The sequence below is a fragment of the Lachnobacterium bovis genome, assembly GCF_900111325.1.
Classification (GTDB): domain Bacteria; phylum Bacillota; class Clostridia; order Lachnospirales; family Lachnospiraceae; genus Roseburia; species Roseburia bovis_A.
The window spans coordinates 1-51,214 of the sequence record NZ_FOGW01000018.1 but is presented as its reverse complement, the minus strand read 5'-3'; the positions used below and the strand labels follow the sequence as shown (position 1 = coordinate 51,214).

Genomic DNA, 51,214 nt, shown 5'->3' with positions numbered 1-51,214 from the left:
CATGGAATTATTCAATCTATGTCTCGAAAAGGTAACTGCTATGATAATTGTATTATGGAGACATTCTTTGGAAGATTAAAAAATGAGATGTATTATGGCTATGAGAAAGACTATGCTTCTTTTGAAGACTTTTCAAAAGCGATTGAAGAATATATAGATTACTACAATAACAAAAGAATTCAGGCAAAAACAAAATGGATGCCACCTGTACAATACAGGATAGCATCCATGTGTTCCGCCTAGTTCATAAATATGTGTCCAGGATTCTGGGTACATATCAGTTTTATATCGTAGCTAATTTCATATGAATAATACACTAGATTCAGAAATAGATTCCTTAAAATCCTATCGAAATCTTTAAATGACCTTATATATTGCGTTTGGTTTGTTCGTATTATATTTGAAAAGCTCTTTATTAAGTTGATTAAGTTATTATAATACAATTGATTTGAAGCAAGTCCTAAAACATCCCAAGCTTCTTCATAATTTACAATTACAAATCGATTACATACTTTTTTTAATGGAGCATCCTCAATTCTTGAAAGTTTATTATATATATTCAGTATTTCCTCAAAAGATTTTTCTGATAATTTTTCAACGATATATTTATCCATATCAACATTTATTGTACGCATAAAAACAAGTGGAGCCAATGCGTCTATAGAATCTTTATCAGCCCAGTCTGGCTTGTTTTCTATATAATTCCCTGGTATTTTACGAATTAAAGCCCTTAAATTACCATGTGTAAAGCAATATATATCATAGACATCCCCGTCTGATAATCCCATGTTTTTTAACGCCGTCTCATAAGCATGTTTAGGCAAAATATCTAGTTGAATTGCATCTTTCAAACTTACAGCCTCATTATTTGTGCAAATAATTATTCTATTATTATCATTAATCAGCTCTCCTTCATAATTAAACATCAGAATAAAAACTTGATTTTTTGAAATCTCCATTAACTTTTTTAAAGTAACCTCATTTTCAACTACAATCACATTTTCAGAATAATTATCTTTATCTTTTAACAAAGACAGAACAAATCCTAATGCATCTACTCTAGTATACGATTTCACTATAATATGATGAGTATCTTCTTCTAAGCGTTTCATAAAGTCAGCAATTTTTTCTTCTCTTGTAGCTAGAAAAAGCTCAGTTACCATTAATGGAGAAGTCCTTTTTGAGAATTTATCCCATGCTTTTTCAACAGTAAAAAAACTATACAACTCGGTTTTATTAATTTGAGCTAGAAACCATGCGCAAACTGTTGGCTCGCTATTTATCCAATCTGCTAAAATAACTGCGTCATAAACTTTTACCTGTTTCCAGTCCTTATGATATTTTTCCCACTGCGTAATAGTAGTATTATAAGCCCATATTTTTGACGTAACTAAATAAAAAACTGTTTGTTTTTTTTCTACACCAAGTGAATTTTCTGTACGTTTTTTATAATCAGCCTCAATTTTATCTAATGTGCTATTATTGGTACCGAATTCCCAAACACTACAACCACTGCTTACATACGTCGTCTCCTTCTCAGAATATACTATACCATCATATCCAGGTGACCAAATATCATCACCTGCTGGAAATCTATGGTTACGAACCTCTGTATTTGAAGCAATAACAAGCTTTTTCACAAGTTCTGGCAACAATGATTCTATTTCTTTCTTATGTGATTCACTATATTCTTTTATCATTTTCGCTGTAATTATATCCACGTTATATCCTCCCAACATAATCTACGATACTCTTAATGATTACCAAGCCATCATATTTAGTATAATGGCTTGGCCTAAAAACATCTATTTATATTTATAAGTTTCCATTTTTCTAATCCACTCTCACTCTAACACTATCCTTTCATTAGACCCATAGCTTTCCTTACCAACCCTTTTCTTAAATTGATTTGCTTTAACGTTTACTTTCATCTTTTTGATCCTCCTTAGGGTATTATTTCTAGTGTTCCGTTAACGCGAAAGTGTCGTTGTGGCAAGCAATGCATTTGTCCGACAAATACGTAGGCGACTTTTACAACACATCCTTCTGATGTGAGTTTCGGGTTTGCTTATCGCGACCCTCTCTTTCCTTTTTTCTCCTCTTCTTGTTGGTATAGGAGTTCCAAATTTTTCTTGGCTATCAGGTACTCATTCATGTCTTTTTTAATCTGGGCATACTCTAGAAACTCTGCTTTTTTCTCGGCTAAAATCCGACCATACTCCTCTCGTAATTCTTGCATAGGTGGAATTTTTCGACCTGGGGCATTCTTGTACACTTTCTCTGCAGACACTGTACTGGTCAACATTTTTGGTAACAAGTCGGACGGATAAATTAGCTAAACCTTAATTCCATTGGTGTTAAATTATTATTATGAGTATGAGGTCTGACGTAGTTATACCAGTTAATATATTGCTTAGTCATTTTGTCTAACATTTCAACGCTATCAAATGTAAACCTATAATAAAAACAATTTTTAAATGTATTATAAAATCTTTCCATTGGAGCGTTGTCATATGGACAACCCGCTCTACTCATACTTTGAATGATACTGTTATCTTTACAAAATTTTACAAATTCCCATGAAGTAAATTGTGTTCCTTGATCAGAATGTAGAATTAAGTTTTTTAGGTTTCTTTTCTTTTATTAAAGCTTCGTTTAGTGTTTTAATTGCCAATTCTGTATTCATATAATCTGCATTAACTGAAGCAATTGCTGACCTATCATATAAATCTATAATTGTACAGTTATATCTAAACCTGCCATTTGCTTGTCTCATGTAAGTAAAATCAGTGCACCAAACTTTATTTTTCTTGCTAATTGTAAAATCTTGCTTTAATAAGTTATATAAAATATATTTGATTCTATCAAATATAACTTCTCTTTGAGCATAATACTCATTTTTATTACCTTTAAGATAATTATAATAACTATTAAGACTTATCTTAAAGTGAATACAAAGCCATCTTAGACCATATTGTTTTTTATTATTAGTTGTGTACTAGCATTCTTCGCTATATTTTTTAGTCCAATCACGGACTGATTTTTTGGATATATTAAACTCTGCGGCAATCTCTGCATAAGATTTTGCACTTTTAATATATGCATCTATTACTTCCTTTTTGAAATCTTCATTGTACTTTGCTGACATAATTGGTCCTCCTAGATAATATTATTTATAACATATTATCTGTCCAAGGTGTTACCAATTTAGTATACCAGTACATAATGCTTTGTCCATGCCGAGTCGTCTGCACTCCGCTATCATCAGGTGTGCGTTTTGCACACTCACACATATAAAAAAGGCCACTGGGAATATCTCGGCAGCCTGATTCAGCTTATTCATTCATTTTTATAACCAACTTCACATGTTCAAGTGCTATCTCCTTTTCCTTATATATCTTCATAGTCTCCATAAGTGCCACCACAGCAAAAATATAAGGATCTTCTCCAGCCGGTGATGTACCTGTCATTATATATTCCGGAGTAGTACACAGAATCTTTGCCCGATATTGCGACTGTTCTGATCTTTTTAACTGTTTAGCATTAATTATTCAAGGTTCTTAATGACCTTGACCGCTACACCCTGAATCTCACATTCTGAAACAATGATATCTTTCATGGTCTTATTCTCAGGATAAAGTCTGATCTTCTGATTCTCTTTGTCTACAAAATAGCGCTTCAGCGTGTTCTCATTTGCTACTAAAGCAACAACAATCTACAAAAATTTTTTAAATAGCCGATAAGCCTCGAAAATCGTGCACTCCCCCTTTTATGATTCTAATTGTAGCAAAAAAGCCTGTCCTTAAAAATGGACTCCCACAAAGTAATGCCGTACTATACACTGCCGTAGAATTTCAAGTAGATATTTGTTTAATTATGTTGAGGTATATAATGCAATCCACCAAAACATCTATACCAAGCCACTCATCTTTAAGTAATTTATCCTTTTTATAAAAATTGATTTACTGGCACAGTCTTCAACTGATGCATTAGCAATGGTGTTATATTCAAATCTTCTTTAGGAGTCTCCCAATAATAATCCAAAAATTTAAGAATCTTCTTATAGTATTGTTGCCCATTCTTCCACTGTTCCCTAAGTGTATGATCAACAATAAAATCGTCAGGATCTCTATATATTCTGCATAAAACTGCCCTTCTAGTTTCAATACTATATTGTCGTGGAAAAGTCTCTCGAAATTCTACCGGAATCTTCCGTAGGGCTTTAGGTAATGCAAACAATGGAATGTTAATAGTATATGTAATTCCTATTCCCATTGCTGCTATAAAAGTTCCGTTCATCTTCTTAGCAGTTTTTACTTTCGTTTGATTCTTTAATTTTTCCCGTTCAAAATTTAATTGCCTATCATTTATATAATCTTGAAAATCTGCTAAGTTTTGAGACATTATCCTTTCATCTGCACTAATATATTGATATTTATTTATTGATTTTACAACCTCAGATTGACATATAGTTTTATCTATTTTTTTATAAAATTTCTTATCATAAAGTAAAATCATTTTATCTAAAGAGATGGGGAAAAAAATCACAGTCCCTATATCAGCTAGTCCGGCTCTATGAACATCAAAAGGATTTGTAATAATTACCGGAACATCTGAAGTAATAAAATTCAAATCTGTTTTATTAATTAATATATCAATTTCATAATCATCAAGAACTGATATTAATTCATTAACCATACTAATATTGAAATCGGGTGTTAATTCCTTCTCTACTCTTTCTTTTACTAACGGTCTAATGCAATTTTTTGATAGATTCCTCGTCATATTAAACAATGAATCTGTCAGTATATTCTCCGCCATGTCTTGAGTATGATTTTTCATTGCTTTTGACCTTGTTATCTGATACAGCACAAACTCTTTTATGTAATAATAATCTTTTTCATCAACTTTAGAGCTATCCAACACTTTTTTTATAGTTTCTGACCATTTTGATTCTTTTTGTGCCAACATCTTTTCAACGCTACCATCATTATCATAAAAAAAATCTTCCGAACAAATTGAAGAAGTAGGAACATTATCCCTTAATATATTGTTATCAAATTGATAAAATGAAATAAGAACTTTTTCGTTCTTTGCACCAGCGTTTTTTATATTAGAAAATGGTTTCATATAGAAACGTGGCACATAATGCTGATTTTTTGTTACTGGCAAATTCATCCCCCCTCTTAATTCGCTATACCGAATATAACATACTTCTGAATCATCAATAACGGCCTTCTGAACTACTTCCAAAGTAATCCTGAAGACCGTAAATTATATTTTCTATTACGCTTTACTTGAAATCATGCCTCAACCTGTCCATACTTACCGTATGTTCTTCCGTCAAGCAGCGTCCATTCTTTTCGACCATTTGCTGCTCTACCAAGTACAACAGCTGCTGCAGCTGATGAACTTGAGAATTTATGATCTTTTACGAAAACACCATTAGAAATAGTGCCATCTTCTATTAAGGATTCTCTTAATTCCAAGTATCCATGCTGAAATCCTTCGGTTACGTCCTTGGAAATTTTACTTCCGGCAACAACTACGAAGTTATCATCATCAAGCGGATACCCCGAAGCATTTCCTCCTCTACCCGATAGAATAAACTTATCATGTACTTTATTCTCTGTATCTTTATCAAGATCCCAATTCTTAGTAAAAACATCCAATAAATCTTTTTGTCTTTGCTTTACAATCTCAGGAGTCCACTCATCTATGCTAATTACTTGAGTTGTAAGATTATATGATGCAGTTCCATTTTTGGTGGTGAAGTATTTTGTCTTTTTGGTTTCAAAGTCGTAATTCTGTGCTGCACTGTTTCTCTGTCTTGTAAGAGGAACTAAATTTGCAATCCTATTCAGCCAGTATTGACGATCTTTTGAGTCTGGCCAAATATCATACCATTCACTTCTGGCACTAGGATTCTGCGGAAGAACATGCTCAATCGTAAATAGTTTCGTGTTGTATGTTGCTCCTCCATCAGACACAAAGGAATCCAATCTTTGAATAATATAATTGCGACGAGCTGATGGCATCGTATATATTTCACCATTAAGAGTTTTTAAGAACTCTTCTTTTTCCCACTCTGTTAATTCAATATTCTTAAGCGGATTATCAAGTGTACTATCAGGATGTTCCTTCATTTCAGCAAGAATAAACTTATATCTCGCCATTCTACGGTTTACATCCTGAGCTGTCACCTGCAAATATGAAGCAATACGTTCCAGCTTCTTAACAAACCATAATAAATAATCATGATCATCTGGATACATTGTCATAAATAGAATTGCTAATGGCATCCAGTCATAATTATTGTTCTTGTTAAGCCAATACAAATATCCATTTATTTCCTCTGCATTTTTTGAGGATGTATACTCACAATTCTTCAGTTTCATATACGCTATCGTATATGGTTCCAAATAATCATCAATAAGTGATTTGGGACTAGATATTTCCGATATAACATAAGCTCTGAACTCATCAAGTAAATTCTTCTTTGCTTTTTCCATAGTAAAAATGGTTCTCGTATGTGTAAACACTTCATTAAATCCATCTCTACCAACCTGATTTTCTAATTCTTCCCACTTATCTGTATATTGCTTCTGCAACTCAGTTGGTAACTTACCAATCGTCTCAGACTTAATGATATCTGTTGGAAGCAAGTTTAATCCTCTACTGTTCATTACTGAGAAAACTCTGAACGCAGAGGCTTGGCTTGGCGTAGATACAGTAACAAGATAGCATCTATTAAGTAAGAAGCTACTAAATCGTAGCAATTCATCTTCTTCATCTCCAAATGTTTCACTAAATCTTTCTTTCAAAACATTACAATTTTCTTGTATATGCTTTTTTGATTCAGTATCCAGTTTCGCAGAATCAATTTTCAATAACTCTTCAATCTTCACATTCTGAATATATTTATTGAAAAACTCCTGATCCCACTCTCTTAAAAACACTCGTGGCTGACTTGCAATTCCAGCAAGCTTATTTCCTTTTTCCTGTAAAATTTCCATACAGGATGATTTATTATCTGAATCATTCAAACAAGCAGCCAAAACTGCGAAAAGAATTGTTAATGTAGTCAATCTTTGTTGACCATCAATAACATCTGCTCTTCTATCTGTATTCTCTTTTATAAGAACAATACTTCCCAAAAAGTAATTCTCATCTTCAGGCTCAGATGTATAAAAACTATACAAGTCATCAAATAGAGTACTTGTTTCTTCAACAGTCCATGCATAAGGTCGCTGATATGCAGGAATATGATACTCAAAATCTGAGCTGAATATTTTTAATAATGGATACTCATGTCCTGTAATTTCGCTCATAATGTCCTCCTTTTTCTTTACTTCTTACGTTCGCTATGCTGTAGTATTTCAGCTTGTATTCTCCAAAAGTTCTCAGCCAACTGCATATAATTGTTCAAATCTTCTTTATCACGGATAGGTCTTTTACCTTCATTAATCATCCGATCAACAAATGCTTTATAAATCCCATAAAACAATCCACAGTATTCGTATATATCTTTAAATCCTGCCAAGAAATAATACAAATCATTAAAGTTAAATGATAGCAACGCTTCTTTAAAAACACTGTTACTTAAGTATTCTCCTGCAGTTGATAAATCAAAAACACTTTCCTTATGCTCAAAAAAATCATTTAAGTAAATTGGCTAAAATATTCTTCTACAAATTTTTTAGAGTATTTTTTCTCGGCTTCAGTTGTCAGCAAAATCGTCAAATCTTTTCTAGACCTGGTAAGAGCCACATATAATGCAGCTTTCATTTTATTATCGTCTTTCTTATCTAAAAACAAATACGACGCTAAATCTTTTGACAATATAAACAAACAGTTGTTACCTTCTTGCCCCTTTATACTCTCTATAGAGCTAACTAGAACATTAGCCTCATTGTTTTGAACATTATTTATCAGTGAAGCTATCTGTGCATATTCTTTTGACTCAATTTTACAATCAAAAACTCTTCTTACTGTTTTAGATAATTCTTTTCCTTTAGTTGCATCATTTATAAAGCGTTGAGCAGCCCAATATGAATATCTATGAATCATTAAATCAGTATCATCAGAATATTTTGGAATAAGCTCAAGCATCAAATGATATAGTCCATCAAATAATCCGTCCTGCTTAACAGCATGTGTATCAAAACGATTATTCTTTTTGACAATATATGCCAAATCAAATCCTTCAGCCTTTATAAACTCACCTATATCAGGTATATCTGTTTCAAATCGTATCCGTACAAGTCCCCCATCTATATCTGAATTTTGAATTTCATTATCATTTACGATAGTATTGCTAATCCTTAGATGCTTCATTGGGCACCTATAACAACGGTTTATATATTCAACGTTGACATTCTTATTTTCTGATAGCATTCGCAAGTTTCCAAAGCCATGCAAGTCTTGTTTGGGATCTCCCACAGCAGTGATATCTATTCCTTTATCATCTAGCGTCTCTAAAATTTGTTTAGTAGAATCATCGATATCCTGCGCTTCATCAACAAATATATGGTCGCAATAATTTGAAAATACATCTATAATCTGTTTCCGCTTATCCTTATGTGCCTTTTTATCAGTAGATTTCCCCTTCAAAACCCACATTGCTCTTTGCGTAATTGCAGAAACATGAAGTGCACCCCTTTTCTCAAGATCAGATACTTCTTTCGCATGGTACTTTGCATTATTCCCTAAGGGTTTTAGAGATACTCTTTCGTAGCTTATTCCGTAGAGCAAATAATAATACGGCTTAATGACTTCCTGATATAAAAAGGAATGAATCGTCATGACTTTTATATACTTAGGAATCTCCCCATGATATAATTCTCTAAGTTTACTAGAAATGTGTTCTACCGCATTATTAGTAAAAGCAATACAAAAATAATACTTACCCTGCAATCTATTATTAGCTGATTCCGCTATTATACTTGCCATGCTCGTTGTCTTTCCTGAACCAGCACCCGCAATTATTATTCTCAAGACTTTCCCCCCTCAATCATAAAATCCAATACTTTTTGAATATGCGGAGGCATTACAAAGTCAGGCAAATCTCCATTTATCAAATCCTGACAAATATCAAGCATGATAAACGATTTTGAATTTCTCCAATCGTTTTGCACTTCATCAGCTGTCATATTTTCCCAACCGAATCTGGAACCATATTTTTTCTTTAATGCCTCTAAATTATTTCCAGCTTTAACTATTTCTGGTTCAAGCGTGTATTCCGTCGTCGTGGCAACAATTATATTCTTGTATTTATTATATTTTTCGTGCTCTTTTTTCGCATTATCTTGATTATCATAGTCTCTAACAACACCAAGCTTATTGGTACTGTTCTCATTTAAGTGCAACCATATATCAATAATGTCTATATAGCCCTTATGAAATGAAATAACTTCAATTTCATTCAATTCGCTCTTTGAACGTAAATAGGCCTTGATCAACAATTCTTCTGTTAATCCTTCTACTAAAATACACTTCTTTGTAAATAACAAATTATAAATATCCACATTCGGATTTTTACTGAGATATTTTATAGACTTCTCCTTAAGCTCTGCTGATAAAGAAAAAGCCTTTCCTTGATGTAATACCACTACGTTAGAAAGATCAACTTTACCAATCAATTCAGGACTATGAGTTGAGTATATTAGCTGTACAAAATCATTTTGTTCCGTAAAAGCATTTAAAAAACCTTTCATCAGTCGTATATTGCTTATACACAAATGGGCTTCCGGCTCCTCAACAGTTAATACATCTAAAGAAAGATCTTCTATTTCAGCCAATGAATTTATGAGCACCAACATTAATAAAAGATTTCTATACCCCAACCCTTGAGTTGAAAGAGATTGCCCATCATATCCAAGCTGAACACTATTCAATATAGATGTCATAGATGGCATGTTAGGCAAAACAGAAATCTTGTCGAAAAAGTCCTTTGCTCTTTTGATTTCTGAATTATCCTGCCAGTTAATAATCTCTTCCATCTTACTAACAGTTTTAATTGTTTCAAAAAAATGTCGATATTCCTGCTCAACCTTAAGTTTTGCCTCATCATCTAATTTCATCTGCAGTAAATGAATTAAAGATTTTGATCCAAGCTTATCTGTTGAAAGAGAAAAATTATCTCGTTCCGCTTCCAATGAAGTGTACTTAAATCTTCTCAAAGTATCATATGGTATTTTTTCATTTTTTTCTGGGACCGAAATAGTATATGAGTATAAATCTGTTGGCAACAAATTCATCTGGTATTGTTTTATAGATGATTCACTTATAGCATTGTGCAGCATAATAGATTGAACTCTATCCCATAATTCATCAATCTTTGGCGCAAATTCATAACGAATTTTATATTCAGTTTTATCCTTATCAACACTGCAAATAAAATCTTTTACATCGTACAATTCCGTCTTATCTGGCATCAATGTTAATTCAACTACAATTGTTGGAACCGACTCTTTAAATGTTTCTAACTCCAACTTATTATCAATGATATTTTTCTTGTTTTTTAATAAAAAATCATAATAGTTTTCTTTTGCAGTGTTATTGATATCTTGCCATGATAAGTTTTTAGATGTATAAGCAATTTCATCAGAAACAAGCGGTAATGTAATCGCTCTCAAAAAATTGCTCTTACCACCATTATTTTCTCCAACAACAACCGTCTCCCGTTGTAAATCCACATCAATACTTTGTAGATTTCTGTAATTCTCAATGGTCACATGTGATATATACAACTTATTCACCCTCCCATACTTATAATATGCGCACTATATTATGGATTAACAAACACTTTAACGGTCAAATCTTCTGTGCTCAATTTTTCCAAATCCTTTATCAATCCATATGGATTATCCAGCATTTCTTTTGGATCATATATAAAACAAACTAGTGTAGAGCATGAGTTTTTATATCGTCCAATATCAATTAATAGTTCTTCCCCTATTTTTCTATCCGTTAATCCTTCTCTTGTCATTTTAGTTTCAATGTACATGTCATATTCAGGTAAATGAAAGTCTATTCTGGAGTTCCCGCCCGCATTTGATGGTGTATTATCTTCCGGTCTAACATCATCAACAAACAAACGCAGTATCCCCTGTAATAAGTCCTGAACATCATATTCATCCTTTATAAGTAAGGTTGATCTATTGGCATGACGATTTTTAATACTTCTTGCCATTTTATGAAATCTGTTCAAAACCATAGAAAGGATACAATCAATAGATAAATCCGTCTTATTAGTCTCTATTCCTTCAAACGATTTCAGTATTCCCATTAGTTCGTCATATTCTGATGAAAAATTGCCATTAGCATTTTTGGCTCTCTCTATAAAATCATTTGTTAGTGGCTTACCCGGGAAATCACTTAACAATTTTTGACTACATTTCATTAACCATGTACTGTACTCTTCACCAGATATGGTTTCCATTCCACCCCTACTAATGCATTTTTCTTTTACTTTAGGACCCTGCTCAATCAATTCTTCTAATGTCATTCAAATTTCCTCTTTTATCTCTATTGTTTATTGATTTCTGAAACGTACTCCCCCAATCTGAAAGCATAACTTGATACTCTTTCTCCCATCATATCGTTGTTATCAGCCCAGAGTTCACACTGAAGCATGACTGTCTGAACCGCATCATCCATGCCCTCTGGTGGATATTTATGATGTTTTAAAAGTTTCTTAATCATCATACGCATTCTAGCTCTGGCTGAATCACGCTTCTGCCAATCAATAGTTTTACTCTTTCGTAATGCCTCTGCTAGTTCCTTTGTAATAGCAATTAATTCCTCGTTCTCATAAAAATCTTTTATAGCCTGAGGTTTTGTCAGAGCATCATAGAATGCCAATTCATCTGCTGTTAATCCCAGCTTTTGACCTTCTTGCTGCGCAGCTTGGATTTGCTTTGCAAGATTTAAAAGTTCTTCAATAACCTGCTCATTTGTAAGCATACCATTGAGATATCTATTCATTGCCTGCTGAATAATTTCACTGAACTTTGCAGACTTAACAACATTTGTACGTTTGTAAATAATAACCTGTTCTGAAATTAATTTTTTCAGTAACTCAACAGCTAGATTCTTCTCCTTCATCTTACCTATTTCTTCAAGGAATTTAGGATCAAATAGTGAAAATTCGCCATCAACATCTGAAAACAGATTAATAACTCCGCTACTCTTAATACTCTGTTCCAATAGAGCATTAACTCTTGCATTCATTTCTGGTAAAGAAATCTTCTTTCCTTCACCATTATTCATTAAACGCATTACAAGAACACGAACCGATTCAAAGAAAGCTGCTTCAATTCTTAGTTCTTCAGGTGCAAGTGATGAACACAGTGATAAAGCCTGACGAAGCAACAAAGCTTCCTTAAGAAAATCTTCACGTTCTCTTTCTCTGTTTACATCAACGATAAAGTTCACTGCACCGCTAATCGCTTTGGATCTTTCTAAATCTGTGCCATTAGTAAATTTTGAATAATCATATCCATGGAATAAATCACGACAAACAGATAGCTTCTCCAGGAATTTTGGATAAGCTACCGTAGCAACATCTGTATCACCATAGTTCTTTTTATCTCTTGTTGTATAGTCGTTCATTGCCTGCTTAAGAGCTGATGCAATACCAACATAGTCTACAACAAGTCCACCTTCTTTATCACCAAATACTCTGTTAACACGAGCAATAGCCTGCATCAAATTGTATCCCTGCATAGGCTTATATACATACATGGTAGCAAGAGATGGAACATCAAATCCAGTAAGCCACATATCTACAACAATTGCGATTTTCAATGGGCTCTCATTATCTTTGAACTGCTTTGCTAATTCATCTCTGTGACGCTTATTTCCAATTATTTCACGCCAATCTTCTGGATCTTTGTTGCTCTCTGTCATAACAACTGCAACTTTTTCTTCCCAGCTAGGACGAATCTCTAAAATACGTCTATAAATCTTTAAAGCAATCGCACGAGAATAAGCTACAATCATAGCTTTTCCTGTTAATAGATTTTCTCGATGATTCTCATAATGATCCAAAATATCATCAACTAACGAAGCAATGGTCTCGTCATTTCCAAGGATTGCCTCCATCTGGCCAAGTTCTTTTTTGCTCTTTTCAATGACCTCTGGATCTGCGTTATTAGCCATGATGTCATATTCTGTATCAATTAATTTCAAAGTGTCTGGATCAAGTTTAAGTTTAATTACACGGCTCTCATAATAAACAGGACGTGTTGCTCCATCCTCTACAGCCTGTGTCATATCATAAATATCAATGTAATCACCAAAAACTTCTCTAGTACTTCTATCTTTCATAGAAATAGGTGTACCTGTAAAGCCAATGTAAGTAGCATTTGGCAAACTATTCCTGATGACTCTTGCGGTACCAATCTTAATCTTACCAGTCTCAGCATCTACCTTTTCTTTCAAACCATACTGACCACGATGCGCTTCATCAGCCATAACAACTATGTTACGTCTCTCTGATAATGGCTCATCAGATTCTTCAAACTTCTGCATGGTAGTAAAGATAATACCATTGGCCTTTCTACCCTCTAACCAAGACTTAAGATGTTCTCTACTCTCAGCGTGTACCGGTTCCTGGCGTAAAAAATCCTTGCACTTTGCAAACTGTCCGAAAAGCTGATCATCCAAATCATTTCTGTCGGTAATAACAACAATTGTAGGGCTCTCTAATGCATCCTGAAGTAAATGAGCATAAAAAACCATAGATAAGGATTTACCACTACCTTGTGTATGCCAGAAAACACCACCCTTACCATCTGTCTCTGTTGCATGCTTAGTAGAAAGCACAGCTTTATTTACAGCGAAATACTGATGATAACCAGCTAAAATCTTAGCTCTCTTGATTCCATCACTCGAAAAACATATGAAATTCTTTATAATATCTAAGAATCTTTCCTTCTCAAAAATACCCTCAAAAAAAGTATCAAACTGTGCATACTGTGTGTTCTCATAATTACCATCTTTAGTCTTCCATTCCATAAATCTGTCTTCACCAGATGTTATGGTACCTGCCTTAGATGTGAGATGATCGCTCATTACACAGATACAGTTATAGATAAACATTGAAGGAATCTCATGCATGTAATTTCGTATTTGTGTATAAGCTTCTGATGCATCTGTTTCTTCTCTTGATGGAGATTTTAATTCAATCAAAACTAAAGGGAGTCCATTTATAAACAATAAAACATCAGGACGCTTGTTACTGTTTTCAACAAAAGTCCATTGATTTGCAACTACAAAAAAATTTTTTGATGGATTGTTATAATCAACAAGATATACTAATCCTGAACGTTCTTCTCCCTTTACCAAGTAGCGTACTTCGATACCATGCTGCAAATACTCCATGAATATAGCATTCTTCTGTACTAACTCTGCATTTTCAAAATTCTTTAATTTAAAAAGTGCATCAGAAATAGCATCATCTGGCATTTTAGGATTTATCCTAGAAAGTGCAGATAATAACTCTTGTTCATACAATGGGTTTGTAAAGTCTCTTTCAATATCTGGTCCATAAATATGCTGGTAACCCATGTCTCTAAAAAGCTCTATTATTGAGTTTTCATAATCAGCTTCAGTGTAAAATGCTGTCATAATAACCCCCTCAATTTTATTTATTCAAAAATTTCTTTATTGCCCAAAGCATTATTAAAATAGCAATAATTATGCCACCCTCTGCGGCACCAAACGCTATCAAAGTATGAATACTCCAAGTTTCATTTACACTTTGAAACAAAAAATTTCCTCCCGCAAAAACAATAGAGAATATAGCTACAAATACTGCCATGATAGTAATCATATTTGCATACATATTTTTTATTTCTTTTCTCAATGCATCTATTTCTTCTTTTGCATCATCACTAGCAGCCTTTGCTGGTACCAATATTTCTAATGATTTTGTTTTTAACTTGTCATAATCAGCCGCTGTAACGCCTTGGTTATTTGCAATAAAATATTTTCTTTTTGCAGCCCCAACCGCTATTATCTTGCCATTGTTGACTAAATTATTAATTTTCCTTAACGCAGAAGCCCTTGATATCTCCAGTTCCATACATATATCACTTATACTTTTAGGCTCCTCGGCGCTTATCAAGTAATCCAATATTTTTTCTTCCATGTTGTCAAAGTCTCTCCTTTCAAAAGAATACTAAACGATAATTTACGTCAGCAAATAAGTGCAATTTTTAAGCATTGGTTCACGGATAATCCAGAAGTGGATTCCATGACTCAAGTTCCTCTTGCCGATCTTTGCGCTGTTGTTACCAAAGGTACAACACCTACAACCCTTGGTAAACCATTTGTATCTAAGGGTATCAACTTTATAAAAGCTGAGTCCATACAAGATAATCATTCAATTGATAAAAACAAATTCGCCTATATCGATGATGAAACAAATAATCTTTTAAAACGGTCAATTATTTCAGCAGGGGATATTGTTTTTACCATTGCTGGGTCGCTTGGGCGTTTTGCCTTCGTTGATGACAGTGTTTTGCCTGCTAATACCAATCAGGCTGTTGCCATTATACGAGCTGACACGAGCAAAGTAACTCCTGAATACCTATATAGTTTTTTCTTAGGCAACTGGCATAATGACTACTATACAAAACGAATCCAACAAGCTGTACAGGCCAACTTAAGCCTTGGAACCATAAAATCATTACCAATACCTGTACTTAGTGATCAGGCAATGTTTGAATACCTTGGGCTTATTACCCCACTTATTGCTATGACCAAATCTAACGAACAGGAGATAGTAAGATTAGCTCAGGTTCGTGACGCTTTATTGCCACAACTGATGTCTGGCAAGCTAGATGTCTCAACCATTGACGTTTAAGCCGCTAAATTATCGTTTATTTCTATATTATTTGTTATTTTTGCATCCAAGCACCCTAGAATATCTACAATCTTTTCTTGAATTGTAATATCTGGTATTTCTAGCTCTAAATCCTCAATATCAGATGCTTTTATTGATGGATACGCAGATGTACTTTGTTCTGCAATAGCGTGAAGTGATTCCACCAAAGTAGGTTGCGATAATAAATAATAAAGATAATTTGCATTTAAAACAGCTTCATCCGTATCAATAACTGTGAATCCTGTAGACACGATGAAGTTTTCGGGATAATCTTTTATTATGCCAAAATGACGCTGATTAGGGCGTACTGTAGAATATACAATACTATTAGTTTTCACTTTTCTCCTCGCCCTACTTGGTAGTTTGTCATTCTTTATATCTATATATTGAATGGAATCAATCCTGTTATTGGTAATATTACCTGTATCTAAATAATTTACATAATCCCATTTCTCTTTTGGAGAATAAGAATCTGTATTAGTCTTACATACATCACCTAATCTAACTTTTCTCCATTCTTCCATTATGTCAATCACCTTCCTAACCTATATATTTTTTATGAGCAATTTTCACATTGCTCTGTTTGACCATTGCATACTGCAAAGTCGTATCTATCCTCTGATGCCCTAACAATCTTTGCAATTGTTCTATAGGCATTCCTTTATCTATAGCCATTGTCGCTAAAGTTCTTCTAAATTTATGTGGATGAACCCTACTTATCTTTAAACTTTTTCCAAGTTCACGTAATCTACTCTCAATTCCGCCAATTTGAATCCGTTTATATGGTGCTCTTAAAGTCACAAACAATGCGGGGTCATCATCTACTCTGTTTTTTAAATATTCTTGCAAATGCAATTTTGTCCTGGCATCAAAGTATACTATTCTCTCTTTGCTGCCTTTACCAAGGACAATGCATTCGCGCTCATTAAAATTCAAATCATCACGGTTCAATAAAACCATTTCCCCTATACGCATGCCTGTCGATACAAGCATATCTACAATTGCTAAATCTCTTAATTCTTCACAATTGTCACGCATCAATTCAAGCTCTTCATCTGTATAAGTTTCTTTTATATTACTTACAGTCTTAACTTTATGAATACGCCTAACAGGGCTTTTAATGATGTAATCTTCATCCTCCAACCATGCAAAAAAACTTGATAAAATTCTTCGTATATTATCAATAGTTACCTTACTTGAGCCATTTTGCATCTGATAGTCTGTAAGATATTTTCTCAAATCTTCGGTTTGAATAATTCGTACATCTTTTTCCAAACTGCAAGTCATAGATTCAATCGTTGCCAAATAATATTTCAACGTCTTTTCAGAGCAGCCTTCTACTCTTTTAGCTGAAATAAATTTTCCAACTAATTCTTGGTTGTCATTTTCTGAGTTTCCACCATTAATAAGTTCCACATCATATCTTTGAAGAACTTGATTTAAATTATTTTGCAAATCTACCAATTGCTTGTTATCAAGGTATGGCAACATTCTCTGAACTACTTCAGAAATTAATTCATCTCTCATATCGTTACTCCTTAATATATGTGAGAACGATATGAGCGGCAGTTCCGCCTGTGTTAATCCTGCCGCCTTTAGGATTTTATTACTACTTTTTTTCCTTCTTATCCAATTCAGGATGCTGCATGTAAAATATTTCCTTTTGTGCATCTATTTCCGCACGTAACTGTTCTTCAGTAGGCAAACAAAGTCGATATTTACTAGCAAAAAGTTGCTCATTTCCCTGTAGGACAGAATATCGTGCAATATCCTCATCTGTCTCAGAACACAGAACTATTCCCAACGTTGGATTGTCTTCCGGTTGTTTTCTTAACTCATCATACATCCGAACATACATGTCCATCTGCCCAACATCTTGATGTGTTATTTTTCCAATTTTCAAATCTATTAGCACAAAGCATTTCAAGATGAAATTATAAAAGACAAGGTCTATGTAATAGTCTTCTTTCTCTGTATGAATTCTCTGTTGCCGTTCAACAAAGGCAAATCCTTTTCCCAATTCCATCATGAACTTTTCAAGATTTGCAATAATATTCTTTTCTAGTTCAGATTCAAGATACTCTCTGTTTTCTTCCATTCCGAGAAAATCAGCAATAATAGGATTTCTTAAAAACTCATATTTGTTCTGATATGGATTTGTCTTTTCTTGCATTTCTAGTTTAACTGAGTCTTTGTCAGTTGATAAAAGCATTCGATCATAGTACTGTGTACTAATATTTCTTCGTAGAGTTTTAACAGACCAAGACTGTTCTATGGCCTCTTTTTCATACCATGCTCTTGCTGTAGTATCTGAAACTTGGAGTAGGCGTTCGTAATGAGACCATGTAAGTATTCTTCTGCCTTTCACTATCATCGCATGTTCACCAGATTGTGGGGTCGTCATCCCCACAATCCCGGTATTCTCTATATCCTGAGATTGTGGGGTCATTATCCCCACAATCTCAGGATAACTCTGATAGAACTGTACATATCTATAAAGAGAGCGTTTATCAAAACCCTTGCCATACTTTTTAGTTAACTCATCAGCCAATTCAGATATAATACCTTCTCCGTAGCGTTCAGATCTTGTTCCACTCATTTTTTCTCTTGAGATTCGCATTCCAATGAGCCAGTTACGAATCACAAGTACACTATTTACGGATACAATTGCAGTTTGCTGTGCATTTTCAATAATGCCATATAAATCCTTTTGTAAGTCATCTGACATATTGTATTCAATTAGTTCATTCATAACTTGTCTCCTTTAACTTTTATTAATGTAAACGATAATTTACGTCAGCAATCAATCGTTTTATTTAATTCATATTATTCTTCAGGTGATAGCTACCCTATGAAAGCTTTATCTGATATTGCAACTATAAAATATGGTAAGGGACTTCCAACAAAAGAGTTGTTACCAACCGGATTTCCTGTTTTTGGTGGAAACGGAATAATTGGTAGCTATAATAGCTATCTTTACGAAACCCCGCAAATACTTGTTTCTTGTCGAGGAGCTGCATCTGGTAACATATTGGTGTCTTATCCTAAAAGCTTTGTGACAAACAATTCTTTAGTGCTTGAATTAAATGATTACAGGTATTTTCACTTTATTAAACAATACTTGTTGGAAAATCCTTTATATTCATATGCAACAGGTTCGGCTCAACCACAAATAACGATTGACAATATAAAGGATGTACAAGTTCCATATCCAGAATATGATTCGATTCATAATCTGATTAAACAACTCTCTTACTATGCGGATATGCAATATCACAATATTTGTGAGAATTCATTGCTTTGTTCTACTAGAGATACACTTTTGCCGCGTTTAATGTCTGGTGAGATTGATGTATCAGGTATTGACCTTTAAGCCGCTAAATTATCGTTTATCTCTTCATTTACAAATATTTTTTTATCAATAACATCTAATACACTCGCTATCTTAACTTGTTCCTCATATGAAATATTAGGAACATCATATTTCATCAATGCCTTCTTATCGCCTCTAGGCATCTTTGTTCCTTTTGCTGTTGACATTGAATAAGAGAAAAATGTATCGTCTGCTAAAACGTAATAAAGAAAGCGTTTTGACACTCCTTCTTTTGCTCTAAATACCAACACATCATTGGAGCATCCACCATCAAAGGTTGAATACCATATTTTCTTAAAGTACGGCCTAATATTTGATACCAAAACATCACCAGATTTAAATGCCTGCGTCTTATCGGCTGAAGGTAAAGATGAAGCCTCTGTAATTCCCCCTTTATCAGGAAGCATATTCTCTGTTGAAATATATGTATTCTCATCTATCAGAGAAATATCTATTTTTTCTTTAACATAATCACATATATCTTCAAGTTTATAACTCATATCCGATAGCCCCCAACTTTCTTCTAATCTCATCTTCCAGCTCATGAGATTTTGCAAACATATCAGAAAGTTCTGATGTTAATCTACCCATTTTTTCTTCAAATGGTTCACCGTCATCTTCTTGTTCTTTAATACCTACATATCTGCCCGGAGTAAGAATATAATCCTGCTTAGCAATATCTTCCAAAGATGCTACTGCACAGAATCCTCTTTTATCTTTAAGTTCGCCATTCTGAAAAGCTTCAAATGTATCAGCAAGCTCCTGAATATCTTTATCAGCAAAATCACGATGCTTACGATCCACCATGTGGCCCATATTTCTAGCATCAATAAACAGTGTCTTTCCCTTCTGCTGTTTATTTTTAGAAATAAACCAAAGTGTTACCGGAATAGTAACGCTATAGAATAACTGAGTAGGCATTGCAATAATACCTTCAACTAAATCATCCTCTATAATATTTTTTCTAATCTCTCCTTCACCACTTGTCTGCGTAGATAAAGCTCCATTTGCAAGTACCAAACCAATCTTTCCGTTTGGTGCCAAGTGATGAATCATGTGCTGAATCCATGCATAGTTTGCATTTCCTGCAGGTGGTAATCCATACTTCCATCTAACATCATCTAACAATTTTTCCTGATTCCAAGGATGATAATTAAATGGTGGATTGGCAAGAATGAAATCCGCCTTAAGGGTAGGATGTAAATCGTTAGTAAATGTATCAGCCTGATATGGTCCAAAGTCTGCATCAATACCACGAATAGCCATATTAATTTTTGCCATCTTCCATGTATCTGCATTTGCTTCCTGACCATATACAGAGATAGATCCTCTATTGCCAGAATGAGCTTCAATAAACTTTGCACTCTGAACAAACATACCACCTGATCCACAGCAGCAATCATATACACGACAGTTTTCAAAAGGTCTGAGAATAGAAACCAATGTCTTAACTACGCTTGAAGGTGTGTAGAATTCTCCACCACCTACACCTTCTTTTTCTGCAAACTGTGCAATACAATATTCGTAAGTACGTCCAAGAAGATCTTCACTTGCCTCAGTGTCACTCATATCAATATTGTTTGTAAAGATATCTACAACCTCACCAAGAACTCTCTTATCAAGATCTGGACTCGCATAGTTCTTAGGTAATACATTTTTAAGAACTTTATTATCTTTTTCGATTGCTCGCATAGCATTATCAATCACTGTTCCAATTTCAGGTGTATGAGCTGCAGCTGCGATTGTACTCCATCTTGCTTCTTCTGGAACAAAGAAGACATTCTCCATTGTGTATGCATCAATGTCATCTTCAAATCCGTCACCTTCTTCTACAAGCTCCTGGTATCTCTTTTCAAAAGCCGCAGAAATATATCTAAGAAAAATCAATCCAATGATTACTTTTCTATACTCCGCCGCAGGAATATGTCCCCATAACACACATGCGGCATCCCACAGTTGTTTTTCAAAACCAATATTTGCATTTGTCTTATTTGCCATTATTATGTTTCCTCCAAGAATTTTTTACAAATAAAATATTACATCTCTTTCTGTCCTAAAAAACGGACATTCAACTTCATTTATCAAATTTATTGCTCTTATCAATACTTATTATGTCGCCGAAATCGCAATCCAATTCCAAACATATCTTCTCCAAGATACTCATAGACACAGTCGCACCCCTGCTCATCTTGACAAGTGTACTGCTACTGATTCCGATGTTTTCGTTCTTAACAAGATCCATCTTTTTCATGTTCTTGTCGATCAATAATTTCCATAATCCGTTATAAGATACAGCCATATAATTCCTCTCTTATGGGGATTACCCATCTTGGTAAAGGACCCGAAAGTCCTCATAAATAGTACTAATGTACATTATACGCCCACATTCGCACAATATCAAATACAATTTTCGACTTTTCGAAAGTCAATTTCGAACTAATATCTAATTAGTTTTATTTTTTAACATTATTTGTGATTATCTTATCACGGTCTTCATACCGCTTCGCGCGGCAACATCTTTGATGGTGTTAGGGTGCGGCTACGCAAAATCGTTGTCTAGAAAGAATTGTTATCTCGAACAAAGCCATAAACACTGCATTTCATACAACATCAGTTCAAAAGTTTTCGAGATAACTTTAAAGACCATAAAGATGTTTTAAGGTCTCCTCATCTTCTACGATATAAGGTTTGATTGTGCCATCTTTGTCAAATGTAGCACCCATCGTTTTCTCAATAGCGGTTCTCTTATGATTTGTGTCAGCATAAGCATAAGTAAGAGTTGTCCGAAGTTGTTCATGTCCAAGCCACTGAGATACTAGTGACAGATCCATTCCGTGCTGATAAAGATGCATTGCCCTTGAATGTCTAAAAAGATGTGGATGTATGTGTTCAGGGACTGACGAGCACTTTTCTCTGGCTATTGGTACATATACACGTAAACGTTTCCTTATCGTGTCATCGTTCATTCGGATTTTGTTTTTCTTGTAGACTGCATAAAACATTTGAAAGAGTCTGAAATGATCCAAAGTAATGCCCACGATACCCTCCATATGAATTAAGCAAAGAAATCATAATTGGGTTGCCATAATAATCCGTAAACCCACTATCAAGCCAAAGTTAAACCGTGTCACGATCCGGCTGCATCTTGCATGCGCACTTGCTATCAATATAGAATTTTGTTGCCTTTTCATTATTAATAAACTTCTTAAATGTCTCTGCACTAGAAACGTTTTTTCCGTTGAAGCCAATATATAATTCTATTCATCATCTTCATTCTCTTCGTCTGACTCATCTTCATCATCCAAACGTCCCAAAAGTTTCAAAGTAATCAGATCATCGATTAAACTTTCTTTCCCATCACCTGTCCAATCAAATCCAAACATTTCAACACCTCCTGCTTTCATTCGTTCATAACAATTCTTTTGATGTTATCACTTTACTCTCTGACCTGTACGTTAAAAATACCAGCTCAAAAAGCGCAAAAAAAAGCTGCTGTAGCAGCCCCCATGACAGGACTTCTAAGCAAAGCTTCTTCACAAGAAGAAATTGATTTACTCGCAAAAAATAATGCCGGCGCCCTTATGATGATTGATTTAGACAGTTTTAAAAATGTTGACAGGTACGCCCCCGCATTACTGCGAGGGCGCATTTATTGAAATTTAATTCATGGCTTCAAGACTATCTTTATATAATCTTGTTCTGGTAATGATTACAAAAAATACTATATCAAGTACAATTGAAACCGGATTAACCAGTGTTTTGTAAACATCACTGAATGGATAGATTATTGCTCCTGTAAGAACAATATTTTCAAACATATGTAAAAAGAATATTGGAAAGACTTTTCTGTGTGAAATAACATATATCGAACTATATACAAGGGAATTTGTTACACACATAAATACAAAGCATACCGCTAAAAGCATGTTCGAATGAGCCCATTCATACTGAATCTGAGCAGGATAAAAGAACAGTGGTAAATGCCATATTCCCCAGATTAATCCAATAATTATCGAACCTTTTACAACATTCTTTTTATTGATTACCATATCTGAGAGAAAGCCTCTCCAGCCAAACTCTTCAGAGAATGGTCCTGATATCAGCCCCCAAAACAGGAAATAGAAAAACATTAATGGATTTCCCGCAATAAGTTTTAGCCCCTCAAATCCGAGATTTTCTCCTCCATTCATCTTGGATATTGTCTGTGTTACAAAGCACTCAATAAATATGAGAAGCAAGCTGATAAATATAGCTAAAATACTTCTTTTATCCGGTACAAGACATCTTTTGAAGAAATCTTTAATATTCTCTTTTTTGTATAAAACAGCGACAAAAATGCCTCCTAAAAGTGATGGAAGCATACCCCCATCTCCGTAACAATTTTTTATAATACATCTAACCTCTTAGGTAATATTTCTAACTTTGCCATTTTTACTTTCCCTCCATGCCTTCAAAATATGCTTTTCCATATTCTTTTAATTCTTCAACCACATCATCCGGTCCAACAAGTCTAACTTTAGGTCCCATGCCAAACAGCCATCCAAAGAAATGTTGGCTTACACTGACTTCAACACTAAACTCGCTCCAATTTTCCCCGATAGGTTTAAAATTAATATCTTCTTTTCCAAAGCGGTCTAGAAAAACTCCACACATACTATTTTCAAATTGAATCTTCACTCTTTTCTTATGACCGCCATACATCCCAAAAGTTGTTTTTGAAAGCTTAGACATATCAAATGCCTTAAACTCTTTCTGTCCTTCACGCTTTTCATCTAAAATCGAGATTCTCATCATCTTGTCTACTCGATAAGTTTTAACATTACCATCCCACTCATCATAAGCAATCATATAGTAATTCTCATCTGCCCAGGTTAGTCCCCATGGACTGAGTTCAAACCAATCGCCGCCTTTACGCGCAATCAGCTTTTTATTGATATCCCACTTGTAATACTTAAATCGGATTTTCTTATTTTCATTAATTGCTGTATAGACCTCATCCACATTATAGAAAACACTTTCATTCATAGATTTTACACGATCATTAATAATGACCTGACGCTGTAATGTGCTTCCTTGATACTGGCTAACAAATGACTTCATCTTGGTGATAAGCTTTCTCGACTTAGTCTGCGTAATAAACTTTGATGATTGAATTGCATCAACTAAAAGCTTCACCTCTGCAAGTTCAAACGCTCTTGTTCCAACGTGATAATACGTTTCACGTCCAATCTGCTCCTTAATAATCTCTACACCGAACTTTTCCATATCCGCAAAGTCTGCATAGATACTTTTTCGTTCTGCAGTCACACCATATTTTTCAAGTTCTTTCCTAATCTGCGGCATTGTAAGAGCGTGATCATCATCAGTCTTTTCCTGCATCATTTTCATCAGATAAGTGAACTTAAACTTTTGATTTGTGCCTCTCGACATATTAAAGTCCCCCTTTTATATTAGTCAGACACTCTGCCTTGTCTGATATAGTCAACATCGTTATGTCAATTATATCATATGATGCACATTTTAAAGGACTTATATCCAATAAAAGTTCTTCTCAAGATTCTATCTTCCCATCCCTCACTTCAAAAATATAATCACACAATGCCAAATCATTTTGTGCATGGCTTGCGATAACAACAATTGCACCTTCTTCCTTTTTCTTTTGAAGGAGTTGACTCACCATCTTTTCACCTTCGGAATCTAGTGCATTGCATGGTTCATCTAAGAGCAAAATCTTGGGATTCTCCATTATGGCTTGAGCTATGCCTAAACGTTTTTTCATACCAAGAGAATATTTTTTTATGGTACGTGAATCATTTGGCTTTAAGCCAACATATTCTAACGTTTTTTGGATTTCAGGTATTCCTATTTGCTTTTTTATTTTTGCAATCGAATAAAGCGCTTCTTCTCCTGTATAACTTGGCCAAAAATCTGGGTTTTCTATTAAGGCACCAACATCTTCTGGAAAATCCATATCTTTGTGTAATTCCTTTTCATTTATAAAAACTGCACCTGTTGTAGGCTTAATAAGGCCCGCTATCATACGAAGAAGCATCGTTTTTCCTGATCCATTTATTCCGGAAAGTCCATAAATTGTTCCACCTTCTAATTTTATGTTAATATCAGAAAGGACTGTTCGTCCTTTAATTATCTTAGAAACATTATTTAAAATAATTTTTTGCATACTGTTCTCCTTACCTGTTGCATACTTAACTTTATCAAATTTACTCTTTTTACCTACTTAACTCTATCAAAACCACTCTTTATGATTTAATAGGCGACCGCATATTCTAATTGTTACCAAACATAATATTGCCCCTACAATAAACGGAATTAAAAAATACTGAAAAAATACTGTTTTAGTTACATTTTTTTCTAAATAATTAGTTCTGCCAGCAATAATACTTATTGGAATAACTTTTGAAATTTTATCATATATGTTATTATCAACTGCTTTTGCTAGTATCATTACTTCAACAATTTTTACGAAAAAAACTATTGCCGTTGCCTCTGCTGCTCCCACAAAAATAGCTAAAACATTAGCAACCATTATTGAAAATGCCATATAAACTGCATAGTTAACAACCCAAAACAATAATAAAACAACACAATTTAATTCTAAGTTTCTGCTTTGTAATATTCTTAGAAAAATAATAATTGCATAAACGCTCAACACTGAAACCACTACTTTAATTAACAGCATCTTAGCGTACTTATTTACTACGTAATTATTTTTTTTGTTTCTTATAAAAAGCATACATGCATTGTTAATTATATTAGTATTAAAATAATCTCCAAAACAAGCAAAAAATATTATTTGGGGTAACAAAAATCTCATCATTGATTCAAATACATATGCATCCGCAATTCCTTTCCTAATGTTAAAAATATCCAAAACTAATGCATATATATTTTTTGTGTCAGATGGAATAAATCCACCTATAACTATTAGTACTCCTAATAACACTATAATTCTTTTATTCATTGTTTACTCTCGCCTTTCCTGCCAAAAAATCTCTTTTTTGTGCGATTTTCACTGTAACTACATATATTACTACGATACACCCAAAATAAAAGAATGTTTTTGCTAAATTAATATATAATCCTTGATTCATAAACCCATACATATACTCTCTAACTTGAAAATAATCCAATTTTCCAGACTTAGATAAATCGAATCTAAAATTCAAAAGTATTGTCAATGCCTCTAATATTGCAAAAGTAATAACTGGTTTTACAAAGATAAACATGACTAGCAAGCTTAGACTTGATAGCAATAACCACCCTACAAATTGTGTAATAAACATTTTAAAAAGCAGTAAACTATCAATTTTTTCCAAACCAAATAAATTTATGGATATTTCTCCCCACAATATCGTAATTATTGCTGAATATCCTGCTGAAATCATCATTATTTTTTTCTCTAAAAACCAAATATAATCATCTATATCTGACAATTTAATAATTTTTTCTACTACTACAGCTCTTTTTAAATACATACAAATCACGAAAAGGAATATTAAACTATATACGCCTATGAATAACCTATAATTGAAAACGCATTCCATGCATTTTACAAAATTATATTGATTTACATCAACGTCACTAACAATATAATACATGATTCCATATAATAAGATGCTAATTAGCACTACTGCTTGTAATATTCTTTTTAATTCTGCTTTAATCATATTAAAGTTCCCTCTTACTTCCAATTATTGTCATTACTATACCTAAAACAATTCCTGTACATATAAAAATTAATGTACCTAAAATACTTTGATTTGTTCCATTAGTATTATATATGTTTATTCTAAAAATATCATTTGGAAAAAGTAAACCTAAAATCTGAAATGCATAATAATACAGCACTCCTGATAAGAGAATTATATATCTGTTTTCTGTATATAATGTTGAAAATCCAAAAGCAAAAACTGCATAACATACAGCAGTCATTATTCTTATTAACGAATACACCAAAAAATTAATATATGGTTCTTTAACTAATAATTCCTCAAACTGCAATTCGTTTTTTACCACAAATGACAAATAAGTCTCAGTATTAGTATATGCTCCTTGTATTGGAAATGTTATTAATGTAAGAATCATGTTAAGTGCCAATGGAATTGCGACTAATATAACAGTTGCAATAACAATTGCAGCTAGCTTACTCAAAAGATTTTTTATAGAAGATGTTCTTAAAAAAATATAATTGCTTATGCCTTTTTTATATTCTTCGAAATATATATCTGCAGTTGCAATACATACAACAATTGGCAATAACATAACAAAAAATTGCTGTGGAAATGCTAACTGTTCTGCATAAATAACATTATTAATATAAGCTGGTCTAACCATTGAAAGATCCCACCCATATACTCTTTGACAAATACATACATAATAACCAATTGCTGCAATACACATTACAAAAAAACTAATTATATATTGCTTTCTTCTAAAGATTTTTAGTAATTCTTCTTTGAACATTCCCATCTATTTTCCTCCATACCTTTTATAAACCTGATTACCTATATAAATATATTTGTTTAAGACTTTAGAACTATCTGTAAAAATTTCATAATTTTTCACTGTATTATATTTATATGGCTTACTTTCTTGGTTTAATCTCTTTTTTTCAAGTGTTTTTACTTTTTTATAGGAATTATTTGTAGGATATTTTCCTAGAATTGGTGACACAGGAGCATATATGCTATCTGTATCCATTTTTTCTCCAGAATTATGTTCAATTGAATAATTACGATTTTTAAATTTTTTCAAGAAAACTATATATTCTTTACCTTCTTTAAGTGCATTATAACCATTTACAGACATAATCTGATTTTTTGTTGGCTCAATAAATTCAAGCAACATTATATTTTGTTTTTTTAAAAGCTTACCCTTATATACTTCAAGGACTTTAACCTTAGAAAGTAATGATGTAGTACATTTTTGTCTTTTATCAGCATCTATCAATTTAATTTTTACCACGCAATCGCTTATATTTATCAAATCCTCAACGGATGAAATGTCTCCATCATACGCATACCCATCGTTGTTACAACCAAGTTCTTGACTATATGTTGATAGAATAATTTTTTTATCTTTGAAAAAATGGTTATTTTTAATATCATTTCTAAAACTTCGTTTTGTGTATTCTCCAAATATTGCAGCTACTATAAAAATTATTACAATTAATGACAAAAGAAATATTGTAATTTTTTTCCTCTGCTCATTTTTCCATGTATACTGTTTCACTTCACTTACCTCATTTTATACTCTTTATTATTAATAAACACTGAAACAACATTATCTATATCTATGTCTCGTATGACCGTTATTGCAGCTTTTTTTTGTTTTTCGCTAACAAATTCATCCGTCATATCAGCATCTTGAAATGACACTCTTGAGTTCGAAGCTATTAAATCCTTTGTGTAGTATTGTTTTGTATTGCCATCCTTATATTTTATTACTACAGAATCACATATGTCATATCCTACACTTTCTTCATTCTCATTTGGTTTTAATTTTTCTAATTTTTTCTTATACTCACTAATTTGTTTTGAAATATTTAATTCAATATTAATACCGTATGAGTTGATTTCTATTTTATTGACATATTCTTTGTTGTTTCCCTTATATTCTAATGTTTTGTCAGTAGCACACTTATCAGGACATGCAAAACGTATTTTGTTATCCTCGCTCCCCCTATTTTCATCTATATCTACTTCTTCGATAAATCTAGAGCTGCCTGTTTTATTTAATTTCAAACCCAAAGAATTATAATATATTCCGCCTTTGACTATCAATTCTTTTTTATTAGCGGAAAGAATAAATCTAGGTTCGATAACACTTCCATTTATCAAAAAATCCACTGTTATTTTCCCTTTTGAATATAATGCTTTAAATTTATTGTAATCATCGTTCGTCCATTTTGATTCATCATTCTTTTTTACACAAAAAGAACACAAAGCAACGTTAACTTTCTTTGTTTGAAACCATTGATTTAACTTATATTTATAATTGTAAACTTTACCACCTCGATATTTACCGAGTATTTTATATGTTTTTGATTCGATATTCTGTCGTAAATTAGACTTGTCGTTTTCGATTATATCTGCTAACTCCGAAAATTCAATCTTTTCATATTTACATTTTGTAAGTTTTGTCTCCTCGCCAGTCAAACGACGCTGTATAAAAAGTATTCCGCCTAGCACTACAATTGTAAATACAACAACTCCTACAATTGTTCTAAGCCCTACTTTCTCGTATTTTTTTCTCATTATCTTCTCCCAATATATACAGATTCTGTGTTTATACAACTATCATTTTTCACATATATAATCGTAACCCAACACAAAAGATTATGCAATAACATTTTATATAAATTTTTCACTCCTTTTGATCTTTATTTTTCAATTTTCTAAAGCTATTGCACTATAAAAAACCAAGACATTTTGAACTTTTTCAAGTCCTACTCTGCCTTGGTTTTCTTGGATTTTATTATATTATTGCTTTCATAATTTTATGTTTATATATAATTTTATGTACTACTTTTTTAAACTAAAACTTTTTCTTTTTTGCTTTTTGAAGATAATAAAATCTCCATTGATTTTCTTTCTTCTCTTTCTTTAATAGCAGCCTGTGCTGCGGCGAGTCTTGCGATAGGTACGCGGAATGGGCTACAGCTTACATAATCTAAGCCAATCTTATGACAGAACTCAACTGATGATGGATCTCCTCCATGTTCTCCACAAATACCAATATGTAATGATGGATTAACTGGTCTACCAAGTTTAATTGTCATTTCTAACAATTTACCAACACCTGTCTGATCTAATTTAGAGAATGGATCGTTTTCAAAAATCTTATTATCATAGTATGCATCTAAGAATTTTCCAGCATCATCTCTTGAGAATCCATATGTCATCTGTGTTAAATCGTTTGTACCAAAGCAGAAGAAATCAGCTTCGCTTGCAATTTCATTAGCTGTAAGTGCAGCTCTTGGAATTTCAATCATTGTACCTACTTCATATTTGATATCGCTATTTGCTTTTCTAATTTCCTCATCTGCTGTTTCTACAACAATTTTCTTAACGAATTTTAATTCTTTTACATCACATACAAGTGGAATCATGATTTCTGGACGTAAATCCCAATCTTTATGTTCATTATGAACTTCGATTGCTGCACGAATTACAGCTTTTGTCTGCATTCTTGCAATTTCAGGATAAGCAACTGTTAATCTACATCCTCTGTGTCCCATCATTGGGTTAAATTCATGTAATCCTTCAATAATGTCTTTAATTTCATCAACAGATTTTCCTTTTGCTTCTGCTAATTTTTTGATATCAGCTTCTTCTGTTGGAACAAACTCATGAAGTGGTGGATCAAGGAATCTAATTGTAACAGGATTTCCTTCAAGTGCTTCATAAAGTGCTTTAAAGTCACCTTGCTGGTAAGGTAAAATCTTATCGAGTGCTTCAACTCTTTCTTCTACTGTATCTGAACAAATCATTTCTCTAAATGCTGCAATCCTATCAGCCTCAAAGAACATATGCTCTGTTCTACATAAACCAATACCTTCTGCTCCTAATTCTCTTGCTTTCTTAGCATCACGAGGAGTATCTGCATTTGTTCTAACTTTTAATCTTCTAAATTTATCTGCCCAAGCCATGATTCTTCCAAATTCACCTGCAATTTGAGCATCAACTGTTGGAATTACACCATCATAAATGTTACCTGTTGAACCATCAATTGAGATAATGTCTCCTTCATGATATTCTTTTCCACCTAATTTAAAGCGTTTATTTTCTTCATCCATTGTGATATCTCCACAACCAGCTACACAACATTCGCCCATACCTCTTGCGACTACTGCTGCGTGTGATGTCATACCACCACGAACTGTTAAGATACCTTGAGCAGACTTCATACCTGTGATATCTTCTGGTGATGTCTCTAAACGAACAAGAATAACATCTTCACCCCTGTTAGCCCATTCTACAGCATCGTCAGCTGTAAATACTACTTTACCACATGCTGCACCAGGAGAAGCTCCTAGGCCTTTACCCATTGGAGTTGCTGCTTTTAATGCTTTTACATCAAACTGTGGATGTAATAATGTATCTAAGTTACGAGGATCAATCATTGATACAGCTTCTTCTTCTGTTCTCATTCCTTCATCAACTAAATCACAAGCAATCTTTAATGCAGCCTGAGCAGTTCTCTTTCCGTTTCTTGTCTGTAACATATATAATTTACCATTTTCTACAGTAAATTCCATATCCTGCATATCTCTATAATGTTTTTCAAGGATCTGACAAACATCTTTAAACTGTGCAAATGCTTCTGGGAACTTCTGTTCCATTTCACTGATTCTCATTGGTGTTCTTACACCGGCTACTACGTCTTCACCTTGGGCATTTGTTAAGAATTCACCAAATAAGCCTCTTTCACCTGTTGCAGGATCTCTTGTGAATGCTACACCTGTTCCACAATCATCTCCCATGTTACCAAATGCCATTGACTGAACGTTTACAGCTGTTCCCCATGAATAAGGAATATCATTATCTCTTCTATATACGTTAGCTCTTGGGTTATCCCATGAACGGAATACAGCTTTAATAGCTCCCATTAACTGTTCTTTTGGATCATCTGGGAATGGTTCTCCTACTTTTTCTTTATATTCATCTTTAAACTGATATGCTAATTCTTTCAAATCATCAGCTGTAAGTTCAACATCTTGTTTAACTCCACGATTATCTTTCATTTTGTCGATTAATTCTTCAAAATATTTTTTACCAACTTCCATTACAACGTCTGAATACATTTGAATAAAACGTCTGTAGCAATCCCATGCCCATCTTGGATTATTAGATTTTTTAGAAATTACATCGACTACATCTTCATTTAAACCTAAGTTTAAAATTGTATCCATCATACCAGGCATTGAAGCTCTAGCTCCTGAACGTACTGAAACAAGTAAAGGATTTTCTTTGTCTCCAAATTTTTTACCTGTAATTTTTTCCATTTTTTCAATATACTCGTTAATCTGTCCACGAATTTCATCGTTAATTTCTCTACCATCCTCATAGTACTGTGTACATGCCTCAGTAGTAATTGTGAATCCCTGAGGAACTGGTAGACCGATGTTAGTCATCTCTGCTAAGTTAGCTCCTTTTCCTCCAAGTAACTCTCTCATGTCAGCGTTACCTTCTGTGAATAAATAAACCCATTTTTTTGCCATTTTACACATCCTCCTAATACTTCTTTTTACCCTCTTTTAACATTTTTCAGTAAAATGTATAACCAATACTATTTTTCGTGCGATTTTTTAGTAATATCGTACACATTTAATTTTATCACACTTAGATTGTTTTACAAGTCTTTTTTTGAATTTTATTTATTTTTTTATTTATTTTTTGTATACAACATTATTGCGTTTGTATTATCATATATCTTTTCATTTCTTTTTATAGTTTTCTGACATTTTAAGTATAAAAAAAAGAATTCAATTAATTGTTAATTAACACTTAATTTGAATTCTTGTTATAAATGTTTTTCCATGCTGAATAAATTTAATTTTTCCATTATATTTATCAACTATATGACAAACTGTTTTGACACCGCTTCCACCATTTACTTTTGTAGTTAAAGGCAAGCCCTTATCATTAAAAAACACCTTTCTTCCGCAGTAATTTTCCATCTTTATATCAATTGTACTTGATTCTGTATCATAATCTAAATATAAACGAATAACCGGCTGAGTATCCTTTTCTACTTCTTGGTATTCATACATCCTTTTAGATGCTTCTATTGCATTTTCTAACAAAGCAGCCATGATATAAACAATTTCTTTAGGTTCTATACCAATCTGCACCGGTACTAAAGTTCTTATAAACAATTTACATTTATTTCTTCTTGCTTTTTCATCTAATAATGTCAGTACACCTTTAATAACCTGGTTAGCACAATTACTATATGTTTTTTCTGAATAATCAATTTGTCCTTTAACTCTTTCAAGGTATTCCATTGCTTCATCATATTGACCTTGTTCAATGCAATTCATCAAAATAGTTATATGTCTATTTATTTTTGAATAATAATTTTGAATAATACTATTTTTTTCTCTATAGAGCATTACTTGCTCATCATATCTTAAGGTATATTCTTTTTTACGTACATTATGCTGTTCTAATAAATCTTTTCTATTTTTTTGAAATTCGATTAGCTCATAATTTAAAAGACCTGCAATACATATTACCGAAGGATAAATAATTGGATAATACTTTAATAATCCATACGTTCCAAAATTAATTCTCTCTTTGAAGGGAGTCCACATCAAGATGATTGTTACCAATTCAAGTGGTATAAAAACTATTAATCCTTTTTTTATTCCCATTATATTCATTAAAAACAATGAGGGAATTAAAATACCGATAAATCCTAACTCGCAATATTCTTGTGTGATTTTTTCTGTCATACACATGTAGAAAAAAATGGTACAAAACACATAAAGAATAATTACAGCTGTAAATCTATAAATCGCTTTTTCCTGTAACATATATTTCCTCATTACCCATAAAAAAGGTAGATCACTTAGTAACTTGATCTACCTTAATTACTAAATATTATTAGAATTTAAACTTATCTGCAAAATATGCATCTAAATCTTCAATTTTAATTCTTTCTTGTTGCATTGTATCACGATCTCTTACTGTTACTGCATGATCTTCTTCTGAATCAAAATCATATGTAACACAGAATGGTGTACCAATTTCATCTTGACGACGGTAACGTTTTCCAATTGTTCCTCTATCATCATATTCACAATTATACTGTCTAGATAATTGTTCAAATACTTTTTCTGCACTCTCGTTTAATTTTTTAGAAAGTGGTAACACACCAATTTTAACTGGTGCTAATGCTGGATGGAAATGGAATACAGTTCTAACATCTGGTTTTTCTTCTGTTCCAATATTTTCTTCATCATATGCAGCACATAAGAAAGCTAATACAACACGATCTGCACCTAATGATGGTTCAATAACGTATGGTAAGTATTTCTCACCTTTTTGATCATCAAAGTATGTTAAATCCTGACCTGATACATCTTGATGACATTTTAAATCATAATCTGTTCTATCAGCGATTCCCCATAATTCTCCCCATCCAAATGGGAATTTAAATTCGATATCTGTTGTTCCCTTTGAGTAGAATGATAATTCATCTTGATCATGATCTCTTAATCTAATTTCGTCTTCTTTAATACCTAATGAAAGTAACCATTCTTTACAGAAGCTTCTCCAATAGTGGAACCATTCCATATCTGTTCCTGGCTCGCAGAAGAATTCTAATTCCATCTGTTCAAATTCTCTTGTACGGAATGTGAAATTACCTGGTGTAATCTCATTTCTAAAAGATTTACCAACTTGTCCAATTCCAAATGGAATTTTCTTTCTAGATGTTCTTTGAACATTTTTAAAGTTAACGAAAATACCCTGTGCTGTTTCAGGGCGAAGATATACTGTGTTTTTAGCATCTTCTGTAACACCTTGGAATGTTTTAAACATTAAGTTAAACTGTCTAATCTCTGTAAAGTTATGAGCTCCACATGATGGACATTTAATTTCATGATCTTTAATAAAGTCCTGCATTGCTTCATTTGTCCATCCATCAACAGATGTTTCTAATGCAATGTCATTTTTTTCTGCAAAATCTTCAATAATTTTATCTGCTCTAAATCTTTCGTGACATTCTTTACAATCCATAAGTGGATCAGAGAATCCACCTAAGTGACCTGATGCAACCCATGTCTGTGGATTCATTAAAATAGCGCAATCTACACCTACATTATACTTATTTTCTTGGATGAATTTCTTCCACCAAGCTTTTTTTACGTTGTTTTTTAATTCTACACCTAAATTACCGTAATCCCAAGTATTAGCAAGTCCTCCATAAATTTCAGAGCCTGGATATACAAATCCTCTTGCCTTAGCTACTTGTACAATTTTGTCCATGGTTTTCTCCATAACAGATTTTCCTCTCATTCTCTGTGATTTTATAAAAATATTAGGAATAATCCTAATGACTTTTAGCAAAATTATTAATCAAATATTACGTATGAAAAAACATCAGAAATTTGAGATGATGTACTTAATTTGTCTTCTTTAAAAACAAAATTAGTCTCTTTCTTTTTTACTTTTCCAACTTCTAAGTCTTTTTCATCTACGCTTCCATCAGCATTTACACTATTCTTTTTCTTTATAGCTTTTACTTTTTTTGTTTTCTTTAACTGTGCTTTCTTAGCCGCTGACTTTCTATTAGATAATTCATCTAGTAAATTAGTATTCTCTTTCATGTCAACGGTGTCATCACTAATTAAATTCACATCTTTAGCAGACGTATACTTAATAGAACCATCAATCTTAATGCGAGTATTAGCCTTAATTATGACTATTTTATCAGAATTGTTTTCTAATATTTTATTACATGAAACCTTACTTACAGGCTTATTATCTTCAACTTTCACAAAATTAGTATCCATTGAATACCCTTCCGCAATAGCATCAGAAATACTACCTACAAATAATTCTATATTATTAAATTTAGAATAATCCTTGTAAGATTTATATGATAAAGTCAAACTAACCATATCATTTTTAAATTCTAATTCTTTAAGTTTGATAGCCTTTGAATCAACTTGATCATTATAAGAATCGATTCTACTGTTGACATATTTTTCGAATTTACTTTTACTATATTCATGTGTATCAAAAGCTTCAATATCCTTTGATACTACCCCTCCATCACTTTCTATAAATAACGTACTTTTTTTTGCCTCATATTTTTTGCCACACCCTGTACATAATCCTAGCATCAATACAAGTATTGATATTGCTATTATTTTTTTTCTCATATCTTTCTCCATTCTTATGTCCATTATTTGAGCACTAACTCTTGTAATTATACACGTCTTGTTCTATTATTTCAAGGGACTTGAACTTATGCTGAATATGATAATCAATAAATTTTTTTACAACATAACGTATCTCACTTAAAATTTCATCTGACAACTTAAAAGTATACAATTTTTCTATTTTTTGACTAATTATAAACTGCATTGTATATCTAGTCGCATCAGATATCTTATAAACTTTCGCATTCTTCTTACATTTAGGACAAAGAATTCCTGAATGCTCTATCGAAAAATAATTCAATTCTTCTGATGTATGACATCCTATACAACGAAATACCATTGGCGCAATACCTTCAATCGTAAGCACTTTAAGTTCGAAAATGACACGTACTAATTTATTGTCAAATTTATGACTTTCTAAGGCTCTAAGTGATTGATAAATAAGCTTTAGAAATTCCAAATTTTCTACATTTTCTTGACAAAAATAATTTGCGAATTCCAAAAAATAAAATCCGTAATACGCTGTAGATATATCATTTGTCAAATCTCTAAAATAATTTTGTATATTAGCTTTAGATAATGTATATGCATTTTTCCCTTGATATAATTCGAATTCCCCAAAACAAAACGGATTAGCAGCTGCAACTAATTGATTATTTGGACGTCTAGCGCCCTTAGCAAAAGCTACTATTTTTCCTCTTTCCTGTGTCAAAATACATAATCTTTTATCATAATCACCAACCGGCATAGCCGATAAAACTATGCCTTTCAATACCAAATTATTATTATTCATCATAGCTATTAATTTTCGTCCTTAAATCCGAAGTTCTTGATTAGGAAATCACTATCTCTCCAATCTTTTTTAACTTTAACCCATAACTTAAGGTTAACTTTAGCATCTAATAATCTTTCTATTTCGTAACGTGCATTTGTACCAATTTTTTTAAGCATCGCACCCTGTTTACCAATAATAATACCTTTATGTGAATTCTTCTCACATACAATTGTAGCATCGATATCATAAATTAATCCTGATTTATTTTTTCTTGTTTTCATTGAATCAATACCAACTGCAATACCATGTGGAACTTCTTCATCTAATGCATGTAAAGCTTTCTCACGAATGATCTCTGCGCAAATTGCTCTTTCAGGCTGATCTGTGATAGTATCTTCATCGTAAAACTGTGGTCCATATGGCATATATTTAAAAATACTATCTATAACATCATCTATATTATTACCTCTAAGTGCTGATGTTGGAATAATTTCTGCAAAATCATACAATTTTCTGTATGTATCAATGTATTCAAGGACCTTATCTTTTTCTACTGTATCAACCTTATTGATAATTAAAATTACAGGTGTTGTTACTTTCTTTAATTGTTCAATTATATGTTGCTCACCAGCACCCACGTAAGCCGAAGGCTCAACTAACCATAAAATAACATCTACTTCTTTTAATGTTTTTTCAGCAACATTAACCATAAATTTACCAAGTTTATTTTTAGCTTTATGAATACCTGGTGTATCAAGGAAAACTAGCTGTCCTCTATCCATATCTGTATATACTGTCTGTATTCTATTTCTTGTAGTCTGTGGTTTATTTGATGTTATAGCAATTTTTTGACCAATTATTTTATTCATTAATGTTGATTTTCCAACATTTGGTCTTCCTATAATAGTAACAAATCCTGATTTAAAACTTTCGTTCATTCTTTATTGTATAGGTACTAAATTCGTACCTATACTCTCCTTTCTTTTACATATAACTATTAATATAACTGTTAACTTTTCAAAAAATTATTAATTACATTTTGTTTTATAAAGTATCTATATTCTTAAATAATTCTTTTTCTTTTTTAATTGTAACCTCATTACCGATTACACAGATATTATTTTCTTTTAACACTGCCTCAAACATATCTGCTAAATTTCTGATATCTTCTTGAGTTGCATTCAAAATAACATCTCTTTCTTTTTGAATTCTTTCGTATGTTTCCCCAACTAAATATGCGATAAATGATCTAATTCCTGATGCTTCTGGATATAAAGGAGCATCTAAGGCATTAAATGTTCCAATGACATATTTAGTCATATCTCTATCATTAACGTCAAAGTTTCTAACATACTCTGGTATCTTCTCATAAATATCATTAGTTGCAGATAAATTAGGATCTCTATATGATGTAAACATTACCTCTCCTGTTTTTTGGAAAGAACTTGAACAACCATATGCTCCACCTTTTACTCGAACGTTAATCCACAAATAATCATAGCTTAAAATAACTTTTAATATTCTAAGAAGACCCGTATACTCAAATCCATGTTTCTTAAAATTACCAACTCTAGCAACATAATGAATCTGTGAAGCATCCATAAATGCTTCGTTCTTTTGCTTCAAGTCAATTGGTAATACCTTACCTGGCTTAGTACCTTTAGGACATTTTTTTACATAAGATGAAATGATATCTTTTGTTTCTGCAAATAATTCTTTATTTCCAGTATAGCTTATAGTTAATCTGTTTACTGCAATTGCCTTTTCAAGAACCTTTTTAATATTTGCAATAACACTATCTATTTTTTCATCAAAATTCTTATCAATATCAGAAACAAATCTATAAAATTCAATACCGACTAATAAGTCTGAATAATATCCATGCTTAGATATATAAGATAAACCTCTTAAAGCTGCTGCGACATTACCACTGCTACTCAAGCTATTTTTTAATCTCGAAGCTGTTTGAGCAATTAACTCTTTAATTCTTGACTTATCTGAAAAGTCTGTGTTTAAAAGCACATTCCATAATAAATCTAAACCTTTATCTATATTTTCATGTAATGCTCTAATTCTTACATTTAAATATATTAATGGTTCATTATCTTTTAATTTAGTAATTGATGAAACCGAAAAATTAATTCCACCTGTGTAGATACTAATCTGATTAGATAAATCTGAATATTTATATTTGTCTGTATCAACATAACTCAACAAAGTTTTTAAAAGAGCTAAACTTTGAAGTTCTTCTGAAGTATAATCTGTTGTTTCAAACATAAAATCAATATAATCTATTCCATTTGTCTCATAATCATGATATATAACAGGAACATCGTCTAACATAACCTTTTCATTTTTAAAAGGTAATGCATCTGGTGAAATATCTGATCTTTTAAGCATAGGTATCTTCTCCAATTCTTCTTTTGGAGAAGGCTCTTCTTGATATTCTTTTAAATGCTTAGTCTCTTTAACCAAATCTTCTATTTCTTGTTCTGTCATTTGGCTCTTAATTTTAGCAAGTTTCTCTTCTTGTTCTTTTTCAAGTTTTGAATTTAAACCTGCAACTGGTTTAAGAGTGACTACTGCACCATTTTTCTTAGATAATAAATATTTTTCTATTAAATTTTCAAAATATCCTGTTCCAATTTGTTCTTTCAAAAACTTGTATGTATCTAAACATTCTAAATGTAAAAATGGCTTAGTATCATCATATAACCAAGAATCTAGAATTTGTAAACCATATAGTAATCCCTTTGGATACTGTCCAAAATCAGCTTCTCTAAAACGAAATTCTGAAGAATTAATGGATGCTAAAATAGATTCTTTATTAATTCCTTCTTTAACAACTCGTCTAAGTGTATCATCAATAACTTGAATGAATCTATCTTTATCTTCTACATTTGCATTCTTAGCACAAATAGTAAATGTAGGTTGTAAAATGCCATCATCATATGAACTTGAAATATCTTTACCAATCTTTGCATCAATTAACGCCTTTTTTACTGGTGCACCAGGTGCTGAAATCAAACAATAATCTAAAACATCAAATGCATGATATAACTTAGTGTCTAATACATCTTCTATTATCTTACTATATGATAAATATGCCTTATCTTTAGTATCTTCATCTGACGCAATCGAATATTCTTTAACGACATCTTTAATTGTATTAAATTCAGGTTGTTTTTTAATTTCTGAATCAACTTCAATTTTATCATATTTATTTAAATATTCTTTATCAAGCCATTCTAGCTTTTCAACAATATCCATATTTCCATATAAATAAATATATGAGTTAACTGGATGATAATATTTTCTATGAAAATCTAAATAAGCATCATATGTTAATTCAGGTATATGTTCTGGGTTACCGCCTGAGTCTTTACCATATGCATTATCTGGGAAAAGTGCCTTACTAATCTCTTCTTGTAGTATTTCTTCTGCTGAAGAGTATGCACCTTTCATCTCATTATAAACGACACCATTAATCTTAAGAGGTGAATCCTTATCTTCTAACTCGTAATGCCATCCTTCTTGCTTAAAAATTTCTTTGTATTTATATATATTTGGATTAAAAACTGCATCCAGATAAACATCCATCAAATTTTGAAAATCTTTATCATTACAACTTGCTATTGGATATACAGTCTTCTCTGGATATGTCATAGCATTTAAAAAAGTATTAAGTGAACCTTTCACTAATTCTACAAAAGGATCTTTCACTGGGAACTTTTTAGAGCCACATAATACTGTATGCTCTATAATATGTGGTACACCTGTCTCATCTTTAGGTGGTGTTTTAAAACCAATATAAAAAACTTTATTTATATCATCGTTAGAGATTATACTAATTCTTGCACCACTTTTTACGTGTTCTAAAATATAACCCCTTGAATTTATATCTTTTAATTCTATATCTTCTAAGATTCTATAAGTAGTTAAATCTTTAATCTGCATTTCCTACCTCCTGAACATAAGTGTTTATATTATAACACACACAACACTTTTTGCATATGTATGTTTTACTTATATTTACCTTTTTAATTATCTATTTTTTATCTTTTTTAAAAAAACACACTTAAAAACAACCATGATAGCTCTTTATTTCTACCATGGTTGTCATTTTTTTATATTTTATATTAAGAAAGATGTATAAAACCAAACATATAAAGTGCCATTACTACTATTCCAGCAAGATTTATAAGTGACAATGCCATTACGCCTTTTAATAAACCTTTTACTGAATTAGTATTATCTTTTACGTTTTCAATATTATATAATTGCTGTTCAATATCCTTTAGTGCATCTTTCGTATTTCTGTAAAGTTTTACATCTTCACTGTGTATCTTTTCTGATAAAACAATTTTTGTTTCTTCTAATTGTTCTTCTACAATTCCTTCTATTTCTTTTGAAGTTACAACATTTTCTAATCTTTCATCAATTTTTTTAAGTGCAAGTGAATTTGAATCTGTAACAGTCTCTTTTAACTGGTTATTCATCGCACTTGTATGATTTGAGCTTTCTTGTAAACGAAAATCTATATTATTTTCAATAGTATTTATTCTCTCTACTAACTCTTTTTCCATTTCTTTTATTCTTTTACTAACTTCACCTGTAATGCCATCTGCTTTTTCTTGTCGCTCATTGACTAGTCGTTGTAATTTTTCTGCCTTGTTTTCTTTTTCTGCAACAATATCCTCTAATTTTTTAGCCTCATCTTTCTTCGACTGAATTAAAGTCTGTAACATTTTAGCTTTCTCCCTAAATTCATCTATTTGTTTTAATAAGCCATCACTTTTAGGTTGTACACTATCTACATCCATATTCTTTTCCCCCTCTTTATGTGTATCACTCATATCTACAATCATAACGTTACTTTTTGAAACTTTCTGAGGCTCTACTTGCTGATAAATTGGTTGTGATGTTACTTGTTGTGGAGATATTTGCTGTACTGACTTTACTTCTTCTCGATGCATTATTTGTGGTGACACATGTTGTGGTGCTTCCTGTTGTGGTGATACTTGCTGCACTGGTTTTACTTCTTCTCGATGCATTATTTGTGGTGACACATGTTGTGGTGCTTCCTGTTGTGGTGATACTTGTTCTACTGGCTGTGCTGCAATTATTTTATCTAAAAAATCAACATTTTTTCTTTCACTTAATTTTTCTTGTGAGTTTTCAATTGTATTGTCCATTCTTATTCCCTCATCTACATTCTCAATTTTATTTTTTTGTTGTTCATCCATTATTGTTACTTTATATTGTTCTTTATTAATATCCTCTTTTGATATCTGTTTATGATCAACTTCTTCTTTCTCTTTATTAAACGTTTTAAGTAATTCTTTTTGTAAAGAATCATCTTTTTTAATCTTACTTACCCTTTGTGTTCGAGTATTTCTCGTTCTTGTAACAAATCTTTGTTGTCTTGGCTTGCTTTCTTCTGTCAAGGATTCGTTAAAGACTTCTGTTAAATTTTCATTAAACTCTTTGGGAAATTTAGCTTTTGGCTCGATAGTTATTTCCATTATATCTTCACTGGCATTTTTTGCCGAATCAATATCATCATAATCTAAAATCAAATCTCTATTTTCAGTATCTTTTTGAAATCTAATACCCTCTTTTTTCATTATTACCTCTCCTCTACCTTTTCTTAAATTTAAACCCTGTTATACACAATTAAATTTTATCATTTGATTTTTTTAATGTCAAATAATTTATCCGAAAAGCATAAAATTGCATGAATCTTCACGAAAGCTCTTATTATTTATAAATATTTTAACATACTTAAGTTGTTTTTCAAGAAAAAACAAAAGGGATACTATCCCTATTAAGAATAGCATCCCCATTTAAGATTACATAAAACACTAAACATAAAGTTTAGTCATGAAAACCTTTATTATTTACCTGCATATAAATCTACAAGTTTCTTTAAGTGCTCATAGCGTTCTTTAGATGTCTGCTCTGCTTTAGCAAATAATTCAGAAGCTTTCTCTGGATGGAACTTAACTAATGAAGCATAACGGTTCTCACCTTTTAAGAATTCTTGATAATCTCCAGTTGGCTCTTTGCTGTCTAAGATGAATGCATCTTTTCCTTCTGCAGCAAGTTCAGGATTATATCTGAAGTTGAACCAATATCCTGATTCAACAGCAAGTTTTTCTTCTGTCATTGCTTTGCTCATACCTTTCTTGATACCGTGGTTGATACATGGAGCATAAGCAATAATTAATGATGGTCCTGGATATGCTTCAGCTTCAGCAAGTGCTTTAACTGTCTGAGCCATGTTTGCACCCATAGCGATGTGTGCTACGTAAACATAACCATAACTCATAGCGATACCAGCTAAGTCTTTCTTCTTAGTTTCTTTTCCGCCTGCTGCGAATTGTGCAATAGCACCTGTTGGTGTAGCTTTTGAAGACTGTCCACCTGTATTTGAATATACTTCAGTATCAAATACCATTACGTTGATATCTTTTCCTGAAGCTAAGATGTGGTCAACTCCACCGAATCCGATGTCGTAAGCCCATCCGTCACCACCGAATACCCACTGAGATTTCTTAGCAAGGTAATCTTTTTCTTTTAAGATAGATTTAGCAGCTTCTGAGCCATCTTTTTCTAATGCATCAACTAATTTATCTGTTGCATCTTTGTTTGTGATACCACTTGCAAATGTTTCTACCCATTTGTCTGCTGCATCTTTAACTGCTGTGCTCTCTGAAGCTAATTTTTCAACTTCATCTTTTAATCTATCACGAATAGCTCTTTGAGCAAGTAACATACCGTAACCAAACTCAGCAGCATCTTCAAATAATGAGTTAGACCAAGCAGGACCTTGTCCTTTAGCGTTTACTGTATATGGTGTAGATGGTGATGAGTTACCCCAAATTGAAGAACAACCTGTTGCATTTGCAATATACATTCTATCACCAAATAACTGTGTAATTAATCTAGCGTATGGAGTTTCTCCACATCCACCACAAGCGCCTGAGAACTCAAGTAATGGTTTTTTGAACTGTGAACCTTTAACAGTTGTAATCTTGAATTTTTCAATAACTTCTTCTTTTTCTGGTAATGAAACACCATAATCGAAGAATTCTTGTTCAGCTTCATTTTCTTCAAATGATGCCATTGTAATAGCCTGAACTTTATCAGGACAAACATTTACACAAGATCCACAACCTGTACAGTCATATGCTGAAACAGTAATAGCAAATTTGTATCCTGGCATTGTATTTAAATCTTTAATTTGCATTCCTTCTGGAGCATTAGCAGCCTCTTCTTCTGTTAATGCAACTGGACGGATTGCCGCATGTGGACATACATATGCACATTGGTTACATTCGATACATTTTGTTGAATCCCATACTGGAACATCAGTAGCTACACCACGTTTTTCAAATGCAGCTGTACCTGATGGTGTGTAACCTGTTTCATATTTTTTAACAACAGATACTGGAATTGTATTACCCTGCTGTGCGTTAACTTTTGACTGAATTTCTTTAACGAAATCAACGGCATCTTTGCGGTCACCTTTAACTTCTTTAGAATAATCATCATCTGTGCAGTTCTTCCAGCTTTCTGGAACATCTACTTTAACATATGCTGTTGCACCTGCATCAATTGCTTCATGGTTCATACGTACAACGTTATCACCTTTTTTAGCATATGATCTTGTAGCTGCGTCTTTCATTAATTTAATAACTTCTTCTTCTGGAATTAATTTTGTTAATGAGAAGAATGCTGACTGTAAAACTGTATTGATACGTTTTCCAAGTCCAATTTCTTTACCAATTTTAACACCATCGATAATATAGAAGTTAATGTTATTTTCTGCGATGTATCTCTTAACCTGTCCTGGTAATTTTTCATCTAATTCATCTACAGACCACTGTGTATTGAATAAGAATGTACCACCTGGAACTAAGTCTTGTACCATGTTATATTTGTAAATATAAGCTGTACAGTGACAAGCAACGAAGTTAGCTTGTGAAATTAAATATGTTGATCTAATTGGTGTATGACCAAATCTTAAGTGTGAAATTGTTACACCACCTGATTTTTTAGAGTCATAATCGAAATATGCCTGAGCATACATATCTGTATTATCACCAATAATCTTGATTGAGTTCTTATTAGCACCTACAGTACCGTCTGCTCCAAGTCCCCAGAATTTACAGTTTGTTGTTCCTTCTGGTGTTGTAACTGGATTTTCTTTAACTTCAAGTGAAAGATTTGTAACATCATCAATGATACCAATTGTAAATCTTTCTTTTGAGTCATTATTGTATACTGCAACGATCTGTCCTGGTGTTGTATCTTTTGAACCTAAACCATAACGTCCACTAAATACTGGAACCTGATCAAATTTAGATCCTTTTAATGCTGCTACAACATCTAAGTATAATGGCTCACCTAATGAACCTGGCTCTTTAGTTCTATCTAATACTGAAATTCTCTTAACTGTATCTGGAATAGCTTCAATTAAAGCTTCTTTTACGAATGGTCTGTATAAACGAACTTTAACAACACCGACTTTTTCGCCTCTTGCCATTAAGTAATCAATTGTTTCATCAATTGTTTCGCAAACAGAACCCATTGCAATGATAACTTTTTCAGCATCAGCTGCACCATAGTAGTTAAATAATTTATAATCTGTTCCAATTTTTTCATTAACTTTATCCATGTACTCTTGTACGATTGCTGGTAATTCATCGTATGCTGTGTTACATGATTCTCTTGTCTGGAAGAAGATATCTGGGTTTTGAGCTGAACCCATCTGACATGGATGGTTTGGATTTAATGCACCTTTACGGAATGCATCAACCGCATCTAAATCTACCATATCTTTAAGATCTTCATAATCCCATGTTTCAATTTTCTGAATTTCATGAGATGTACGGAATCCATCAAAGAAGTTAATAAATGGAATTCTTCCTTTAATTGCTGCACAATGAGCTACTGGTGTTAAATCCATAACTTCCTGTACTGATGATTCACAAAGCATTGCAACACCTGTCTGACGGCAAGCATAAACATCTGAGTGATCACCGAAAATATTTAATGCATGAGAAGCTACGCAACGTGCAGATACATTAAATACACCTGGAAGTCTTTCTCCTGCTACCTTATATAAGTTAGGAATCATAAGTAATAATCCCTGAGATGCTGTATAAGTTGTTGTTAAAGCACCTGCTGCTAATGATCCATGAACAGTACCTGCTGCACCTGCTTCAGATTGCATTTCAGTAACTTGTACTGTCTGGCCAAAAATATTTTTTCTTCCTGCTGTTGCCCATTCATCTGTTGCTTCAGCCATTACAGATGATGGTGTGATTGGATAGATAGCTGCTACATCTGTATAAGCGTATGATACGTGAGCTGCAGCATGATTACCATCCATTGTTTTCATTGAACGTTTCATGTAAATCCTCCTACTCTTTATTAAACAAATGTCCAAAATTTTTGCATCGACCTTTCAATCGATCCCCTACATATAAATATAGACATTTTTTTAAAAAAAATCAAGCAAAACCACTATAATGGATTGTATTTTTTGAGATACTTTTTAGTTATTTTATATATATGTATTATTTTTTTGCAAAAGTTAATAGTGTAATTGCATATAAAGTGTGTTTTTTTATAATTTTTTTATAGTTGCTTTTTGGCATTTTTTTTAGTATTATATCATTTGAACATTAAATGATATGGTATATTTGTGCGAAATATAGAAGGCTTCATGTTTTTTATACATCTAGGACTCTATTTTTTTTGCACAAATTGAGATTATACTTTATATTTTTATTATTATATAGGAGAATTTAAAATTATGATTCAAACAAGTAACGTAACTCTACGTCTTGGTAAAAAGGCTCTTTTTGAAGAAGTTAACATCAAATTTACTGAAGGCAATTGTTATGGATTAATCGGTGCTAACGGTGCTGGTAAATCTACTTTTCTAAAAATATTATCTGGACAAATTGAACCTACTAGCGGTGAAGTAATTATCACTCCAGGTCAACGTCTTTCTTTCTTACAACAAGATCACTTTAAATATGACGACAAAATGGTTCTTGATACAGTAATCATGGGAAATACTCGTCTCTATGATATTATGAAAGAAAAAGAGGCTATTTATGCCAAAGAAGATTTTAGTGATGAAGACGGAATTCGCGCTAGTGAATTAGAAGCTGAATTTGCTGAAATGGATGGTTGGAATGCAGAAAGTGATGCCGCTACACTATTAAATGGTCTTGGTATTCCTTCAGAAGAACACTACACATTAATGAAAGATTTGCCTGGTGCTTCTAAAGTTAAAGTTTTACTTGCTCAAGCATTATTTGGTAACCCAGATATTCTTTTACTTGATGAGCCTACTAACCACTTAGACTTAGATGCAATTTCATGGTTAGAAGAATTCCTTATTAACTTTGAAAATACTGTAATTATTGTATCACATGACCGTTACTTCCTTAATAAAGTTTGTACAAATATTGCGGATCTTGATTATGGTAAAATTCAAATTTATGCTGGTAACTATGATTTCTGGTATGAATCAAGTCAGCTTATGATTCGTCAAATGAAAGAAGCTAATAAGAAAAAAGAAGAAAAAATCAAAGAATTACAAGAATTTATTTCTAGATTCTCTGCTAATGCTTCAAAATCTAAGCAAGCTACTTCTAGAAAGAAAGCTCTTGAGAAAATTCAGCTTGATGAAATTAGACCTTCTAGCCGTAAATATCCTTACATTGATTTTAGACCAAATAGAGAAATCGGTAATGAAGTTCTTACAGTTGACGGAATTTCAAAAACAATTGATGGTGTTAAAGTTTTAGATAACATTTCATTTATCGTTGGACATGATGATAAAATTGCTTTTGTTGGCGGTAACGAATTAGCAAAAACAACTTTATTTAAAATCCTTGCAGGTGAACTTGAACCAGATGAAGGTTCTTATAAATGGGGTGTGACAACAAGCCAGTCTTACTTCCCTAAAGACAATACAGAAATCTTCGATACAGATTCTGTAATCGTTGATTGGTTAACACAATTCTCTGAAGTTAAAGAAGCAACTTATGTACGTGGCTTCTTAGGACGTATGCTTTTTGCTGGTGAAGATGGTGTTAAAAAGATGCGTGTATTATCCGGTGGTGAAAAAGTTCGTGTACTTCTTTCTCGTATGATGATTGAAGGAAGCAACGTTTTAATGTTTGATGAACCTACTGACCACTTAGACATGGAATCAATCACTGCATTAAATAATGGTATGATTAAATTCCCTGGTGTTATCTTATTCTCAAGCCGAGATCACCAAGTTGTTCAGACAACAGCTAACCGTATTATTGAATTCTTACCTAACGGTAGCATGATTGATAAAGTTACAACTTACGATGAATATCTTGAAAGTGATGAAATGGCTAGAAAACGTCAGGTATTCTCAGTTGAAGAATCTGAAGATTAATTTATAAAATTTCGTTATAAATTTTATTTATAAATATTATATTAAAAAATAAGGAGGGATCTTATTGTATTGTATATACGATAAAATCTCTCCTTTTTCATATTAAATTTATATTAAAAAACAAATCACTATATCATAATTACGTTTCATAATTACTTTTCATAATTACTTTTCATAATTATTTTTCATAATTAAATTACAAAATTAAATAACGAGCCAGTGTTATAATTGTTATTATATGCGCCATTTATATTATAAGTGTTTGATTTATTGGCTTCATTTTTTGCATTCATCTCTATCATTGATGCATTTAATCTTGTACTGTAACCATAAGAAGCATTATCTGCAAATAATAATTTTAGAGTATCCTTATCTGCTTTTTTTAAAACATCCTCATCAATCTTTAAAGTTTTATCTTCATTTACAGTTATACCAACTTTACTTAATAATTTTTCATTTGATTTAGTCGTAGTAATCATGTTTTCAAAAGATTTTTCTACAGTTGATGATTTAATATCGGATTTTTCTTTTACTAAATCATTATACTTATTTACAAAATCTTTTACTTTATCAAATGTTTTATCCGTATCATCATATAATTTTTTGTCAATATTTAACTCTTTTGCAGAATTAATAAGATCATTTGCCTTCTTTTCAACTTCAGCGATAGTCTTATTAGATTCTTTTGAAGTTGAAGTACTAGTTTTACTTTCTTTACTAGGATTGAGAGACTCTTTAATCCTTGCTAAAGTGTCCGTATCCTCTAAGTTAAGTTTTCTAGTATTTTTATTGCCACCAATTTCTTTTATGTATGAATTAATTAATTGTCTATAATTACCTGATTTAACTGTACTGTAATCACTTGATAATTTATAAATGTTAGACATAAAATTATTTGTTTGATTACTAGAAAATAACATACCTATTGATTGACTATTAAACCCAGTTACTATTGCCATAAATTCACCCCCTTTGGCATATAATAGCGCACTATCCTATTACAAAACTCTATATCGACTTGCTCATATGTTTTTTAAACCTCATAATCAATGTTTTCTATTTGCCAATCAATTGGTTTAATTCCATTTTTTTCTAAAAATTCATTTGTTTGACTAAAATGTTTACATCCAAAAAAACCTCTATATGCAGATAATGGACTTGGATGTGGAGCCTTTAATACCAAATGTTTAGGATTTGTTACCATTTTTTCTTTCATTTGTGCTGGTCGTCCCCACAATAAAAATACAACTGGGTCATCTTTTTCATTTACAGCTCTAATTATTGCATCCGTAAATTCTTCCCAGCCATGGCCTTTATGTGAATTTGCTTGATGAGCTCTTACAGTCAAAACAGTATTCAACATTAAAACTCCTTGTTTTGCCCATTTTTCAAGAAAACCATTATTAGGAATATAGCAACCTAAATCTGTATTTAATTCTTTATAAATATTTTGCAGTGATGGTGGAATATCCCTTTGTTCTGGTAAAACTGAAAAGCTAAGACCATGTGCTTGCATTTCGTTATGATAAGGATCTTGTCCTAATATTAGTACCTTTACATCTTTTAATGGTGTTAAATGTAACGCATTAAAAATATCTTCTGCAGGTGGATAAATTGTTTGAGTTTTATATTCTTCTAAAACAAATTTATATAATTCCTTATAGTAATCCTTTTTGTATTCTGTTTCTAAAACATTTTGCCAATCATTTGTAACTTTCATTTAAAATTTATAACCTAAAATGTTATATCTCCTTCCTATAATCTAACAGATATTCCCTTTTTTGCTAAATATTCTTTCAAATCCTTTATTTCTAACTCCTTATAGTGAAAAAGTGAAGCTGCAAGCACAGCATCTGCTTTTCCATCCTCAAATGCATCATAAAAATGTTCGTTTGTACCTGCACCGCCTGATGCAATAACTGGAATTGAAACATTTTCAGCTATGGTTCTTGTTAACTCGATATCATAACCATTTTTAGTTCCATCACAATCCATACTTGTAAGAAGGATTTCTCCAGCACCTAATTCATCTACTCTTTTGGCCCATTCAACAGCATCTAATCCTGTATCAACTCTTCCACCATTTTTATAGACATTCCAACCTCTTTTGTCTTCTCGTCTTCTTGCATCTATCGCCACTACTACACACTGACTTCCAAAGCGTTCAGCTGCTTGTGAAATTAAATCTGGATTATTTATTGCTGCTGAATTTATTGAAATTTTATCTGCTCCCTCTCGAAGTAAAGCGTTAAAATCCTCAACAGTTCTTATTCCGCCGCCGACTGTAAATGGTATAAACACATTTGAAGCCACCTTAGATACCATATCAATTACAGTATTCCTATTATCTGATGACGCTGTAATATCCAAAAAAACTAATTCATCGGCTCCAGCCTTATCATAAACTTTTGCAATTTCAACTGGATCCCCAGCATCTTTTAAATTAACAAAATTAACTCCTTTTACTACTCTTCCATCTTTTACATCTAAACATGGAATTATCCTTTTCGTAAACATATTATTCCCTCGTATTATATAGTAGTAGTTTTTAGAGACCCTCTCCAAGGTCTTTATAACTATTCAGTCATAGTCTTTTCTTTACCTTTTCTATAGGTTCGACTATGATGTTTAGGATGCTGTGGATTGGTTATTATTTCCTACCACTTGATGGTTTAAGAAAGGCTCCAACCACAGTCTCTTTGTTCATTTGTTAATCAGTTAGATACCGCATGACGGTTTATTTAGAACGAGGTTACAATCGCAAAGAGCACCCTGTGGTTCTAAAACAGCATTAATAC

45 protein-coding genes are annotated in these 51,214 nt (G+C 32.4%); 4 read left to right on the top strand and 41 right to left on the bottom strand.

What is annotated here, in order from left to right; genetic code table 11:
* Nucleotides 1-243, top strand: a 243-nt coding sequence (locus BMY79_RS08580) for an IS3 family transposase (RefSeq protein WP_143065835.1), incomplete at its 5' end; no start/stop codon positions are given.
* Here BMY79_RS08580 and BMY79_RS08575 read toward each other — a convergent pair.
* From BMY79_RS08575 to BMY79_RS08515, 13 genes are all read right to left on the bottom strand, one after another.
* A complete protein-coding gene (locus BMY79_RS08575) occupies nt 240-1,721 on the bottom strand; it encodes a hypothetical protein (protein WP_074730774.1) in 1,482 nt (493 codons plus the stop codon). The two genes, BMY79_RS08580 and BMY79_RS08575, sit on opposite strands and share 4 nt — an antisense overlap.
* A gap of 610 nt (nt 1,722-2,331) precedes the next feature.
* A complete protein-coding gene (locus BMY79_RS11900) occupies nt 2,332-2,535 on the bottom strand; it encodes an integrase core domain-containing protein (protein ID WP_177176436.1) in 204 nt (67 codons plus the stop codon).
* A gap of 67 nt (nt 2,536-2,602) precedes the next feature.
* Nucleotides 2,603-2,818: a DDE-type integrase/transposase/recombinase gene (locus BMY79_RS11895; RefSeq protein ID WP_278320626.1), complete on the bottom strand. Its 216-nt coding sequence runs from the start codon at nt 2,816-2,818 to the stop codon at nt 2,603-2,605.
* 180 nt (nt 2,819-2,998) lie between these two features.
* Nucleotides 2,999-3,148, bottom strand: coding sequence for a helix-turn-helix domain-containing protein (locus tag BMY79_RS08560; protein ID WP_083383518.1), 150 nt, complete (start codon nt 3,146-3,148; stop codon nt 2,999-3,001).
* Between the two features lie 187 nt (nt 3,149-3,335).
* Complete coding sequence (locus BMY79_RS12465) at nt 3,336-3,470, bottom strand: hypothetical protein (RefSeq protein WP_278320624.1); 135 nt, start codon at nt 3,468-3,470, stop codon at nt 3,336-3,338.
* A gap of 77 nt (nt 3,471-3,547) precedes the next feature.
* On the bottom strand, nt 3,548-3,715 hold the full coding sequence (locus tag BMY79_RS12385) for a LexA family protein (protein ID WP_330390114.1): 168 nt from the start codon (nt 3,713-3,715) through the stop codon (nt 3,548-3,550).
* Between the two features lie 233 nt (nt 3,716-3,948).
* On the bottom strand, nt 3,949-5,178 hold the full coding sequence (locus tag BMY79_RS08550) for a DUF4238 domain-containing protein (protein WP_074730772.1): 1,230 nt from the start codon (nt 5,176-5,178) through the stop codon (nt 3,949-3,951).
* Nucleotides 5,179-5,303: 125 nt separating this feature from the next.
* Nucleotides 5,304-7,331 (bottom strand): DUF4357 domain-containing protein, encoded by a 2,028-nt coding sequence (locus BMY79_RS08545; protein WP_074730771.1) that lies wholly within the window; start codon nt 7,329-7,331, stop codon nt 5,304-5,306.
* A 331-nt stretch (nt 7,332-7,662) separates the two neighbouring features.
* Nucleotides 7,663-8,997 (bottom strand): UvrD-helicase domain-containing protein, encoded by a 1,335-nt coding sequence (locus tag BMY79_RS08535; protein ID WP_074730769.1) that lies wholly within the window; start codon nt 8,995-8,997, stop codon nt 7,663-7,665.
* On the bottom strand, nt 8,994-10,751 hold the full coding sequence (locus BMY79_RS08530; protein WP_074730768.1) for an ATP-dependent nuclease: 1,758 nt from the start codon (nt 10,749-10,751) through the stop codon (nt 8,994-8,996). The genes BMY79_RS08535 and BMY79_RS08530 overlap by 4 nt, the downstream gene beginning before the upstream one ends.
* A gap of 38 nt (nt 10,752-10,789) precedes the next feature.
* A complete protein-coding gene (locus BMY79_RS08525) occupies nt 10,790-11,509 on the bottom strand; it encodes a PD-(D/E)XK nuclease domain-containing protein (RefSeq protein ID WP_207645452.1) in 720 nt (239 codons plus the stop codon).
* 20 nt (nt 11,510-11,529) lie between these two features.
* A complete protein-coding gene (locus BMY79_RS08520) occupies nt 11,530-14,634 on the bottom strand; it encodes a type I restriction endonuclease subunit R (RefSeq protein ID WP_074730767.1) in 3,105 nt (1,034 codons plus the stop codon).
* A gap of 16 nt (nt 14,635-14,650) precedes the next feature.
* Nucleotides 14,651-15,157, bottom strand: coding sequence for a helix-turn-helix domain-containing protein (locus BMY79_RS08515; protein WP_074730766.1), 507 nt, complete (start codon nt 15,155-15,157; stop codon nt 14,651-14,653).
* A gap of 105 nt (nt 15,158-15,262) precedes the next feature.
* On the opposite strand from BMY79_RS08515, the gene BMY79_RS08510 reads away from it, so the two are divergent.
* Nucleotides 15,263-15,874, top strand: a complete 612-nt coding sequence (locus tag BMY79_RS08510; RefSeq protein WP_177176435.1) for a restriction endonuclease subunit S — start codon at nt 15,263-15,265, stop codon at nt 15,872-15,874.
* Here the strand turns inward: BMY79_RS08510 and BMY79_RS08505 are convergent.
* The 3 genes from BMY79_RS08505 to BMY79_RS08495 form a co-directional block, all read right to left on the bottom strand.
* A complete protein-coding gene (locus BMY79_RS08505; RefSeq protein WP_074730764.1) occupies nt 15,871-16,419 on the bottom strand; it encodes a restriction endonuclease subunit S in 549 nt (182 codons plus the stop codon). The two genes, BMY79_RS08510 and BMY79_RS08505, sit on opposite strands and share 4 nt — an antisense overlap.
* 16 nt (nt 16,420-16,435) lie before the next feature.
* The gene (gene xerA, locus BMY79_RS08500) at nt 16,436-17,422 is read right to left on the bottom strand and encodes a site-specific tyrosine recombinase/integron integrase (RefSeq protein ID WP_074730763.1); all 987 of its coding nucleotides are present in this window, start codon (nt 17,420-17,422) and stop codon (nt 16,436-16,438) included.
* 82 nt (nt 17,423-17,504) lie between these two features.
* Complete coding sequence (locus BMY79_RS08495; protein WP_074730762.1) at nt 17,505-18,647, bottom strand: PDDEXK nuclease domain-containing protein; 1,143 nt, start codon at nt 18,645-18,647, stop codon at nt 17,505-17,507.
* A gap of 3 nt (nt 18,648-18,650) precedes the next feature.
* Between BMY79_RS08495 and BMY79_RS08490 the strand changes: the two genes are divergently transcribed.
* Nucleotides 18,651-19,268: a restriction endonuclease subunit S gene (locus tag BMY79_RS08490; protein WP_143065833.1), complete on the top strand. Its 618-nt coding sequence runs from the start codon at nt 18,651-18,653 to the stop codon at nt 19,266-19,268.
* On the opposite strand, the gene BMY79_RS08485 is transcribed toward BMY79_RS08490, so the two are convergent.
* From BMY79_RS08485 to nifJ, 22 genes are all read right to left on the bottom strand, one after another.
* Nucleotides 19,265-19,768 carry a restriction endonuclease subunit S gene (locus BMY79_RS08485; protein ID WP_074730760.1) on the bottom strand — a complete coding sequence of 168 codons (504 nt, stop codon included), beginning with the start codon at nt 19,766-19,768 and terminating at the stop codon, nt 19,265-19,267. The two genes, BMY79_RS08490 and BMY79_RS08485, sit on opposite strands and share 4 nt — an antisense overlap.
* Nucleotides 19,758-21,266 (bottom strand): type I restriction-modification system subunit M, encoded by a 1,509-nt coding sequence (locus tag BMY79_RS08480; RefSeq protein WP_074730759.1) that lies wholly within the window; start codon nt 21,264-21,266, stop codon nt 19,758-19,760. Before BMY79_RS08480 ends, BMY79_RS08485 begins: the two co-directional genes overlap by 11 nt.
* 76 nt (nt 21,267-21,342) lie before the next feature.
* On the bottom strand, nt 21,343-21,567 hold the full coding sequence (locus tag BMY79_RS08475; RefSeq protein ID WP_074730758.1) for a helix-turn-helix domain-containing protein: 225 nt from the start codon (nt 21,565-21,567) through the stop codon (nt 21,343-21,345).
* 337 nt (nt 21,568-21,904) lie between these two features.
* On the bottom strand, nt 21,905-22,270 hold the full coding sequence (locus tag BMY79_RS08470) for a tyrosine-type recombinase/integrase (RefSeq protein ID WP_278320625.1): 366 nt from the start codon (nt 22,268-22,270) through the stop codon (nt 21,905-21,907).
* A gap of 255 nt (nt 22,271-22,525) precedes the next feature.
* Nucleotides 22,526-22,672 (bottom strand): hypothetical protein, encoded by a 147-nt coding sequence (locus BMY79_RS12195; protein ID WP_177176434.1) that lies wholly within the window; start codon nt 22,670-22,672, stop codon nt 22,526-22,528.
* A gap of 255 nt (nt 22,673-22,927) precedes the next feature.
* Nucleotides 22,928-23,629 (bottom strand): CPBP family glutamic-type intramembrane protease, encoded by a 702-nt coding sequence (locus BMY79_RS08460; protein ID WP_074730755.1) that lies wholly within the window; start codon nt 23,627-23,629, stop codon nt 22,928-22,930.
* Between the two features lie 70 nt (nt 23,630-23,699).
* Entirely contained in the window at nt 23,700-24,698 is a 999-nt protein-coding gene (locus BMY79_RS08455) for a helix-turn-helix transcriptional regulator (RefSeq protein WP_074730754.1), read from the bottom strand.
* Between the two features lie 121 nt (nt 24,699-24,819).
* Nucleotides 24,820-25,449: an ATP-binding cassette domain-containing protein gene (locus BMY79_RS08450; protein ID WP_074730753.1), complete on the bottom strand. Its 630-nt coding sequence runs from the start codon at nt 25,447-25,449 to the stop codon at nt 24,820-24,822.
* Between the two features lie 66 nt (nt 25,450-25,515).
* Entirely contained in the window at nt 25,516-26,250 is a 735-nt protein-coding gene (locus tag BMY79_RS08445; protein ID WP_074730752.1) for a hypothetical protein, read from the bottom strand.
* Entirely contained in the window at nt 26,243-26,956 is a 714-nt protein-coding gene (locus BMY79_RS08440) for a hypothetical protein (RefSeq protein ID WP_074730751.1), read from the bottom strand. Before BMY79_RS08440 ends, BMY79_RS08445 begins: the two co-directional genes overlap by 8 nt.
* Nucleotide 26,957: 1 nt before the next feature.
* On the bottom strand, nt 26,958-27,758 hold the full coding sequence (locus BMY79_RS08435; RefSeq protein WP_074730750.1) for an ABC transporter permease: 801 nt from the start codon (nt 27,756-27,758) through the stop codon (nt 26,958-26,960).
* Nucleotides 27,759-28,520 carry a hypothetical protein gene (locus BMY79_RS08430; protein WP_074716433.1) on the bottom strand — a complete coding sequence of 254 codons (762 nt, stop codon included), beginning with the start codon at nt 28,518-28,520 and terminating at the stop codon, nt 27,759-27,761.
* A gap of 5 nt (nt 28,521-28,525) precedes the next feature.
* Nucleotides 28,526-29,545, bottom strand: coding sequence for a hypothetical protein (locus BMY79_RS08425; protein ID WP_074730749.1), 1,020 nt, complete (start codon nt 29,543-29,545; stop codon nt 28,526-28,528).
* 275 nt (nt 29,546-29,820) lie between these two features.
* The gene (gene ppdK, locus BMY79_RS08420; RefSeq protein ID WP_083383514.1) at nt 29,821-32,511 is read right to left on the bottom strand and encodes a pyruvate, phosphate dikinase; all 2,691 of its coding nucleotides are present in this window, start codon (nt 32,509-32,511) and stop codon (nt 29,821-29,823) included.
* 279 nt (nt 32,512-32,790) lie between these two features.
* Entirely contained in the window at nt 32,791-33,828 is a 1,038-nt protein-coding gene (locus BMY79_RS08415; RefSeq protein ID WP_022747595.1) for a GHKL domain-containing protein, read from the bottom strand.
* Between the two features lie 70 nt (nt 33,829-33,898).
* Complete coding sequence (locus tag BMY79_RS08410) at nt 33,899-35,296, bottom strand: glycine--tRNA ligase (RefSeq protein WP_022747596.1); 1,398 nt, start codon at nt 35,294-35,296, stop codon at nt 33,899-33,901.
* A 74-nt stretch (nt 35,297-35,370) separates the two neighbouring features.
* Complete coding sequence (locus tag BMY79_RS08405; RefSeq protein WP_022747598.1) at nt 35,371-36,183, bottom strand: hypothetical protein; 813 nt, start codon at nt 36,181-36,183, stop codon at nt 35,371-35,373.
* A 34-nt stretch (nt 36,184-36,217) separates the two neighbouring features.
* Nucleotides 36,218-36,979, bottom strand: a complete 762-nt coding sequence (gene recO, locus BMY79_RS08400) for a DNA repair protein RecO (protein ID WP_022747599.1) — start codon at nt 36,977-36,979, stop codon at nt 36,218-36,220.
* Nucleotides 36,980-36,984: 5 nt separating this feature from the next.
* Nucleotides 36,985-37,896, bottom strand: coding sequence for a GTPase Era (gene era, locus BMY79_RS08395; RefSeq protein ID WP_022747600.1), 912 nt, complete (start codon nt 37,894-37,896; stop codon nt 36,985-36,987).
* Between the two features lie 106 nt (nt 37,897-38,002).
* The gene (locus tag BMY79_RS08390) at nt 38,003-40,915 is read right to left on the bottom strand and encodes an insulinase family protein (protein ID WP_074730748.1); all 2,913 of its coding nucleotides are present in this window, start codon (nt 40,913-40,915) and stop codon (nt 38,003-38,005) included.
* A 182-nt stretch (nt 40,916-41,097) separates the two neighbouring features.
* Entirely contained in the window at nt 41,098-42,585 is a 1,488-nt protein-coding gene (locus BMY79_RS08385) for a V-type ATP synthase subunit I domain-containing protein (protein ID WP_022747603.1), read from the bottom strand.
* A 269-nt stretch (nt 42,586-42,854) separates the two neighbouring features.
* Nucleotides 42,855-46,379, bottom strand: a complete 3,525-nt coding sequence (nifJ, locus tag BMY79_RS08380) for a pyruvate:ferredoxin (flavodoxin) oxidoreductase (protein WP_074730747.1) — start codon at nt 46,377-46,379, stop codon at nt 42,855-42,857.
* A 405-nt stretch (nt 46,380-46,784) separates the two neighbouring features.
* Here nifJ and BMY79_RS08375 point away from each other — a divergent pair, with 405 nt between their 5' ends.
* Nucleotides 46,785-48,416, top strand: coding sequence for an ABC-F family ATP-binding cassette domain-containing protein (locus tag BMY79_RS08375; protein ID WP_022747605.1), 1,632 nt, complete (start codon nt 46,785-46,787; stop codon nt 48,414-48,416).
* A gap of 191 nt (nt 48,417-48,607) precedes the next feature.
* On the opposite strand, the gene BMY79_RS08370 is transcribed toward BMY79_RS08375, so the two are convergent.
* The 3 genes from BMY79_RS08370 to hisF form a co-directional block, all read right to left on the bottom strand.
* Nucleotides 48,608-49,375 (bottom strand): hypothetical protein, encoded by a 768-nt coding sequence (locus tag BMY79_RS08370; protein ID WP_074730746.1) that lies wholly within the window; start codon nt 49,373-49,375, stop codon nt 48,608-48,610.
* Nucleotides 49,376-49,449: 74 nt separating this feature from the next.
* A complete protein-coding gene (gene ung, locus BMY79_RS08365) occupies nt 49,450-50,136 on the bottom strand; it encodes a uracil-DNA glycosylase (RefSeq protein WP_022747608.1) in 687 nt (228 codons plus the stop codon).
* Between the two features lie 35 nt (nt 50,137-50,171).
* Complete coding sequence (hisF, locus tag BMY79_RS08360) at nt 50,172-50,933, bottom strand: imidazole glycerol phosphate synthase subunit HisF (protein ID WP_022747609.1); 762 nt, start codon at nt 50,931-50,933, stop codon at nt 50,172-50,174.
* Nucleotides 50,934-51,214: the final 281 nt, after the last annotated feature.

Bases quoted from the DNA above. Each gene is read 5' to 3' on its own strand.
- BMY79_RS08375 (WP_022747605.1), top strand. From the start codon at position 46,785: ATGATTCAAACAAGTAACGTAACTCTACGTCTTGGTAAAAAGGCTCTT.
- era (WP_022747600.1), bottom strand. From the start codon at position 37,896: ATGAACGAAAGTTTTAAATCAGGATTTGTTACTATTATAGGAAGACCA.
- BMY79_RS08370 (WP_074730746.1), bottom strand. From the start codon at position 49,375: ATGGCAATAGTAACTGGGTTTAATAGTCAATCAATAGGTATGTTATTT.
- hisF (WP_022747609.1), bottom strand. From the start codon at position 50,933: ATGTTTACGAAAAGGATAATTCCATGTTTAGATGTAAAAGATGGAAGA.
- BMY79_RS08470 (WP_278320625.1), bottom strand. From the start codon at position 22,270: ATGTTTTATGCAGTCTACAAGAAAAACAAAATCCGAATGAACGATGAC.
- BMY79_RS08475 (WP_074730758.1), bottom strand. From the start codon at position 21,567: ATGGCTGTATCTTATAACGGATTATGGAAATTATTGATCGACAAGAAC.
- BMY79_RS08390 (WP_074730748.1), bottom strand. From the start codon at position 40,915: ATGCAGATTAAAGATTTAACTACTTATAGAATCTTAGAAGATATAGAA.
- BMY79_RS08505 (WP_074730764.1), bottom strand. From the start codon at position 16,419: ATGGAAGAATGGAGAAAAGTTAGATTAGGTGATGTATGTAAGACTAAT.
- BMY79_RS08545 (WP_074730771.1), bottom strand. From the start codon at position 7,331: ATGAGCGAAATTACAGGACATGAGTATCCATTATTAAAAATATTCAGC.
- ppdK (WP_083383514.1), bottom strand. From the start codon at position 32,511: ATGGCAAAAAAATGGGTTTATTTATTCACAGAAGGTAACGCTGACATG.
- BMY79_RS08385 (WP_022747603.1), bottom strand. From the start codon at position 42,585: ATGAAAAAAGAGGGTATTAGATTTCAAAAAGATACTGAAAATAGAGAT.
- BMY79_RS08410 (WP_022747596.1), bottom strand. From the start codon at position 35,296: ATGGAGAAAACCATGGACAAAATTGTACAAGTAGCTAAGGCAAGAGGA.
- ung (WP_022747608.1), bottom strand. From the start codon at position 50,136: ATGAAAGTTACAAATGATTGGCAAAATGTTTTAGAAACAGAATACAAA.
- BMY79_RS08440 (WP_074730751.1), bottom strand. From the start codon at position 26,956: ATGATTAAAGCAGAATTAAAAAGAATATTACAAGCAGTAGTGCTAATT.
- BMY79_RS08510 (WP_177176435.1), top strand. From the start codon at position 15,263: ATGACTCAAGTTCCTCTTGCCGATCTTTGCGCTGTTGTTACCAAAGGT.
- BMY79_RS08550 (WP_074730772.1), bottom strand. From the start codon at position 5,178: ATGAATTTGCCAGTAACAAAAAATCAGCATTATGTGCCACGTTTCTAT.
- BMY79_RS08435 (WP_074730750.1), bottom strand. From the start codon at position 27,758: ATGGGAATGTTCAAAGAAGAATTACTAAAAATCTTTAGAAGAAAGCAA.
- BMY79_RS08520 (WP_074730767.1), bottom strand. From the start codon at position 14,634: ATGACAGCATTTTACACTGAAGCTGATTATGAAAACTCAATAATAGAG.
- BMY79_RS11900 (WP_177176436.1), bottom strand. From the start codon at position 2,535: ATGAGTAGAGCGGGTTGTCCATATGACAACGCTCCAATGGAAAGATTT.
- BMY79_RS08460 (WP_074730755.1), bottom strand. From the start codon at position 23,629: ATGCTTCCATCACTTTTAGGAGGCATTTTTGTCGCTGTTTTATACAAA.
- recO (WP_022747599.1), bottom strand. From the start codon at position 36,979: ATGATGAATAATAATAATTTGGTATTGAAAGGCATAGTTTTATCGGCT.
- BMY79_RS08480 (WP_074730759.1), bottom strand. From the start codon at position 21,266: ATGGCAAATAAGACAAATGCAAATATTGGTTTTGAAAAACAACTGTGG.
- BMY79_RS12195 (WP_177176434.1), bottom strand. From the start codon at position 22,672: ATGAAAGCAGGAGGTGTTGAAATGTTTGGATTTGATTGGACAGGTGAT.
- BMY79_RS08405 (WP_022747598.1), bottom strand. From the start codon at position 36,183: ATGAGAAAAAAAATAATAGCAATATCAATACTTGTATTGATGCTAGGA.
- BMY79_RS08525 (WP_207645452.1), bottom strand. From the start codon at position 11,509: ATGACATTAGAAGAATTGATTGAGCAGGGTCCTAAAGTAAAAGAAAAA.
- BMY79_RS08450 (WP_074730753.1), bottom strand. From the start codon at position 25,449: ATGCAAAAAATTATTTTAAATAATGTTTCTAAGATAATTAAAGGACGA.
- BMY79_RS08560 (WP_083383518.1), bottom strand. From the start codon at position 3,148: ATGTCAGCAAAGTACAATGAAGATTTCAAAAAGGAAGTAATAGATGCA.
- nifJ (WP_074730747.1), bottom strand. From the start codon at position 46,379: ATGAAACGTTCAATGAAAACAATGGATGGTAATCATGCTGCAGCTCAC.
- BMY79_RS08455 (WP_074730754.1), bottom strand. From the start codon at position 24,698: ATGTCGAGAGGCACAAATCAAAAGTTTAAGTTCACTTATCTGATGAAA.
- BMY79_RS08415 (WP_022747595.1), bottom strand. From the start codon at position 33,828: ATGTTACAGGAAAAAGCGATTTATAGATTTACAGCTGTAATTATTCTT.
- BMY79_RS08515 (WP_074730766.1), bottom strand. From the start codon at position 15,157: ATGGAAGAAAAAATATTGGATTACTTGATAAGCGCCGAGGAGCCTAAA.
- BMY79_RS08495 (WP_074730762.1), bottom strand. From the start codon at position 18,647: ATGAATGAACTAATTGAATACAATATGTCAGATGACTTACAAAAGGAT.
- BMY79_RS08485 (WP_074730760.1), bottom strand. From the start codon at position 19,768: ATGAGTTATAAACTTGAAGATATATGTGATTATGTTAAAGAAAAAATA.
- xerA (WP_074730763.1), bottom strand. From the start codon at position 17,422: ATGAGAGATGAATTAATTTCTGAAGTAGTTCAGAGAATGTTGCCATAC.
- BMY79_RS08445 (WP_074730752.1), bottom strand. From the start codon at position 26,250: ATGAATAAAAGAATTATAGTGTTATTAGGAGTACTAATAGTTATAGGT.
- BMY79_RS08425 (WP_074730749.1), bottom strand. From the start codon at position 29,545: ATGAGAAAAAAATACGAGAAAGTAGGGCTTAGAACAATTGTAGGAGTT.
- BMY79_RS12465 (WP_278320624.1), bottom strand. From the start codon at position 3,470: ATGACAGGTACATCACCGGCTGGAGAAGATCCTTATATTTTTGCTGTG.